Origin of the sequence: Dietzia cercidiphylli (assembly GCF_039531545.1) — a bacterium.
Taxonomy (GTDB): domain Bacteria; phylum Actinomycetota; class Actinomycetes; order Mycobacteriales; family Mycobacteriaceae; genus Dietzia; species Dietzia natronolimnaea.
The window spans coordinates 590,240-647,910 of the sequence record NZ_BAAAQG010000003.1 but is presented as its reverse complement, the minus strand read 5'-3'; the positions used below and the strand labels follow the sequence as shown (position 1 = coordinate 647,910).

General features: G+C 67.7%; 50 protein-coding genes and 1 tRNA gene (2 of these 51 running past the window's edge). 10 read left to right on the top strand and 41 right to left on the bottom strand.

Annotated features, from left to right (window positions below; all coding sequences use genetic code 11):
- From ABD250_RS04825 to ABD250_RS04805, 5 genes are all read right to left on the bottom strand, one after another.
- On the bottom strand, positions 1-3,025 hold the 5' portion of the coding sequence (locus tag ABD250_RS04825; protein ID WP_182657854.1) for a type I restriction endonuclease subunit R. The gene continues 95 nt to the left of window position 1, outside the view; 3,025 of the gene's 3,120 nt are visible here — the first part of the coding sequence; it begins with the start codon at positions 3,023-3,025; its stop codon lies beyond the left edge, outside the window.
- Complete coding sequence (locus ABD250_RS04820) at positions 3,022-4,194, bottom strand: restriction endonuclease subunit S (protein ID WP_182657855.1); 1,173 nt, start codon at positions 4,192-4,194, stop codon at positions 3,022-3,024. The genes ABD250_RS04825 and ABD250_RS04820 overlap by 4 nt, the downstream gene beginning before the upstream one ends.
- On the bottom strand, positions 4,191-6,251 hold the full coding sequence (locus ABD250_RS04815) for a GmrSD restriction endonuclease domain-containing protein (RefSeq protein ID WP_182657856.1): 2,061 nt from the start codon (positions 6,249-6,251) through the stop codon (positions 4,191-4,193). The genes ABD250_RS04820 and ABD250_RS04815 overlap by 4 nt, the downstream gene beginning before the upstream one ends.
- On the bottom strand, positions 6,248-7,816 hold the full coding sequence (locus tag ABD250_RS04810; protein ID WP_182657857.1) for a type I restriction-modification system subunit M: 1,569 nt from the start codon (positions 7,814-7,816) through the stop codon (positions 6,248-6,250). Before ABD250_RS04810 ends, ABD250_RS04815 begins: the two co-directional genes overlap by 4 nt.
- Positions 7,817-7,984: 168 nt before the next feature.
- Positions 7,985-8,371 (bottom strand): site-specific integrase, encoded by a 387-nt coding sequence (locus ABD250_RS04805; protein WP_182657858.1) that lies wholly within the window; start codon positions 8,369-8,371, stop codon positions 7,985-7,987.
- Between the two features lie 246 nt (positions 8,372-8,617).
- Here ABD250_RS04805 and ABD250_RS04800 point away from each other — a divergent pair, with 246 nt between their 5' ends.
- The gene (locus tag ABD250_RS04800) at positions 8,618-8,842 is read left to right on the top strand and encodes a hypothetical protein (RefSeq protein ID WP_425551859.1); all 225 of its coding nucleotides are present in this window, start codon (positions 8,618-8,620) and stop codon (positions 8,840-8,842) included.
- Between the two features lie 234 nt (positions 8,843-9,076).
- Here ABD250_RS04800 and ABD250_RS04795 read toward each other — a convergent pair whose 3' ends face one another.
- Together ABD250_RS04795 and ABD250_RS04790 are read right to left on the bottom strand one after the other, a co-directional pair.
- Complete coding sequence (locus tag ABD250_RS04795; protein ID WP_344390913.1) at positions 9,077-9,481, bottom strand: helix-turn-helix domain-containing protein; 405 nt, start codon at positions 9,479-9,481, stop codon at positions 9,077-9,079.
- 561 nt (positions 9,482-10,042) lie between these two features.
- On the bottom strand, positions 10,043-11,305 hold the full coding sequence (locus ABD250_RS04790; RefSeq protein WP_182641640.1) for an IS256 family transposase: 1,263 nt from the start codon (positions 11,303-11,305) through the stop codon (positions 10,043-10,045).
- 88 nt (positions 11,306-11,393) lie between these two features.
- On the opposite strand from ABD250_RS04790, the gene ABD250_RS04785 reads away from it, so the two are divergent.
- Positions 11,394-12,578: an IS110 family RNA-guided transposase gene (locus tag ABD250_RS04785; protein ID WP_344390982.1), complete on the top strand. Its 1,185-nt coding sequence runs from the start codon at positions 11,394-11,396 to the stop codon at positions 12,576-12,578.
- Positions 12,579-13,000: 422 nt separating this feature from the next.
- Here the strand turns inward: ABD250_RS04785 and ABD250_RS04780 are convergent.
- From ABD250_RS04780 to eno, 5 genes are all read right to left on the bottom strand, one after another.
- A tRNA-Leu gene (locus ABD250_RS04780) sits at positions 13,001-13,077 on the bottom strand.
- Between the two features lie 61 nt (positions 13,078-13,138).
- On the bottom strand, positions 13,139-14,149 hold the full coding sequence (locus ABD250_RS04775; protein ID WP_182658652.1) for a Ppx/GppA family phosphatase: 1,011 nt from the start codon (positions 14,147-14,149) through the stop codon (positions 13,139-13,141).
- On the bottom strand, positions 14,146-14,697 hold the full coding sequence (locus ABD250_RS04770) for a DUF501 domain-containing protein (protein ID WP_182658651.1): 552 nt from the start codon (positions 14,695-14,697) through the stop codon (positions 14,146-14,148). Before ABD250_RS04770 ends, ABD250_RS04775 begins: the two co-directional genes overlap by 4 nt.
- Complete coding sequence (locus tag ABD250_RS04765; protein ID WP_344390908.1) at positions 14,694-15,308, bottom strand: FtsB family cell division protein; 615 nt, start codon at positions 15,306-15,308, stop codon at positions 14,694-14,696. Before ABD250_RS04765 ends, ABD250_RS04770 begins: the two co-directional genes overlap by 4 nt.
- Before the next feature lie 297 nt (positions 15,309-15,605).
- The gene (eno, locus tag ABD250_RS04760) at positions 15,606-16,883 is read right to left on the bottom strand and encodes a phosphopyruvate hydratase (RefSeq protein WP_182658521.1); all 1,278 of its coding nucleotides are present in this window, start codon (positions 16,881-16,883) and stop codon (positions 15,606-15,608) included.
- A 279-nt stretch (positions 16,884-17,162) separates the two neighbouring features.
- Between eno and ABD250_RS04755 the strand changes: the two genes are divergently transcribed.
- Positions 17,163-17,423 carry a ribbon-helix-helix protein, CopG family gene (locus ABD250_RS04755; protein WP_182658520.1) on the top strand — a complete coding sequence of 87 codons (261 nt, stop codon included), beginning with the start codon at positions 17,163-17,165 and terminating at the stop codon, positions 17,421-17,423.
- A 425-nt stretch (positions 17,424-17,848) separates the two neighbouring features.
- Here the strand turns inward: ABD250_RS04755 and ABD250_RS04750 are convergent, their stop codons facing one another.
- Positions 17,849-18,004, bottom strand: coding sequence for a hypothetical protein (locus ABD250_RS04750; protein ID WP_182658518.1), 156 nt, complete (start codon positions 18,002-18,004; stop codon positions 17,849-17,851).
- Positions 18,005-18,578: 574 nt separating this feature from the next.
- Here ABD250_RS04750 and ABD250_RS04745 point away from each other — a divergent pair.
- Positions 18,579-20,174: a DEAD/DEAH box helicase family protein gene (locus ABD250_RS04745; RefSeq protein WP_338404175.1), complete on the top strand. Its 1,596-nt coding sequence runs from the start codon at positions 18,579-18,581 to the stop codon at positions 20,172-20,174.
- Positions 20,175-20,335: 161 nt separating this feature from the next.
- Positions 20,336-20,731 carry a hypothetical protein gene (locus ABD250_RS04740; RefSeq protein ID WP_182658516.1) on the top strand — a complete coding sequence of 132 codons (396 nt, stop codon included), beginning with the start codon at positions 20,336-20,338 and terminating at the stop codon, positions 20,729-20,731.
- Positions 20,732-20,911: 180 nt separating this feature from the next.
- Here ABD250_RS04740 and ABD250_RS04735 read toward each other — a convergent pair whose 3' ends face one another.
- Entirely contained in the window at positions 20,912-21,979 is a 1,068-nt protein-coding gene (locus tag ABD250_RS04735) for an MDR family NADP-dependent oxidoreductase (RefSeq protein WP_206685739.1), read from the bottom strand.
- A gap of 308 nt (positions 21,980-22,287) precedes the next feature.
- Here ABD250_RS04735 and ABD250_RS04730 point away from each other — a divergent pair, with 308 nt between their 5' ends.
- Positions 22,288-22,809 carry a flavodoxin domain-containing protein gene (locus ABD250_RS04730; protein WP_182658515.1) on the top strand — a complete coding sequence of 174 codons (522 nt, stop codon included), beginning with the start codon at positions 22,288-22,290 and terminating at the stop codon, positions 22,807-22,809.
- Between the two features lie 49 nt (positions 22,810-22,858).
- On the opposite strand, the gene ABD250_RS04725 is transcribed toward ABD250_RS04730, so the two are convergent.
- The 20 genes from ABD250_RS04725 to ABD250_RS04630 all read right to left on the bottom strand — a co-directional run bounded on the left by ABD250_RS04725 (position 22,859) and on the right by ABD250_RS04630 (position 41,637).
- Positions 22,859-24,115 carry an alpha/beta fold hydrolase gene (locus ABD250_RS04725; RefSeq protein ID WP_206685738.1) on the bottom strand — a complete coding sequence of 419 codons (1,257 nt, stop codon included), beginning with the start codon at positions 24,113-24,115 and terminating at the stop codon, positions 22,859-22,861.
- 255 nt (positions 24,116-24,370) lie between these two features.
- Complete coding sequence (locus ABD250_RS04720; protein ID WP_241730610.1) at positions 24,371-24,715, bottom strand: hypothetical protein; 345 nt, start codon at positions 24,713-24,715, stop codon at positions 24,371-24,373.
- A 107-nt stretch (positions 24,716-24,822) separates the two neighbouring features.
- A complete protein-coding gene (gene rfbA, locus ABD250_RS04715) occupies positions 24,823-25,719 on the bottom strand; it encodes a glucose-1-phosphate thymidylyltransferase RfbA (RefSeq protein WP_107746568.1) in 897 nt (298 codons plus the stop codon).
- Positions 25,720-25,726: 7 nt separating this feature from the next.
- Positions 25,727-26,947 carry an ABC transporter permease gene (locus tag ABD250_RS04710; protein ID WP_182658478.1) on the bottom strand — a complete coding sequence of 407 codons (1,221 nt, stop codon included), beginning with the start codon at positions 26,945-26,947 and terminating at the stop codon, positions 25,727-25,729.
- Entirely contained in the window at positions 26,944-28,122 is a 1,179-nt protein-coding gene (locus tag ABD250_RS04705) for an ABC transporter permease (protein ID WP_182658479.1), read from the bottom strand. Before ABD250_RS04705 ends, ABD250_RS04710 begins: the two co-directional genes overlap by 4 nt.
- Positions 28,123-28,131: 9 nt before the next feature.
- The gene (locus ABD250_RS04700) at positions 28,132-29,070 is read right to left on the bottom strand and encodes an ABC transporter ATP-binding protein (protein WP_182658480.1); all 939 of its coding nucleotides are present in this window, start codon (positions 29,068-29,070) and stop codon (positions 28,132-28,134) included.
- A 68-nt stretch (positions 29,071-29,138) separates the two neighbouring features.
- The gene (locus ABD250_RS04695; RefSeq protein WP_182658481.1) at positions 29,139-30,197 is read right to left on the bottom strand and encodes a right-handed parallel beta-helix repeat-containing protein; all 1,059 of its coding nucleotides are present in this window, start codon (positions 30,195-30,197) and stop codon (positions 29,139-29,141) included.
- Positions 30,194-30,685, bottom strand: coding sequence for a holo-ACP synthase (locus tag ABD250_RS04690; RefSeq protein WP_182658482.1), 492 nt, complete (start codon positions 30,683-30,685; stop codon positions 30,194-30,196). The genes ABD250_RS04695 and ABD250_RS04690 overlap by 4 nt, the downstream gene beginning before the upstream one ends.
- Entirely contained in the window at positions 30,682-31,464 is a 783-nt protein-coding gene (locus ABD250_RS04685) for an alpha/beta fold hydrolase (RefSeq protein WP_182658483.1), read from the bottom strand. Before ABD250_RS04685 ends, ABD250_RS04690 begins: the two co-directional genes overlap by 4 nt.
- A 68-nt stretch (positions 31,465-31,532) precedes the next feature.
- Positions 31,533-32,393: an ester cyclase gene (locus ABD250_RS04680; protein WP_182658484.1), complete on the bottom strand. Its 861-nt coding sequence runs from the start codon at positions 32,391-32,393 to the stop codon at positions 31,533-31,535.
- The gene (locus ABD250_RS04675) at positions 32,390-32,827 is read right to left on the bottom strand and encodes a holo-ACP synthase (protein ID WP_182658485.1); all 438 of its coding nucleotides are present in this window, start codon (positions 32,825-32,827) and stop codon (positions 32,390-32,392) included. Before ABD250_RS04675 ends, ABD250_RS04680 begins: the two co-directional genes overlap by 4 nt.
- Positions 32,827-33,747: an acyltransferase domain-containing protein gene (locus tag ABD250_RS04670; protein WP_182658486.1), complete on the bottom strand. Its 921-nt coding sequence runs from the start codon at positions 33,745-33,747 to the stop codon at positions 32,827-32,829. The genes ABD250_RS04675 and ABD250_RS04670 overlap by 1 nt, the downstream gene beginning before the upstream one ends.
- A gap of 2 nt (positions 33,748-33,749) precedes the next feature.
- Positions 33,750-34,679 carry an alpha/beta fold hydrolase gene (locus tag ABD250_RS04665; RefSeq protein WP_182658487.1) on the bottom strand — a complete coding sequence of 310 codons (930 nt, stop codon included), beginning with the start codon at positions 34,677-34,679 and terminating at the stop codon, positions 33,750-33,752.
- The gene (locus tag ABD250_RS04660; protein ID WP_344390897.1) at positions 34,676-35,899 is read right to left on the bottom strand and encodes an FAD-dependent oxidoreductase; all 1,224 of its coding nucleotides are present in this window, start codon (positions 35,897-35,899) and stop codon (positions 34,676-34,678) included. Before ABD250_RS04660 ends, ABD250_RS04665 begins: the two co-directional genes overlap by 4 nt.
- Positions 35,900-36,000: 101 nt before the next feature.
- On the bottom strand, positions 36,001-36,675 hold the full coding sequence (locus ABD250_RS04655) for a nitroreductase family protein (protein WP_422110526.1): 675 nt from the start codon (positions 36,673-36,675) through the stop codon (positions 36,001-36,003).
- Between the two features lie 110 nt (positions 36,676-36,785).
- Positions 36,786-38,912 carry a beta-ketoacyl synthase N-terminal-like domain-containing protein gene (locus tag ABD250_RS04650; protein ID WP_344390896.1) on the bottom strand — a complete coding sequence of 709 codons (2,127 nt, stop codon included), beginning with the start codon at positions 38,910-38,912 and terminating at the stop codon, positions 36,786-36,788.
- Positions 38,913-38,961: 49 nt separating this feature from the next.
- The gene (locus ABD250_RS04645; RefSeq protein ID WP_344390895.1) at positions 38,962-40,035 is read right to left on the bottom strand and encodes a glycine cleavage T C-terminal barrel domain-containing protein; all 1,074 of its coding nucleotides are present in this window, start codon (positions 40,033-40,035) and stop codon (positions 38,962-38,964) included.
- A complete protein-coding gene (fabZ, locus tag ABD250_RS04640; protein ID WP_182658448.1) occupies positions 40,032-40,508 on the bottom strand; it encodes a 3-hydroxyacyl-ACP dehydratase FabZ in 477 nt (158 codons plus the stop codon). The genes ABD250_RS04645 and fabZ overlap by 4 nt, the downstream gene beginning before the upstream one ends.
- On the bottom strand, positions 40,508-40,807 hold the full coding sequence (locus tag ABD250_RS04635) for an acyl carrier protein (protein WP_107746552.1): 300 nt from the start codon (positions 40,805-40,807) through the stop codon (positions 40,508-40,510). The genes fabZ and ABD250_RS04635 overlap by 1 nt, the downstream gene beginning before the upstream one ends.
- Positions 40,808-40,917: 110 nt before the next feature.
- Entirely contained in the window at positions 40,918-41,637 is a 720-nt protein-coding gene (locus tag ABD250_RS04630; protein WP_344390891.1) for an SDR family oxidoreductase, read from the bottom strand.
- Between the two features lie 176 nt (positions 41,638-41,813).
- Here ABD250_RS04630 and ABD250_RS04625 point away from each other — a divergent pair, with 176 nt between their 5' ends.
- The gene (locus tag ABD250_RS04625; RefSeq protein ID WP_344390889.1) at positions 41,814-43,598 is read left to right on the top strand and encodes an FAD-dependent monooxygenase; all 1,785 of its coding nucleotides are present in this window, start codon (positions 41,814-41,816) and stop codon (positions 43,596-43,598) included.
- A gap of 85 nt (positions 43,599-43,683) precedes the next feature.
- Here ABD250_RS04625 and ABD250_RS04620 read toward each other — a convergent pair whose 3' ends face one another.
- Both ABD250_RS04620 and ABD250_RS04615 read right to left on the bottom strand, forming a co-directional pair.
- Positions 43,684-45,276 carry an AfsR/SARP family transcriptional regulator gene (locus ABD250_RS04620; RefSeq protein WP_344390887.1) on the bottom strand — a complete coding sequence of 531 codons (1,593 nt, stop codon included), beginning with the start codon at positions 45,274-45,276 and terminating at the stop codon, positions 43,684-43,686.
- Positions 45,273-46,490, bottom strand: a complete 1,218-nt coding sequence (locus ABD250_RS04615; RefSeq protein ID WP_182659161.1) for a macrolide family glycosyltransferase — start codon at positions 46,488-46,490, stop codon at positions 45,273-45,275. The genes ABD250_RS04620 and ABD250_RS04615 overlap by 4 nt, the downstream gene beginning before the upstream one ends.
- Positions 46,491-46,753: 263 nt before the next feature.
- Here ABD250_RS04615 and ABD250_RS04610 point away from each other — a divergent pair, with 263 nt between their 5' ends.
- From ABD250_RS04610 to ABD250_RS04600, 3 genes are read left to right on the top strand one after another with little or no spacing between them, the layout of a single operon-like run.
- Entirely contained in the window at positions 46,754-47,395 is a 642-nt protein-coding gene (locus ABD250_RS04610) for a dTDP-4-dehydrorhamnose 3,5-epimerase family protein (protein ID WP_338404224.1), read from the top strand.
- The gene (locus ABD250_RS04605) at positions 47,392-48,726 is read left to right on the top strand and encodes an NDP-hexose 2,3-dehydratase family protein (protein WP_338404223.1); all 1,335 of its coding nucleotides are present in this window, start codon (positions 47,392-47,394) and stop codon (positions 48,724-48,726) included. Before ABD250_RS04610 ends, ABD250_RS04605 begins: the two co-directional genes overlap by 4 nt.
- Before the next feature lie 25 nt (positions 48,727-48,751).
- Positions 48,752-49,861, top strand: coding sequence for a DegT/DnrJ/EryC1/StrS family aminotransferase (locus ABD250_RS04600; RefSeq protein ID WP_182659160.1), 1,110 nt, complete (start codon positions 48,752-48,754; stop codon positions 49,859-49,861).
- A 25-nt stretch (positions 49,862-49,886) separates the two neighbouring features.
- On the opposite strand, the gene ABD250_RS04595 is transcribed toward ABD250_RS04600, so the two are convergent.
- The 5 genes from ABD250_RS04595 to ABD250_RS04575 form a co-directional block, all read right to left on the bottom strand.
- On the bottom strand, positions 49,887-50,900 hold the full coding sequence (locus tag ABD250_RS04595; RefSeq protein ID WP_182659159.1) for an NAD-dependent epimerase/dehydratase family protein: 1,014 nt from the start codon (positions 50,898-50,900) through the stop codon (positions 49,887-49,889).
- 24 nt (positions 50,901-50,924) lie between these two features.
- A complete protein-coding gene (locus tag ABD250_RS04590; protein ID WP_182659158.1) occupies positions 50,925-52,178 on the bottom strand; it encodes a class I SAM-dependent methyltransferase in 1,254 nt (417 codons plus the stop codon).
- 14 nt (positions 52,179-52,192) lie between these two features.
- Positions 52,193-54,412, bottom strand: coding sequence for a helix-turn-helix transcriptional regulator (locus ABD250_RS04585; protein WP_241730757.1), 2,220 nt, complete (start codon positions 54,410-54,412; stop codon positions 52,193-52,195).
- A 301-nt stretch (positions 54,413-54,713) separates the two neighbouring features.
- Complete coding sequence (locus ABD250_RS04580) at positions 54,714-56,558, bottom strand: ABC transporter ATP-binding protein (RefSeq protein WP_182659157.1); 1,845 nt, start codon at positions 56,556-56,558, stop codon at positions 54,714-54,716.
- Positions 56,555-57,671 carry the 3' portion of an ABC transporter transmembrane domain-containing protein gene (locus tag ABD250_RS04575; RefSeq protein ID WP_344390879.1) on the bottom strand. The gene runs 671 nt beyond the window's last position, so the window shows 1,117 of its 1,788 coding nt (coding positions 672-1,788); its start codon lies beyond the right edge, outside the window — the gene reads right to left on this strand; its stop codon occupies positions 56,555-56,557. Before ABD250_RS04575 ends, ABD250_RS04580 begins: the two co-directional genes overlap by 4 nt.

Below are 57,671 nucleotides of genomic sequence, written 5' to 3'. Positions count from 1 at the left end.
TCGCGAAACGAGAAGCCGGCGGTAGCACCTTGGTGATTGCGGTACCAGTGGTGCGCAGAGAACCGTCACGGAACGACGCCTCGACGAAGTCCCGGGCATTGTCGCCACGAAGATTCTCTTCTTCGATGATCTTGGCCAATTCAGCTTCGCGCCTAGCGGCAATGAACGCTTGCCACTCATCGTCAATGGCACCGTCGACGGATACCGAGTCGACGAAGTCTTCAATGAGGTCCTTCTTGTTACGCAAGGTGGGGCTGGCGTCGACTGCGCGAGAGATCTCAGCGCGGATCTCTTTGTCTTCACCATCGCCGCCGTGCTCCTCGCGAAACTTGGCGACGAGCATTAGAATGTAGTCGACGTTAATTTCAACCTGTTTGATCAGCTCGACTTCGAAGACCACGTCATCGTTAATGAGTTCCTTGTCGCTGTCCTTGTCTTTACGGAACTCGGCATAGAGGTCGAGGTAGACACTGCGGTAGTCCTGCCCCTGGCGCTCGCTGAGGATCTCGTTGCCGGCGAAGTCGTCAAACGAGGTGAGGATGTTCTCTAGCCGAAGAACCTGACCGAACAGTGCGATGAACTCCTTCTGGGCAGCCTCACCGACGATCGGTTGTCCAAGCGGGAAAGCCAACAGCATCTCGTTCACCTTTTCGGCGTACTGACCGTAGTACTCGCCGTATGGCTTGAGGATCACTACACCGCGAGCATCTTTGTTGCCGAATAGCTCAAGCGCCTTGTTGGTGGCGTCTTCGAGGTCGCGGAAGGCCACGATGTTGCCGTAGGTCTTTACCGAGTTCAGGATGCGGTTGGTGCGGGAGTAGGCCTGGATTAGGCCGTGCGCGCGCAGGTTCTTATCCACAAACAGGGTGTTCAACGTGGTTGCGTCGAACCCGGTGAGGAACATGTTGACCACGATCACCAGGTCCAGTTCGCGGTTCTTCAGCCGCTGAGACAGGTCCTTGTAGTAGTTCTGGAACTTGTCTGCGCTGGTGTCGTAGCTGGTGCCGAACATCTCGTTGTAGTCGATGATCGCGTCTTCGAGGGCAGAGCGGGCATCGGTCGGGAGATCGACAGTTTCGAAGCCTTCGTCATCGATGATCCCGTCGTCGACAGCTTCGTTGGCACCGTACGAGTAGATCATCCCGATCTTGAGGCGCTTGTCAGCGGGCAGCTTCTCCTGCTCCCGCTTCAGCACGTTGTAGTAGATCCGTGCTGCCTCGATCGAGGCAGTAGCGAAGATGGCGTTGAAACCGCGCACTCGCTTTCGTTCGCGCAGGGCTTCGGCTTGACGGCGGGTGCGCGTCGCCTGCGGCACGTTGGTCACCACAGAGTGCTCGTAGCTGGATGAGCGCTTCGTCTTCTGGTCGAAGTGCTCCAGGGTGTACTTGACGATCTCGCCGATGCGGCGGTCATCGAGGAGCGCCTGCTCTCGGTCGATCGCCGTGACCTGCTTGTCGTCAGGATTGCCGACCTTGATGGTGTTGATATAGTCGATCCGGAACGGCAACACGTTCTTGTCAGTGATCGCGTCGACGATCGTGTAGGTGTGTAACTTTTCGCCGAATGCCTGCTCGGTGGTCTTTAACTGCGGGTTACCGCCACTGCCGCTGTTTTCGGCGAAGATCGGCGTGCCAGTGAAACCGAACAGGTTGTAGCGCCTGAACGCCTTGGTGATGTCGGTATGCATGTCACCAAACTGCGAACGATGGCACTCGTCGAAAATGATCACGACGTGCTCATTGGTAATGGCGTGATTCTTATTGGCCTTGATGAAGGTCGAGAGCTTCTGGATCGTCGTGATGATGATGCGAGCAGTCGGGTCTTCGAGCTGCTTCTTCAACACCGCCGTTGAGGTGTTGGAGTTCGCCGCACCCTTCGAGAAGCGGTCGTACTCGCGCATCGTCTGGTAGTCGAGGTCCTTTCGGTCAACGACGAATAGCACCTTCTCCACGCTCGGCAGTTTCGAGGCGAGTTGTGCGGTCTTGAACGATGTCAGCGTCTTGCCCGACCCCGTGGTGTGCCAAACGTAGCCGCCGGCCGCGATTGTGCCGAGTTGCTTGTAGTTCGTGGCAATGTCGATGCGCTGCAAGATTCGCTCCGTCGCGACGATCTGGTACGGGCGCATTACCAGCAGCAACCGATCGGCGGTCAGCACGCAGTAGCGGGTCAGGATGTTAAGTAGCGTGTGCTTGGCGAAGAAGGTCTTGGCAAACGACGTCAGGTCTTGGATCGGCTTGTTCCGTGCATCAGCCCACCACGACGTGAACTCGAACGAATTTGAGGTCTTGCGACCCTTGCCCGGCTTCTGACCCTCTTTGAGGTGCTGACTGCGAGTCGTGTTTGAGTAGTACTTCGTCAGCGTGCCGTTGCTGATGACGAACAACTGCACGTACTCGAATAGCCCAGAGCCCGCCCAGAAGCTATCGCGCTGATAGCGATTGATCTGGTTGAACGCCTCGCGGATATCGACGCCCCGCCGCTTGAGCTCAATGTGAACCATCGGCAGCCCGTTTACGAGGACAGTCACGTCGTAGCGGTTAGCGTAGCGCCCGCCCGCACTCTCCCCCTCAGAAGGACCCGCGCGGTCCACCTCGTACTGGTTGATGACCTGCAGCCGGTTGTTATGGATGTTCTGCTTGTCCAGCAATGTGATGTTCTTCGTCGAACCATCATCACGCTTGAGGATCTGCACGTGATCCTCCTGGATGCGCACAGTCTTTTCGGCGATGCCGTCATTCTTTCCGGCGATCTTATTTTCGAAGAAGTCAGTCCATTCTGGATCCGAGAACGTGATGTGATTCAATGCCTCCAGTTGCGCCCGGAGGTTGTTCACCAGTTGCGCTTCAGAGGTGACTGCGAGGTATTCGTACGCCTGCGATTCCAGCAGCTTGACCAGCTCGCGTTCCAGCGCAGCCTCGGACTGGTATGCAGCCTCCGACGCCCGATCCGGCACATACTCGGCGACAACAGTACTCTCCGCCGAGACGGCGATCGGGTCGTACTTGCGTAAATTCGTTTCGCTCATGCACTGGCCTCCTCGAAAGTCAGCAGCTTGTCACGGTAATACTCGTATTGCGTGCGACGCGCCGCGAGTTCAGCAGGTAGGCCGAAACTCAGGTCGTTAACGAGAGTATCAAGTCTATTGAGGACCAAACCATCACGACGCTGATCCTCTATCGGCACGAGCTGCGTCTCAACCTGTTTGACGCGCCCCACCGCGAGTCCTGGCTGAGCAGACTTGGTCTTGTACTGGTTTAAATCCATCTCGGTGAGTTTATGGAACGCCCATGACATGTCGACGGGGACCTTCGGAGTGACAACAACCGCGTGTTCGGTTGCGTAACTCTTACCCTCAGCTCGATGCACATTCCCGCAAAGCGCACCCTGACGACCGATTAGTACGACTTTTTCATGATAATTATACGAGCCCACGTAGCCACGAAGTCCGTTGCCGCCGTAGCACGGGAATGGCTTCTCGTCGGTAGGTACGTCAGATATTTCAGCGGCCTTAATATGCACTCCGGCACGCATCTCAAAAATGTCGCCAAGACGAAGCACGTCGCCGTCGGCAGAATTTTTACCACTAAGCAGCTCGTAACGATAGTGTTCATATTGACGGCGGCGCGCTTCCAACTCTGCTTCCAGCTCTGCTTCCAGCTGAGTAAACTGATTTAGTATTCGCACAATTTCCCGCTGGACCTCGATATGCGGAACGGGAATACGAATCTTAGCAAGCGCCGCGCCGGACACGCGGCGAACTTTTGTACCGGAGACGAACGGCCGCTTCTGAGACTGAAACTGTTCCGTTCGGAAAAAATATGACACATAGCGCGGATCGAGCCTGTGTCGGTAGATATACGCGTCACCACTCAAAACAACATTTGTGTCACCTAGCCATGCCGTTGCTTTTGCAACTGCTTCGTCGTCTTCACTCGTAGTAGCGATCAGCAAGTCCCCAGGCATGGCCTGCCGCAACTTTGACGCCATGTCGCTCGGGGTGTACGACTTTGTAGATGTGGCCCAAACACCATAGTGGGTATGGATTTGGCCGTAGTGGACAGCGGGAAACCCCTCGTCGGTCAGATCTTTTTTCTGAAGACCATTGCCCCGAATGAACTCACCCAAATCACCAAGCGGCCTAAACTGAACCCCCTCAGGTGCTAGCTCAGCAATCAAATCATCGATACGACTCACAGTTCGTCCTCCCCGACCAGTGCGAGAAGGTCTTCAACCGCGAGCTGCTGTTCGGCATCTGCGTGACCATCGGTGATATTGATCCCGTCAGCGCGCAAGACATCAATCGGGTCGCGCTGATCCTCGGGGTCGTGCCAGCGAAACTCGTCAGCCACCCTCCCGTCCCACCTCAGAACACGGTAAGCGTTGGCGCAGTCTGCGCTCCGGCTGAGATGACCAGCCATCGCGACGGGCCCTGTTCCCACGGCCTCGGCGAGGTTGTTGTAGCTCGTCCATCGCCCAGCAGGCAGGGCGTCAAGGATAGCGTGCGCCTGCGACCAGTCGAACCGCTTCTGATCGCTGAAACTCTCCTTGTATCCCACAAGGACAGCTTCGTCGAACTTGGGTCGGGCCCAGATCGCGACGGCTTGTGCTGCGAGTGTATTGGCGCGCTTTCCGATCTCGACCGCGTTCCAGGCGTCAAGCTGCGCAAGTCCTTGATTAAGCCGGAGCGGGCTGTGCTTGAAGCCGCCTTCCATATCTCGCTTGTCTTCGAACGGGCGGTCGGAGTATTCCGGGTTGTAGCCGGTCAAGGTAAGATTGCCGAGGGTGTGGAGGTATCGGTCGTGGTCGACCTCCCAATTGACCCCCAGCGCTTCCTGCCATGTGGGATTGGCGTTCTGCGGCATGATGTGTTCGATCGTGTACTCGGCGATCGACACCTCTTCCTTTCGGCCGTAATTCTCCATCTTTCGGAAGAAGTAGCTGCGACGCTTCACGTTGTACATGTCAGTGCTCTTCAGCGCCTCCTCGAACTCTTCGTCGGTCGGGAATCGACGATAGTTCGGCAGCGTCAGTAGGCGAGCGCAGACGCTTACGACATAGTTGTCCTCGTCGATCGCGGCTGACAGAGTCGCGAAGGTCTTGTTGAGACTGTTGGTAGGGATGCGACATATCACCCGGCGGAACAGGTACGAGATCACCGCGTCGAGGATTGCGGCAAAGTCTTCGCCACTGAGGACCCCGGCTGCGTAGTCAGCGTAGAGGCGCAGTTGGAACGGGTACGTGACGGTGGCGAGCTGGTCGACTTCGGCGAACCTGCGCACCAGATTCTTTTCAGGTTCCTTTCCAAGTGCCATGTTGGCGAACCATGTCGCGTGGCGGCTGAGGTCGATAACAAGATCGTCCCTGCTGGAACCTGCGGATTCCTGCTCAAATGCGTACGTCTTGAAAGCCTCGTAGATCTCGATGAGGCGCGGGATTGAGTTCGTCTTGACGGTCAGATAGTGACGGACGAACTCGTCAAACCGCTTCTCGTCGTTGCCCTGGAACAGGCGCTCCATCGGGAACCAGTAGTCTTCGTAGAGTTGCTCCTGTTGCGCTGGCGGCAAATCCATCAACACGAAGTTGCGGATGAGGTCAGCTTGGGAAAGCTTCTTTCCGGTGGCATTCATCGACTCGAACACCAACTGCGGGTCATCCATGCCGCGGGTGAGCTTCACATCGACCACTACGAGTTTGTCGAGCCCCTTGCAGACGTGGGTCAGGTCGAGCTCGGGATCATTGAGTCGGGCGACAAAGTATGCGTAATTGTCCGCCACCCGTGAGGTTGTCTTAGGCATCGGAGCACTTCGGACAACTGCCTTCAAGGCGTCTCTGTCGCGTTGAGACAGGGTCAGCTTGAAGTAGTCGTCGCCAGATTCATACTCATTCCGTAAGTACAGCCCCCGAATCTTCTGTGGAGCGAAGCCCGGCTCGGGTTCCTGTGCCTCCACCGGCATGGTTTCCAACTTGGCGGCGAGCGCCGCCAATACAAGTGTCACCGTGGTTACACGTTGTTGTCCGTCGATGATGAGATCGGGTTCGCGCGAAGTGTTGGACCCTTGGTCTCGCTCGATGTAGACGATCGAGCCGGTGAAATGGCTGTTCAGCTTCTCACGTTTACCGGCGCGGATGATGTCTTGCCACAGCTGTTCGCACTCCGCATCACCCCATGAGTAGACACGCTGATAGATCGGCACGACGAACCGATCACTTTTCTTCAGCAGCTTCAGCAAGTTTGTGTCGACTGCTTTCACTTAGTGGCTCCTTCGAGGTCGGCCACGATCTCATCGATCGAGGTGCGGAGCTGCTGCTGCCGGACGACGATCCGAGCGATCTCGGCGTTCAGTTCCGTGATGTCGACGATCTCACGGAGATCTTCTTGCTCGACGTAGCTGGACACCGCGATGTTGTAATCGTGGGCTGCAATATCTTCGTTCGCCACGAGCTTCGAGACATGGTCGGCATCTACGCGAGCCACCAGGGTGTCAAGGATGCGATCCTGGTTCTCCGGAAGAAGCTTATTCTTGTTGCCTATGCGCTTGAACTCTGCTGATGCATCGACGAAAATTACACTATTGTCCGACTTGGACTTCTTGAGCACGATGATGCAGGTGGCGATCGTGGTACCGAAGAACAGATCTGTCGGCAACTGAATCACCGCGTCGACGTAGTTATTGTCGATCAGGTACTTTCGGATCTTCGCTTCCGCACCACCACGGTAGAGCACACCTGGGAACTCAACGATCGCCGCGGTCCCATTGACTGCCAACCACGACAGGATGTGCATGGTGAAAGCCAAGTCAGCCTTAGACTTCGGCGCAAGTACGCCCGCAGGGGCGAATCGTTCGTCATTGATCAGCAGCGGGTTGGCGTCGCCCTCCCACTTAATTGAGTAGGGCGGATTGGAAACGATCGCTTCGAACGGCTCGTCATCCCAGTGCGCAGGATCGGTGAGCGTGTCACCGTGGGCGATGTCGAACTTCTCGTAGTTCACGTCATGCAGGAACATATTGATACGGGCGAGGTTATAGGTCGTCAGGTTAATCTCCTGGCCGTAGAAGCCTCCGACGTTCTCTTTGCCCAGCACTTTGGCGAACTTGAGCAGGAGCGATCCGGAGCCGGCGGCTGGGTCATACACCCGGTTGACCCGCTTCTTGCCCGCCACGGTGATCTTCGCGAGCACTTCGGAGACTTCCTGCGGCGTGTAGTACTCGCCACCCGATTTGCCGGCCTGGGAGGCGTACATCTGCATGAGGTACTCGTAGGCATCGCCGAAAAGGTCGATCGAGTTGTCCTCGAAGTTGCCGAGTGGGAGGTCCCCGATGGCGTCGAGCAACTTGACCAGCTTCCCGTTCCGCTTGGCGACGGTGTTCCCTAGCTTGGAGCTGTTTACGTCGAGGTCGTCGAACAAACCCTTGAGGTCGTCCTCGCTATCAGAGCCGACAGCCGAACCTTCGATGTTCTTGAAGACTCGCTCAAGTGTCTCATTCAGGTTGGCGTCTCGCGCAGCACGCTCACGGACGTTTTGAAAAAGCTCAGACGGCAGTATATAGAAGCCCTTCTCGTCGACCGTATCTTTGCGACCAAACTCAGCATTTTCATCGTCGAGCTTCGAGTAATCGAAGTCTGTATCTCCGGCTTCATGCTCTAGATTGTTCAAGTAAGCAGTGAGATTCTCGGATATGAACCGGTAAAATAACATGCCGAGCACATAGGTCTTGAAGTCCCATCCGTCGACACTTCCGCGAAGATCATTGGCAATACGCCAGATTGTCTTGTGTAGCTCGGCTCGCTGCGCCTCTTTTGTCTTCGGTGACATTTCCACCTCTCCTGGTTCTATGAACTGCCTCTATATATGATGTCCGTATTTTAACATCATATCGAACATTTGTGCGAACATAGTTGCACGTGGCCGTCAGCCCTCCTCAGGTTGCCAGAGGACTACGACAAGTCCGGAAATTCTGGCCGTGAGCCGCAATGTGCTCTCTCAACGTGTGCCGCCGCGCCTGATCACGACGGCGTCCGCTGGATTTGGATCCAGCCCAATGACGTCGTAGAGCTTCCGCATCGCGGTGATTCGCCGTCGGATAGTGCTCTCGTTGTACTTCCTTCTGCGAAGAAGAGCCACGTACTGACGGAGGTCCTGCACAGTCAGCGTGAGTACGTCCTTGTCACGTTCCTCAGCCCACATGAACACGTCATCTAAGTCGCCCCAGTATGCCCTCGCGGTGTTGTAGCCATACGGCAACAGCACCTGCTCACGGAGCTCATCGAAGCGCTCGTACCGGACCCGAAGCTCTCTAATGATCGGCAGCAAGTAGTCCGGGCAGTAAGGCGACCGCTCCGGTTCCGACTCATCACCGCTCTCTCGCATGCCACAACTCTATCCATCCAAGTGCTATCACGCTTGTGCTTCTACGTTGTCTACCTGCGAAGTTAGCGTGTTTTCTGTCAGATCCGTTGTTTGCGGGTGACCCGCACAGCCAATTGATTGGAGACTACAGTGTCCGGACTTCAGCGCGTTCCAACGAGCACACCCGCTTCGTATCCAACGGCTACAGGAGGCTGCCTCTCCCGTCAGACCGCCCGCGATCTCGCAGCGATCGACCACTCTGCAGATGTGATGAGCGCCCGCGTTGCAGCGGCCGGCGAGGTCCAACAAACCCAAGTCGATGCCGTGGCCCGCGCTGGCGCGTACGCGATGCGGCAAGTTGCGCTGTTGGCGCAGATGCAGAAGGAAATCGCACTTGCGGCTCCGGAAGCATCCGGGGACCTGGACTTCATCAAGTCGATGACCAGCATCGGCCAGGTTGTCGCTGACACCAGTCAGCCGGTGAATCGATGATCTCGACAGTGGTTGTCGTTGCCGCTATCGCCTTCTTGCTTTAGGTGTCGAGCCAGGACGACGCGAAGGGGGCGGAAATTCTCGACCATATTCGAACCTTCATCGAGCCCTGAGCGGGCCGGCCGGACAAATGAGGTCCGAACCCTGAGGCGTGGACCACGGCTGAACTGCGGCCCGGTAGTCATACGGCGGCCGGGCCGCAGTATTATCGGACGTCTACTCAAATTAATCCAATTAGTGGATGTTTCGGGCGGCGATGAGTCCGGTGATGAAGTCGGTGACGCGGTCGGCTTCGGCGTCGGTGAGGTCGAAGGATTGGCCTCCGACGATGGTGCGGGCGGGGCCGAGTGGTTCGAGTCCGTAGAGGATTCGGGTGGCGGCTGATAGCGCGGCTCGGTTGGCGATGGATTCGATCGAGCAGTCGAGCGCACCAGCGATTGCTGTGAGCTGATCGCGACTGATGACGGCGGGTGGCGTGGCCTGTCTATAGGCGGTCGGTTGTGACTGCCCGCGTTCCCATGCGCTGATCCATGGGGATTTCACGCCGATGGCCACTGCCAGTTTGAGCTGGGTGAGTCCGGTCTCCCTGCGTGCGGCGCGGATGGCGCGGCCGAGCGAGCGGGCTTCCTCTGGGGTCAACGGGACTCCTTCCCTGAAATGCCTTGGTGAACGGTGACCAGAACGGACCAGTCTCCGTCGTGGACGGAGGTCGCCACAACCGAGGTCTGCGCGTCGTTCTGGGGGTGGAGCTGGTGAAGGCGGCGGTCGAGAGCCATATGAGCATGAAGCTCACTTGGCCCGGATCCGATGATGAACATGGCGACCATTTTGCCCGGCCCGCGGGTTGCGTGGGGTATCAGATGTGGTCGACAGCCAGCCCGTTACCTTTATTGAACCTCCGGTGGTCGGAGGTCTGGTCGCTCGAGTGGGCATGGCTTTCTTGCCCTGCCATCGATGGTCCGGGGGGTGTTGCCACCCGCTCGAGAGACACGCGTTGACCGCTGATAGGGACGCGGCCCACCTTTTAGGTGAGGTCTCTTCGTAACGTGGGTGTCGGCATCGGGTGTCAAGACGGTGACCAGCAGGGATACTTCAGAAGGGAAGTATCGCCATGTCCGAGAACTACGCCGTATTCGTGGGACTGGGGGCGTGTCAAGTTTTCTGTGTAAGGGCCGGTCGGTTAGCCCCTCTGCCGGGTGGTCAGAGTGGGAGTCTGTTGGGGAATTGCACGGCGAAGGCGTTGAGCGCTTGGTGCCATCCCTGTGTGCCGGTGCCGAGGTCGCCGCCGCGGGTGGTTTCGATGTTTCGGATGCCCAGATAGACCAGTTTGATCGCCGCCTCGACTGAGGGGAATGAGCCCCTTGTCTTGGTGATTTTCCGGAGTTGGTAGTTGATCGATTCGATCTGGTTTGTGGTGTAGATGACCTTGCGGATCTCGGGGGTGAACGCCAGGAACGGGGTGAAGTCCTCCCACGCATTGCGCCACGCCATCACCGCCCCCGGCGCCTTGGTGCCCCAGGTCTCGGCGAAGGCTTCCATCGCCAGCTCGGCGGCCTGGACGGTGGCCGCGGTGTAGATCGGCTTCATGTCCTTGGCCATGGTCTTGCGGTCGGCGTAGGAGGCGTACTTCATGGCCGAGCGCAGCAGGTGCACCACGCAGGTCTGCACCACCGTCTCGGGGTAGACACTGTTGACCGCGGCCGGCAGCCCGGTCAGTCCGTCGCAGCACAAGATCAGGATGTCCTTGCAGCCCCGATTGCGGATCTCCGCCAGGACGCCTGCCCAGAACTTGGCCCCCTCGGTAGCACCGAGCCACAGTCCCAGCACCTGCTTGCGGCCCTCTAGATCGACGCCTACGGCCACGTGGCAGGCCTTATTGGCCACGACGCCGCCGTCGCGAATCTTGAGCCAGATCGCGTCGATGTAGACGATCGGATACACCGTCTCCAGCGGCCGGGACTGCCACAGGGCGATTTCGTCGGTGACCACGTCGGTGACCCGGGAGATGGTCGCGGCGGAGACGGTGGAGCCGTAGATCTCCTCAAGGTGTGAGCCGATATCCCTGGTGGTCATGCCGCGGGCGTAGAGGGACAGGATCATGTCCTCGACCTTGCCCAGTCGACGGGCCCGCTTCGGGACGATCACCGGCTCGAACGAGCTATTGCGGTCCCGCGGCACGGTCAGCTCCACGGGACCCTGGAGGGTCTGGACGCGCTTGGTGGTCTTGCCGTTGCGGGAGTTACCGGTCCCATGGCCGGCGGGGTCGCCGGCCTCGTAGCCCAGGTGGTCGGAGAGCTCGGCTTCCATGGCCCGCTCCAGCACCGCCTTGGTCATCTGCGTCAGCAGCTCCTCGACCCCGTGGCGGCCCTGCCCGAGTTCCTCGGCGGCGGTCACCATGGCGTCGATCTGATCGGCGCTCAGCACCCCGGCCAAGGGGTTCTGGACATCAGCAATTTCGGTCATTCGGTCAATCCTTCCAAGAGGCGAAACCCGTAGGTCACACCTCGGTTCGAGACCGGACCCTTACACACTCAATGAAACACCCTCGGGACTGGACGTCGGCAAGAGTGCCCATCACGCATGCGCTCTCGCCCAGGACGGCTCCCGCCTCTACGACAAACCCCTGGTCCAAGACGAAGTCGCTCTGCGGAAAGTTATCGTCGAACTTCAGCAGCATGGACCGGTGCTGATGATCGTCGACCAGCCCAACACGATCGGGGCGCTGCCCATCGCGGTGGCCCGTGACTGCGGTTGCGAGGTCGCCTACCTGCCAGGACTTGCGATGCGCAAAGCCGCGGACCTGTACCCAGGTAGGTCGAAAACCGATGCCCGAGATGCGTTCATCATCGCCGACACGGCCCGCACAATGCCGCACACCCTGCGAGCGGTGGACCGCGATAGCGAGGTGCTCTCAGCGCTGAAAATGCTCGCCGGTTTCGACGACGACATCGCTCGGGACTGCACCCGGGCCAAGAACCGGCTGCGCAGTGTCCTGACGCAGATCCACCCGGCATTCGAGCGCGTTCTCGTCGGTGAGATCCTGGCACGAGCCATCGTGTTGGACCTGCTCATCCACTACGGCGGACCCACCAAACTCGCCGCAGCCGGCCGAGGCCGAGTGCTCAAATGGGCCCGCAACAGGTCGAGAAAAGATCCGGTCGAGCTCATCGACCGAATCTTCGCGGCACTGGCCGAACAGACGGTCACCGTGCCCGGCACCGACGCTGCCGAGTTGGTCATCCCGCAGCTCGCCGCGAACATCAAAGCGCTACAGCAACAGCGCGAGACCATCGCTGGCCAGGTCGAGGGGATGCTCGATGAATTCCCTCTTGCCGAGGTCTTGATCTCGATGCCCGGCATCGGCATCAAGACCGCCTCCAACATCCTGCTGGCCGTGGGCGACTGCAGCGACTTCGCCTCCGCCTCACATCTCGCTGCTTACGCCGGTATCGCCCCGGTGACCAGACGAAGCGGCACCTCCATCAAGGGCGAATTCCCTGCTCGTAGTGGCAACAAGCGCCTCAAGAACGCCATGTTCCGCAGCGCCTGGATCGCCAGCAACTGCCATGGCCCCTCTCAGGCCTACTACCAGCGCAAACGCGCCGAAGGAAAGAAGCACAACGCAGCCGTCATGTGCCTTGCACGACGCCGCAGCAACGTCATCTACGCCATGCTGACCAACCGCGAGTTCTACCGCGAGCCGCCAGCACCCAACGACGTAGCCGCGGCGGCCTGAAGCGATCACCAATCATCAGCAAAACGCTTGACAATCCTCATAGGGACACCCCCCCAGAAGCTGATGTTTGCGACCGCGGCCTCGACCGCCCGTGGACCGATGGCGACGGAGCTGTCGCGGACTCGGGCTACCACTTCTACTCGAAGCAGCTCACGGACCAGTGGGACGCGCGGCACGAGACCTGCCCGCGGTCGCCGAGTTCGGGTTGAGGGAGCACAACTGCGACGTAGAACTCCGCGATGTCAAATACACATGGGTCCACATCACTGTGAAGTCCACGGACGATGACGCGGCCGACGGCGTCGTGACCTAGCGCATGAAGCACTACTTCCGAGACGGCGGAACCGCGGCGGTGCACTTCCGGTCGTGCGTGCGGAAGAAGCTCCTCAGCGTCCGTGCGGGGGCTCGCCAGTACGCTCAAGTGGTGCCCCCAGTCGGACTCGAACCGACACTTTGACGGTTTTAAGCCGTCTGCCTCTGCCAATTGGGCTATGGGGGCTTCCCAGCCGCGGCGAGCCGCGGCCAACCGGGCGCGAGCGCCCACGTTCGAACGAGCGACGCTAGCCGACCATACGAGCCAACACCGACATCGCGATCCCGTCCAAGATGTCCTTCTCACTCACCGTGAGCTCGGACAACCCCGCGCGCTCTGCCATCACATCACACAGCGCCTGGACCACAATGGAGCCCCCACCGATCACATCGGCGCGGCCCGGGTGCATTGGGCCCAGACTGCGCCGTTCGGTGACAGACGACGCCACCAGGCGGTCGCACACCTCGCGCATGCGATCCAGCGGGATCACGCTGCCGTGAATCCGCTCGGGGTCGTACTCCCCCAGCCCCTGCGCCAACGCCGACAACGTGGTGAAGGTGCCAGCCACGCCCACCCAGCGGGAGGCAAGGCCGACGGGGACGTCGCCGGCCCCGGCGAGCGCGTCGCCGATCACGGACCGCGCCTCGGCGATCTCAGCGTCAGTGGGCGGATCCGAGTGCAGCACCCGCTCGGTGAGGCGCACACAGCCCACGTCAAGACTGCGGGCCCCGAGGATCTGGACATCGCCGCGGACGACCTCGCCCACCACGATCTCCGTCGACCCACCACCGAGGTCGGTCACCACGAACGGCCCGTCAGTCGGGTCAAGGTCGATCACCCCGCCGGCGAAGGTTAGCTCGGCCTCGGTCTGCCCGGAGATCACCTCGGCCTGCGCGCCCGGGAAGTGCTTGCCGAGCACCTCGGCGGTCATGCCGAAGAACTCGTCCTTGTTACGGGCATCGCGGGTGGCGGAGGTGGCGACCATCCGCACCGACTGCACGCCGAGCTCGGCCATGGTGGCCGCATAGTCAGTGAGCGCGGTGCGGCACCGGGAGATCGCCTCCGTGGAAAGCCTCCCGGTCGCATCGACGCCCTCGCCGAGCCGGATGATCCGCATCTCGCGGGTGACGTCGGTCAGCCCGGGCTGCCCGGGCACTCCCTCGGCGACGAGTAGTCGGATCGAGTTGGTGCCGCAGTCCACAGCGCCCACACGAACAGGCCCTGCCCGGACGGCGCCATCGGGAGCAGTCGCGGTCACTCCTGCTCCTGCGCGTAGTAGTCGGGTACGCCCAGCTCCTCGGGGGTGGGCCAGTCCTCAGGAAGCGCGTTGCCGCGCAGTCCGGCCTCGCAGGCCAGGGCCACGGACTCGTCGCCCAGCCACACCACGCCGGGCCCCTCGGCCAGCGCGTACGCCATCAGCACGTGCAGGCACTTGACCCGCTCGGGCATTCCGCCACCAGAGAAGTCGGTGCCCAGGTCCTCGATCTCGTTGCGCTGGGACAGATACCGCTCATGCGCCTGGGTGTAGTTGAGGGCCATCTCGGGGTCGGAGGTCAACCTCGTCGTCATCCCCCTCATGATCCCCGCCGATTCCTGCCGGCTCGCCTCGGCGGTGAGCCGCGGATCGGTGAGGTAGTACAGCGTCGGGAACGGAGTACCGTCCTCGAGCCGCGGCGCGGTCTTGACCACCCCGGGCCTGCCGTCGGGGCTGCGATAGGACACCTCCAGCACCCCGCGCGGCCGCCGGCCCAGCTGGGCCTCGATCGCCTCGAGATCGTCACTGGACACGCTGTGTTCGGCGCTCACGCTGGGGGGTCCTCCTGTGGTTGGGGTTGAGGGGCGTCGCCGTCCGGGGTCTCGACGCCGAGATTCCCGCGTTGGGGATCGACCGGAACGGCCGGGGTATCGGGGCCGCCGGGGATGCTGGTGCCCTCGAGCACCGACGTACCCCCCGGGAGACTCGAGTTCTCCGGGAAAATGGGATCGGCGGGCACGGAGATGGAGTCCCACACCCGCGTCTGCCACGGCAGCGCCGCCAGCTCGGCCGCCCGCTGCTCGGCCGCCGCCTGCTCCACCGGATCCACCGGGCTCACCCGGTACGGGGTCTCCCCCGGCTTGACCGCGCCGAAGCGGATGCGGGCCTGCTGCTCGATGTACGCCGGATCGGCGAGCAACTGCTCCTCGGCCTCGAGCTCGGCGATCGTGGCCTGCAGCGCGGCCCGCTCCTGCGCCACCGCCTTCTCGTCCGAGAGGAACTGGTAGTGATTGCGCAGGGGGAACGACACCGTCACCAAGAGAATGATGGCGACGACGGCGAGGAGACCGATCCGCCGAGGCGTGTAGTTCCGCGGGCCCAGCACGGTGTCCGAGAGATCGGTCCGCGTGGTGAGCCGGTGGGCCTCCGGATGCGCGGTCAAGCCCACCTTGCCGGAGCGGGCCGAGGCGGGCACCGGCCGGTCCCGCTCCCGGCTCGGCGTGCGCCGCTGGGGCGTCTGCCGGCGGGTGGGGTCGCCAGGAGACTCACCGCGGGTGCGACCCCGCTGCGGGGCCCGGCGGATGGGCCCCGACGCCTCCCCGGGACGCCGGGACGACGACCGATCGCGGCCGTCGCCCCGGCGATCAGAAGGGCGTGGTGGGCGAGCCATGAGCCCTCCTCTCGACTACCTACCTACTGGGGCCGTGCTTTCTTGGGCTGCGCGACCCGATGGCCTGGCTCAGGCGTTGAAGCGCGGGAAGGCGCCGGCACCGGCGTACCGGGCGGCGTCCCCGAGCATCTCCTCGATGCGCAGCAGCTGGTTGTACTTGGCCACCCGCTCCGAGCGGGCCGGGGCGCCGGTCTTGATCTGGCCGCAGTTGCAGGCCACCGCGAGGTCGGCGATGGTCGTGTCCTCGGTCTCGCCCGAGCGGTGCGACATCATCGAGGCGTAGCGGTTGCGGTGTGCCAGTTCCACGGCGTCCAGCGTCTCGGTGAGGGTGCCGATCTGGTTGACCTTGACCAGCAGCGCGTTGGCCGCGCCCTTGGCGATGCCGTCGGCCAGACGCTCCGGGTTGGTGACGAACAGGTCGTCGCCCACCAGCTGGACCTTGTCGCCGATCATGTCGGTCAGGGTCTTCCAGCCCTCCCAGTCGTCCTCGTCGAGCGGGTCCTCGATGGAGACCAGGGAGTAGTTGGCCACGAGGTCGGCGTAGACGTCGGCCATCTCCGCGGCGGAGAGCTGCTTGCCCTCGAAGTTGTACTTGCCGCCGGAGTAAAACTCGGTGGCCGCCACGTCGAGCGCGAGCGCGACGTCGGAGCCGAGCGTGTAGCCGGCCTGCTCGATGGCCTCCACGATGAGGTCCAGCGCGGCCTTGGTGGAATCGACCGACGGGGCGAAGCCGCCCTCGTCGCCCAGGCCCGTCGACAGGCCCTTGTCCTTGAGGACGGCCTTGAGGGAGTGGTAGACCTCGGTGCCCACGCGCAGGGCCTCGCGGAAGGTCGGCGCGCCGATGGGCGCGATCATGAACTCCTGGACATCCACGCCCGAGTCGGCGTGGGCGCCGCCGTTGAGAATGTTCATCATGGGCACGGGCAGGACGTGCGCGTTGGCGCCGCCGATGAAGCGGTACAGCTCCAGGCCGGCGGCCTCGGAGGCGGCGCGGGCCACGGCGAGCGAGACGCCCAGAATGGCGTTGGCACCGACGTGGGACTTGTTGTCCGTGCCGTCGGCGTCGAGGAGGGCCTCGTCGACCAGGCGCTGCTCCTCGGCGGGGATGCCGATCACGGCCGGGGCGAGCACGTCCAGCACGGCCTCGACGGCCTTGGTCACGCCCTTGCCCAGGTAACGGTCGTCGGAGTCGCGCAGCTCCACGGCCTCGTGGGCGCCGGTCGAGGCACCCGAGGGCACCGCGGCCCGCCCGAACGAGCCGTCGTCCAGAAGCACCTCTACCTCAACGGTGGGGTTGCCTCGCGAATCGAGGATCTCCCGGGCTCCGACCTGCTCGATAAGCGCCATCTGTGCTCCTTGGGGAAGTTCGTGGATCGTGTCTGGGTCGGCACCGCGCTGGGTGGTTGCAGTACCGGGGGCCATTGTTCCACGTCGGTCTACAGGGCGGGGTCAGGCGTGCTGGGCCACATCCCTTCGGGTGCGCTGCGTGTCTGATCACGTCACGGCGGGATGCGATGCACGTCCGGACCACACCGGCAGCGCAACCCGGAGGTGAAGAGTAAAGCCTCGGCCCATCAACCCGGCACGTACTGCCCATTCGGACAGATTCGTATTACGATAGTGCCCATGGAGCGGAAAATTCAGGGTCAGAACGTCTCCGAAGAACAGCTCGACAATTGGGTCGCCGAGGCTGAAGAGGGTTACGACATCGCCTGGCTGCAGAAGCGCATGGGTCGGCCCGCACGATCCGACCGCGCGGCCCGAGTCGTCCCGGTTCGCCTGACCGATGCTGAACTCGAGGCTGTCATGGCCCGCGCCGACCGGGAGCACCTCAACCGATCAGAGGCGATCCGCCAGGCGTTGGCGCAGTGGGCCGCCGCCTCGTGATAGTCCGACCATCCGCGAGGAAACACGGCATCAAGGACGACGACATTCGGGCGGCGCTCGAGTCGCCAGTCCTCTCCGGCCCACTGGACGATGACCATCCCCAACGCGTCCTCGTCCTCGGGTTCGATACACTTTCGCGCGTACTAGAGTTGATCGCGCTGTACTACGACGATGGCACGATCGAGGTAATTCACGCGATGAAGGCCCGCCGTTCCTATCTCAACCTGCTTGAGTAGCTGCCGCGTTCAGACTCTTGCCGTTGCGCACTGACGTCAGCAGCAGACCAATACCGGCGTCCGACCTCGTCGTCGTCAGTTTTCGGCCCCTCAGCCCAACGCCACCACGCACTTGCCCGTCGTCCGCCCAGAGAGCATGTCCACGATTTCCACAGCGCTGCGAGGTGCTTCCTGGCTTCGGGAAGTCGGTCAACGAACATGGGAGATCAACACGACGTCGTCGGGCTTGAGGGACGTCACCACGAACATCCCCGCCCACGCCGTGAGGCCCGTCATCCCGAGCAGCCCCACCTCAAGCTCCGGCGGGCCCAGCGCACGGTCCAACTTGGACAGCGCCCCGGCCACCCCGAGGCCGGATCCACCAGGGCGTACTCGCGGTGTCCGAGGTCGTGGTGCACCGAGTCGTCGGGGGTGTACTCATCCGCGTCCGACTCGACCACCTCGCCGACCACCATCTCGGCGAGCGCCTCCCCCGGCTTCAGGGCCTGACTACGAACCACCTCGCAGTCAGAATTCCGGCCGCGGCTGGCCCGTGTCGTCGTCGTAATCGCCTTACCTTCGTCCCTAATGCGCGGCCTCACCCCGGCACCCACGCTCACCTCGACGGCCCGGCGGGGTGCGCACCAGCCGACGGCGGCGGTGACGTACCCGGCCCCTACAGTGAGCCCGACCCCGCCAGGACCATCCAGGAGGACTCCGTGGACTCACCCGCCCTCATCACCGCCCGCAACGGGGCAGACATCTGATGGCGGCCCGGTCCTCACGCTCAACGACAAAGAAACGCAAGTCGAGCTCCAGGCGGGCGACGTCGGCCAAGAAGCCCAACACGACGCCGACGATTCCGACGATCCCTCCCGGCCAGCGGGTGTGGCTGCTGGAGCTCCCGTGGGGAGGACTGGGCGGAGGGGCGCCGGCCGGAGTGACCTACTACAAGTCGCTCACCGCGCACGCCTATGTCGGCACCGCCCTGCCGGACCCACTGGAGCACTACGCCAGTAAGCCCTACTCCTACCTGCGGTGGCTGGAAGACGAGCTCAACGGCAGCGAGGGCCCGGGCGCGACCGCCGCGCCGATGACGCTGCGCCCGGAGCAACGCGCGGACGTGGACGCGATCGTCGCGGCCGCCCAGCGCCAGTTCCGGCAAGTTCACCTGGCCAACGATGTGGGCACCGGCAAGACCCTGGTGGCGGTGGCTGCGGCGAAGGCCATCGCGAACATGCGCGGCGCTCGCACCATCCTGGTGACGGTGGACCGGCCCGCGCGCATCACCATCCCGTCGTGGCGGCGCACCATCGCAGCACTGGGTAACGAGGACCTGTGTGACGACGACCTGCGCTGGATCATCATGTCCTCGGACAGCCTGGGCAAACTCATGGCTCGAAACGGGCGCCCTCGCCTCAAGGTCGACGTGGCGGTAATTGACGAGGCCCACCAGTTCCGGCACGCCAGCAAGCGCACCAGCTACATGCGGCGACTGACCCGCATGGACGGCCCGCACGAGAAGTCCCCTTTCGTGCTGACGATCACCGCCACGCCGGGCCATCACCCAGGCGAATGGGGCTACCTGTCGTCGCTGTTCGCACAGGTACACGGCGACCCGCCTGCACGGTGGGCGGACTTCGGGCGGACCCTGGCCGAGCGGGGCGTGCCCCTGGAGACCTCGTACGGCAAGTGGACGTGGACCGTGGAGGCCAAAGAGTCGCTGCCGATGCAGCAGGCCGCCATCAGCGACGTGCGCGACATCCTGCTGCGGCACGACCCGCCGCTAATGCTCACCCGGTCGGCGCCGTGGGGCCCGCCTCCGTTCGACGTGGACCTGGTGGAGCTGACCCCGGACCAATGGCGGGCCTACGAGCTGGAGTGGGGCGACTTCCAGCGAGAGATGCACTTGGCCAGGACGGGCAACAACGTCGCTCGCGGGTTGGCTGCGCTGGTGCGATTGCGCCAGAAGGCATCGATGATCCGGGTCGAGCACACGGTCGCGGCGGCGAAGGCCGAACTCCAGCGCGGCTACCAGGTGTTGATCGCGACCGAGATGGTGTCCACAGCCGCGCACCCGGTGGCCGAGCTGCTCGAGGCCGACGGATTCCCGGTTGCACGGATCTACGGCTCGAACCCGCAGGCCGAGTCCGAGCGGATGCGGTTCCAGCGAGGCGAGGCGCCCGTGGTGGTGTTCAACACGCCCACCGCGATCAACCTGCAGGCGCGCGAGCAGTTCGCCGACGGCACGTTCGCGACCGACACCCCGCGCAGGGGCTTCTTCCATCAGGCCCGCTACTCGGGGCTCCTGGCCGAACAGACGATGGGCCGCGCGCACCGGAATCATCAGGTGTGCGCGTGGTCGCTCCTGGCGGCGGCCGGCACGATCGAGGAGCGAGCGGGGACCGTGATGTTGTCCCGTCTCATCGCCTCGGCGACCAGCACCGATGCGGACTCCTCCACCTTCTCGGAGGTGGCCCGGGTGTTCGGTATCGACTGGATCCCTGCCGTCCGATTGGCGGACGAGCTCGGCTAGGTGTTCTGGATGCAGGGCGCTGTGCCCGCGAACCGTGGGGCGCCACGACACGCTCACCGCCCGTGGCGTGTCCCCGCGACGGGCAGACTGGTTCCGGCGAACGCCCTGGTCGTCGTTATTTACGCGCTCCTTTCCGATTACTCGGCCGATACACTCCCAGGGTGCGGATTCGTCCGATCGATCTGGTGGATGTCCTGGCGTATCTCGTCGTGCTGGGCGTGTTCATCCAGCTATTCCCCGCGGTCCTCTCGGAGACGTTCCTGCTGGCACTTCTCACGGCGGTCCTGCTCAAGGCGGTCCTGGAGATCGTCCTGCGGGTCAAGAAGCGGATTGTGGGCCGCATCCGCTCGGGAAAGACGCTCACAGTTCGCGTCGTGAACGTGGCCGCGCTGGTGTTGGTGCTGCCGGGTAGCAAGTTCCTGGTCCTCGAGCTGGTGGCGCTCGCGTTCGGCGACGCCGTCCAGCTGGGCGGCTTTCTCGCTGTGACCGCACTGATCGTCGTGCTGATGCTCGCACGCGGCGGCATGCGGCGGTTTCTGGCGAAGAGTGAGCAGTGACCCAACACGGCCGCGGCTCCGGCCACGGTCTGACCACACAGTGACGAGCATGATCGACCCCGCCGCACCCATCTCAACCTGTGTAGGTAGCTGCCGAATTCGGACCACTACTGGTGCGCACAGCCGTCAGCAGCAGACTGATATCGGCGGCCGACCTCGTCGTCGTCACCAGTAGGCCCCTCAGCCCAGCGCCACCACGCACTTGCCCGTCGTCCGCCCGGAGAGCATGTCCACGATCGCCTGCGGCGCGGACTCCAGGCCCTCGTACTTCGCGAGGTCCAGGTTCAGGTCGCCCGACCGCCACAGTTCCGCGAGGTGCTTTCTGGCCTCGGGAAGCCGATCCGCGAACGTGCCCGCGAGGAAGCCACGCAGATTGATGTCCTTGGTGGTGGCGTTGAAGAGGTTGTCGGGAGCGGCCGGAGGCTGACCGTCATAGCCAGCGATCGCGCCACAGAGGGCGACCCGGCCGAGCGGGCGCAGGTGAGTGAGCGCGGCCTTGAGGTGGTCGCCGCCGACGCTGTCGAAGTACACGTCGATCCCCTCGGGCGCGAACTCGCTCAGCGGCTCGTCCAGCCCGTCGCGCCAGTTGAACGCCGCGTCGAGCCCGAGTACATCCTTGAGGTAGGTGACCTTCTCGGCACTACCAGCGCTGCCGATCACCCGGCACCCGTGCGCCTTGGCGAGCTGCGCCGCGACGCTGCCCACCGCGCCGGCGGCCGCGGAGATCCACACGACGTCGTCCGGCTTGAGGGACGCCACCACGAACATCCCTGCCCACGCCGTGAGCCCGGTCATGCCGAGCAGCCCCACCTGGAGCTCGGGCGGGCCCAGCTCGCGGTCCAGCTTGGACAGTGCCCCGGCCACGCCGAGGGCCTGGTTTTCCGGATCGACCAGGGCGTATTCGCGGTACCCGAGGTCGTGGTGCACCAGGTCGCCGGGTGCGTAGCCCTCCGCGTCCGACTCGACCACCTCACCGACCACCATCCCGGCGAGCGCCTCCCCCGGCTTGAGGGCCGGCAGGTATCCGGGAGGCGAGACGGGATCGAGCCGCAGCCGGGTGGCCGCGTCCACGGAGAGCAGCGTGTTGCGGATGAGCACGTGCCCCGGAGCCATGGTCGGCATCTCGGTGGGCACCACCTCGAGGTCGTCCACCGCCAGCGCACCGTCGGGGTGCCTGACCAGGCGAACCTCCCGGTTGCCCTGCGCTGCGTTGCCGGTCGTCGTGTCGTTCATCGCCGTGTCGGTCATGCGATCCCTACCGATCGTTGTGTGGGCCAGTTCACACCGACAGTAAATGAACTGACTTCACTTGGGTAGTGGATGGGCGAAGTTGGACCACGCAGGGGCGACCACAGGGCGGGCACGCGCGTGACGCAGGCGGGCGCACCCCAAACCTTGACGGAACCGCAGCCCCTGGACGGTGCGCCCCCGACGCCCCCACCCCATTGCGCTCGCCGCCGACGCGGTGAATGATGAAAATCGAGTGATAAACCGAGGTGAGGGCCCGTCAACGGCTACGTGCTCTTACCGCCGACTCGAGCGGGGTGGCACACGAAATGCGCGCACTGATCGTCTTTCAATCGATGTACGGCTGCACCCACGACATTGCCAACGCGATCGCACGCGGCGTCGCTCGGGTAGGTGACGCCACGACAGTCCCCGTCTCGCACGCGATAGACGAGGACACCTCCGTCTATGACCTGGTGATCGTGGGCGGCCCCACCCATGTCCACGGAATGAGTCGCGAATCGACCCGGCGTGGTGCGGTCGAAGCCGCCGACCAGCCAGACAGTGCCCTGACGGTGGAACCCGATGCGGCGGGTGCGGGGATCAGGGACTGGCTCGGCGAGCTCTCCCGGCGCGAGGGGGCTGCTGCCGCGTTCGATACCCGGGTCGACAAGCCCGCGATCCTCACCGGTCGGGCATCCAAGGGGATCTCGAAGAAGCTGAAAAGCCTGGGGTTCACCCTCGTCGCCGAACCGGAGAGCTTCCTGGTCGACACCCAGACCCAGCTGCTCGAGGGCGAAGAGGCCCGCGCGGAGCAGTGGGGCCAGATGGTGGCCGCGCGGATCACGTGAACCCGGGAGAGTGTGATCCCCTCTCCCAGTGGGTGATCCGACTAAGGGTCTATTGCGACAGGGGCCGGACCTCGTCGAGCATGACGTCGACGAAGACGTCCTTGTTGTCCGCGCTGCCGAGGCCGTGCCCGCCCTCCAGCCAGATCAGTCTCTTCTCCGGCGCCGAGAGCTCGTCGTAGTACTCCTCGACCAGCGTCGGCATCGCATTCACGTCGTGCCGCCCCACGAAGAAGAACACCGGCACCTCGAGCTCCGGAGCCTGATCGACGAAGTCCAGGTCTTCCAGCTGCGGGTAGACGGCGTTGAACGAGTTGATCAGACCGCGGGTGTGGTTGATCGTGTCGACGTAGCCGTACTCGGGCACGAGCAACCCGAGAAGCGGCACGACCAGCGTGTAGCGGGGAACCCCCATCATCTCGTTGAGCACGTCGAGAAAGTCCACGTACGGCCACACCACAGCGTCGCCGTAGTACGGCGGCGGTCCGTTGTTCCGCAGCGTCTCCGCTCGCCCGGTATCCCCCTGCTCCTCGAGGTGATCCAGCGCCAGTTGGTACCCCATCCGGTCGTTCTCGGTGGTGTTGACCATCTGCCCGCTGCTGATGAACGCGTGGAAGAGCTCGGGGTGTTCCTGGGCCAACCAGATGCCCAGGATGCTCGACCACGAGACTCCATAGATGTAGATCTTGTCCTGCCCGAAACGTTCGCGGAGGTGGTTGGTGAGCGCGGTGGCATCGGCCACGAACCGCTCCCGGTCGAGGTCGTCGAACGGCACGGCGCCGTAGGACTTTCCGGTCCCGGGCTCGTCCCAGTTGACCACCGTGAAGTGCTCCTCCAGTGGCCTGAACTCGGTGGAGTTGAAGAAGCCGCCTCCACCGGGGCCGCCCATCCCGAGGTTGAGCAGGACCGGATTCGACGCGTCATGGCCGCGAATGGTGATCCACTGTTCGCTGCCGTTGAGCTCCACCGCCTCCATCTCGGCAACGCTCCCGGGGACGGGCTCACCGTCCGACCCGGTGATGGGCGGCGTGATCGCCAGGGTCTGCGACGCCAAGACGGCCACGATCGCGGCGAGCGCCATGACACCCACCGCCATCGGTCTCACCGCCCGCCGGCGGCGTCGGAGGATGAGCCAGAGTAGCGCGAACAGGCCGAGCAGGAGCAGTGGAAGCCATGCCCACATCGGCACCGACGTGGTGAGCGGCAGAAGCAGCACGGGCAGGAACAGCACCACGGCCGCGATCACTGCCGCAGCGGTCAGCCATCCACTACCTCGACGACGAGGACGCCCTGTGCGCTTGTCAGTCACGGTGACTCCAGGGGCTATGCCTCTGAACCTACGAGGTGGTACGGCCGCGGTCAACGGTCGGGACGGTTGGCCCCGCGCTCACCGCGGCGATCCGCAAGGCCCCGGCGGGGCGCCAGCAGATCGCGCTGGCCCGCGCGTCGAGGTCCAGCTCCCGGCCGTCGGGCAGCTCCAAGCCGCTCACCTGCAGGTGGGACCCCGCGGGCACCCCCGTTCCGGATTCGTCGCCGGCGCTAAGGCCTGCAGGTCGACCAGTCGCTACGCGGCGCCGTGGGACCGGGCGAAGATGCTCACCATGGCGGTGATGAGCCGCACCGGCTCCTCGCAGAAGACGGCCACGCCCACCACGGAGACGAGGGTGCCGATCTCCATCTCGCCGGCCAGAACGCGGTAGCCGGCGGCCAGCAGGACCAGTGCCAGCACGACGGCCATGCCGAGCGACCCGATCCCCTGGACCCGCCCCGACCGCTCGGCGGTGACGATGCCCGCGTCGGCCGCGTGGCGGGAGGCGCCGCGGTACTGCTCGGCCGCCCAGCGCTCCCCGCTCCCGGCCTTGAGCACGCGCAAGCCCGTCATGATGTCGGTCGCGCGGCTGCTCGCCATGCCGATGGCGGTCTGCTTCCCGCCGATGGTGATGAACGGCTGAAGGTCTCGCCGACTCAGAACAGTATTTCCACGCCGGAGCCCGGTGGCGGTGGCGATCGACCGGCCTAGATCTGAACCCCCGGGCCCACCGGCTCCCCGCAGCGTTCCACCAGCCCGAGCAGGTAGCCGCCGTAGCCGGACTTGCTCAGGGCCGATCCCCTGCGGCACAGCTGCTCGTCACTGATCAGCCCGAGGCGCCAGCCCACCTCCTCCGGGCACCCGATCTTCAGGCCCTGCCGGTCCTCGATGGTGCGGACGAAGTTCGAGGCGTCGAGCATCGAATCGTGGGTCCCGGTGTCCAGCCACGCCGTCCCCCGGGGCAGCGTCTCCACCCGCAGGCGCCCCGCCTCCAGGTAGTGGCGGTTGACGTCGGTGATCTCGTACTCGCCGCGGGCGGAGCGCTCCACCCCCCGGGCCACGTCCACGACGTCGGGGCTGTAGAAATACAAGCCCGGCACCGCGTACTGGGACCGCGGCCGGGCGGGCTTCTCCTCGAGGGAGACCGCCCGGCCGTCGGAGTCGAAATCCACCACGGCGTACGCGCTCGGGTCCGCGACCCAGTAGGCGAACACGGCGCCGCCGTCCACGTCGGCGAACCGTCGCAGCTGGCTTCCCATTCCCGGTCCGTAGAAGATGTTGTCCCCCAGGACCAGTGCCACCGGGTCCCGGCCGATGTGGTCGGCGCCGATCACGAACGCCTGGGCCAGACCGTCGGGCGAGGGCTGCACCGCGTAGTCGATGCGGATACCGAACTCCGAACCGTCACCCAGCAGGCGCCGGAACGCCTCCTGCTCCTGTGGGGTCGTGATCACCAGGACCTCCCGGATCCCGGCGAGCATGAGCGTGGTGAGCGGGTAGTAGATCATCGGCTTGTCATAGACGGGGACGAGTTGCTTGCTCACCGCCGTGGAGACCGGCGCGAGCCGGGACCCGGTACCGCCCGCGAGGATGATCCCCTTCACGCCCTGCTCACCCGTCCCTGAGGGCGCGCTTGTCGAACAACCACAGGGCGAGCCCGAGCAACACGGCCGCCATCGCACTGAGGACGGCCACCTCCGGCAGGACCGCGGTCAGGCCGGCCCGGCCGTCGGACAAGCTGATCAGCGCGTCCATCGCCCAGGCGTGGGGGAACAGGTACCCGATCGTGTTGAGGAAGTCCGGCGCGACCTCCTTGGGCCACAGACACCCGCCGAGCATGCCCAGGATGATCCCCAGGGTCGGACCGATGACGGCCGGCTGGGTAGGCGAGGACACCAGGGAACCGACGAGCATGGCCGCGCCCGTGGCCACCAGGCAGAACACGCCCACCACCACCCCCACCGCGAGCGGTTCGCCCCAGGCCACGCCGAACACCAGTGAACTCACGGCGATGATCAGGACGGCCTGCAGCGCCGCGATGAGGAACCGGCTCAGCGCCTCACCGAACAGCACCGCCCGCTTGGTGACGGGTCCGGCCAGGATCCTGCGCACCATCCCCAGTTTGCGGCTCTCGACCAGGGCTGCGGCCACCGCCATCGAGTTGATGAAGGTGAACAGGACGAGGTTCGCCGGAGCGGTGTAGGCGAACCCCTGCGGCCTGTCGTCCCCACCCGAACCCGCGATCTCCACTGGGGTGGTGGTGGCCTGCGCCTCGGCGACCAGGCGGGCCGTCTCCGCGGGGTCGGCCCCGGCGGTCTCGGCGGCACGCGTGGCCTCCATCTCCGCGGAGACCCGGGAGACGGCGCCGTCGATCGTTCCGCGTGCGGCCGCGCCGGTTCCCGAGGTGCCGGAATAGGTGACCGGGAACTCGGTGCTCCCGGAGGGGATGGACAGCCCCGCTGCCAGCGAGCCCTCGCGGACCCCCTTGTCGAGCGCCGCCACGTCGTCGAACCGTTGGACCTCCAGGCCCTCGGACTGTTCCAGCTCGACCAGGACCCGGGCCGCCACCGGGTCGTCCTCCGCCGCCACCACACCGATCGGCATCGACGAGGAGCCGGCGGCGCCGATGGTGAAGCCGACAAAGACGATCGCGACGAACGGCATGATCACGATGAAGAACATGCCGACCCGGTCACGGGACTGGCGGAGCAGGTTGGCCCACACGATGGCCGCGACCGCGGCCGGGCGGAGGCCGTCCCCTCCCCGCCGGTCGTGGGTCCCACCGCGGTCGGTGCGGTCGGTCGGGATATCGGTCAGGGTGTCGGTCGTCATCGCAGGAGTCCCTTCCGGAATCGCAGGCCGGCCGCGACTGCGGCGACCGCGCTGATGGCCAGGAGCACGGCCACGGGCAGCAGGATCGAGTCGACCCCTCCCCCGGAGACGACCAGTGAGCCCAGCCCGTTGGCTGTCCAGCCGTTGGGGGTGAACCGGGACAGGACCTGTAGAGCGTCGGGCAACTGGAAGATCGGGATGAGGCTGCCGCCGAGGAAGCCGAAGGTGAAGCTCAGGACCAGGACGTACCCGTCGGCCTGCGCGTCGGTCCGGGCGCCGGTGGCCACCAGCATCGTCAGTGCCGTCGCCGCCAGGCAGTGCGCGGCGAACAGCAGGAACACCGCGGGCGGGTATCCCCAGCTCTGATCGAAGATCAGGACCGAGGCGACCCAGGTCGAGCACATGGACAGCAGCGCCGCGGCAAAGCCCACTATCGCTTTGGAGAACACCAACGCCCATCCCGGCACCGGCGAGGCCTGGACCCGGGCGAGCACCCCGATCCGGCGCTCGAGCAGGAGACTGCGCGCGGCGGTGCCCACCACGAGGAAGGCGAACAGTGCGGCGATGCCCGAGGCGTAGAAGACCGACATGTCCACGGCGCCGTCGGCCATGGCCGCGTCGACCAACGAGAGCGAGGGGCCGTCCGCGCCGTTGGCCTCGACGAACTCCTGCACCTCGCTCGTCGGCACCCCGGCGGCGGTGGCGGTCCGCACCGACAGGGTGCGGGCCTGGACGAGTGCGGACATCTGGTCCACCACCGACGTGGCCACCACGGCGGCGACGGGATTCGACGCGGACTCCAGCACCTCGACGACCCCGCCCTCACCGGCGCGGACGGTCTCGGTAAACCCCTCGGTGAAGACGATGGCGGAGCCGAGCTCACCGGAGTCCACGGCGCCCTGCGCCTCGGATACCGTCCCCACCTCCTCGAGGGTGATGATGTCGGACAGCTCCTCGCTGGCCAGCACCTCGTCCTGCATGCTCGAGGCGAACTCGCCACTGTCGAGGTCCACGACCCCGACCCGGGAAGGTTCCGTGGTGTCGCTGCCGCCGAGCGCGAAGCCGAACAGCAAGGCCAGCAGTACCGGGGCCACCACTCCGACCAGGATCAACGTCCCGCTGCGTAGCTGGGACGCGAACTCCCTGCCCGCGAGCACCGTGATCGAACGCATCATCACCGGCGATCAGTCCCTGAGTGAGTTGCCGGTGAGGTGCAGGAACGTGGCCTCGAGGTCCGGCTCGTCCACGTCGAAGGACGTGATCGCGGCCTCTCCGGCGAGAGCCCCGAGCAGAACTGGGAGCAGTGACCGCCCGTCCTGAGCGGTGAGGAGCAGTGAGTCGTCGCCCACCCGGGAGACCCCGTTGACCTGAGGGAGGGACTCGATCCGCCGCCTGGCGGAGTCGATGTCCCCGTCCAGGGTGACGGCGACCTTGTCGTCACCACCCACCCGCGCGACGAGCTCGGCCTTGGTCCCCTCCGCGATGACCCGACCCCGGTCGATGATCGCCATCCGGTCGCACAGTCGCTCGACCTCCTCCATGTAGTGGGAGGTGTAGATCAGGCTGATCTCCCCGCTGGCGAGCAGGTCCTCGACACCGCTGAGGATCGAGTCGCGACTCTGGGGGTCCACGCCGACGGTGGGTTCGTCGAGGATCAACAGGTCCGGGGAGTGCAGCAGCGCCGCACCGATGTTGACGCGGCGCTTCATCCCGCCCGAGTACGTGCTCACCTTGTCCTTGGCGCGGTCCGTCAGACCCACCAGGTCCAGGACCTCGTCGATCCGGCCGCGCAGCGCCGCACCGCTCAGTCCGTAGAGCCGGCCGAAGAAGCGCAGGTTCTCCCGCGCGGAGAGCTCCGGGTACAGGGCGATCTCCTGGGGGACGTAGCCGATGCGCTTCTTGGCCTCGAGGGGCTCGGCCCCCATGTCGATCTGGCCGATGTGGACGGAGCCGGAGTCCGGGGGCAGCAGGCCCACGATCATGCTGATGGCGGTGGACTTGCCGGCACCGTTGGGCCCGAGCAGTCCGTAGGCCTCCCCGGGGGCCACGGTCAGGCTCACCCCGTCCACGGCGACGGTGTCGCCGAAGCGCTTGGTCAGGTTCTCGCAGCTCAGAGCATGCATTCTGCCGTCAGTTCCTTCCGGCCCGGTGCCCGGGCCTGTGGTCGTCTGTCCAGCGGTCGACCGAATGGTCATAGCTGCCCGGGCACGCCGTCGGCCCAGCTGCCCCCAAAACGATTGTGGGTGAACCTCTGTCGGGATCGGGTGTCGTCGCCGTGAACGTCACGTGGCTCGTTGGCGTCGAACGAGTTCCACATGACCGTGACGTCCCGGGGATCGTCCCCGCCGAACGCGGCGGACGAGCTGATCGACACCGCACCCTCCATGACGGACGGGCCGCTCGGCACGTTCCCGCGGATCTCGTTGCCCACCACCGCGACCCGCTCCACGCCGACGAGTCCGATCCCCACCCCCGAGATCGGCGGGCCGGCGGCGCCCAGGCCCTCGTCCTCCACCCCGGCGCTGAGTCCGTTGGCCACGAGGGTGCATCCGGTGACCAGGCAGTCACGCACGCCGCCCTCGGGCTCGCCCTCGTAGACCTGGTTGAGCATCAGCACTCCGATGGCGTTGCCGGTGGCGGTGCACCGGTCCACGACGGCCCCGGAGGAGTTGTCCACGAACACCCCGAACGCGTTGCCGTGGGACACGCAGTCGGCGATCCGGGCCCGGGAGTCCGGACAGAAGCTCAGCCCGATCCCCGCGTACTGGGCGCCGGTGGTCGAGCAGCCGACCACCTCGACGGACTCGGACTCGCGGACGTACACGCCCCAGACGTCGTCGTCGATCGCGTGCACCCCGACGACCCGGATCCCGGACACCGAGTGGGCGTAAACCCCTGCGCCGGTGAACCCCTCGACGGTCAGCGCCTCCACGCTGACCCCGGAGAGATCGTCACCGTGGACCACGACCCCGCTCACCACGCTGGGCGGTGCGTCGTGGAGTCGAGGGACGTCCACCTCGGTGTGCGCACCGGGCACGATCCGCGTCAGATGCGCGCCCTCCCCGCGCAGGCGAACGTCCGAGCGCCGCACCCACAGCGGTCCGCGGTGTTCACCGGCCAACAGGCGCACCTCGCCTCCGGCAGGGGCCTGGTCCAGCGCGGCCTGGGCGTCCTGGCCCGGGCGGACCTCGGTGACGGGGCGGACCTCCGTGACGGGGCGGTTCGTGGGTGGGTGTGCGGTCAGGGTCATGAGTCGGCGTCCTTCCTGGGGGGTTCGTTGATCACGATCACGATCGAGACCAGTTGGTCGGCCCTCTCGCCCCAGCCCACGTACCCGACCGGTCGGGCCCCGTCCTGATCGCCCATGCGGGCGGCCGCGTGCACGGCGGTGGGCCCCTCCAGGAGGTACCTGCCCCGGTGGGAGAGACAGAAGTCCGTGGTCTGCCTCATCTGCTCCGCGACGGACAGCAGGAGGTGCTCGCCGTACCCGGTCCCGTTCCCCGGGTCGTCGGGCCGGAGGTCGTTCAGGCTCATCCCCGGGAACCGTCCGCCCACGGCCTTGATCAGGCTCTCGCGTACGGAGAAGTCGGCGGCCAGTTCGACTGTCGACCCCGCCTCCCGGGCGGCGTGGAGGCCGGAACCCAGTGTCTTGCGGAAGTGCGGCCCCAGATCGCGCCGGGGCCGTTCCATCCGGGAGATGTCGACCAGGTCCACTCCCAGGAGCACGTCCCGGCTCATGCGCGGACCCCGACCTCGTGATCGAGGAAGTCTGTCAGTGAGCTGGTGTACTGCTCCGCCTTCTCCAGCATCGGGATGTGACCGCAGTCCTCGATGATCTCCATCTGGAAGTGATCGAGCCCCGCGGTGGCCTCGGACCACGAGTCGACGGGGGTCATCCGGTCGTGCCGGCCCCAGATCATCCGGCTGGGACACGTGACCGCGGCCAGCGCGTCCCTGATGGGGTACTTGCGGGTGGCCCGCAGGCTGCGCGCCATGCTCACCATGGAGCTGGGTCGCGCCAGCAGCTCGCCACATTCGCGCAGCTGCTCGTCGGTGAAGTGCCGGCCCCGGTGGAACAGCGCGGCCAGCATCCGCTCCTCGAACTCCGGCCCGCGCGGGGTGTTGCCCGTCCGGCGGTCCATCCCCAGCCCCACGTCCGGATCCGGCGTCAACCCCGGGGCCCCGCTGATCGCCAGGGCGACGACCCGGTCCGGGTGCCGCATGGCCAGATCGAGCGCGACGAGCCCGCCGAGCGAGTTGGCGCACACGACGATCCGGCCCGCCCCGGCCTCGTCGCAGCAGGCGATCACCTCGTCGCCCAGCTTCTCGATCGACCCCGCGATCTTGGAGTCCACCTCGCACACGGGCTGATCCAGCGCCAGCACGCCGAGACCCCGAGCGGCGAGGTGCTCGAGGGGGTGGTCCCAGATCCAGCCGCCCGCGAACAGGGCGGAGACGAAGACCACGGTCGGCGACTCTGAGGTGACACCGCGGGCGGTGTAGGTGAATGCGGGCATGTCGTTCTCCTCGGTCGGTGTGGGCGGGGTTCTAGTGGGCTGGGCTCGAGTGGGCTGGCCCGGAGCGGTCACAGCAGGGTGGATTTGGCAGCGGGCCTGCCGCACTCACAGGCGTCGGCGTCGGCGGGGATCAGGTCGTCGCACCCCGCGCACCGCCGGAACCACGCGGAGGTCGCCGGGGCCCACGTGGTGACCACTGCCTCTAAACACAGGCGGCCCGAGAAGAACTTCCGGACCGCCCTGCGGTGCGCGCGGTTCTGGACACTGCGCACCGAGTCGAGGGAGTCGAAGGCACTGAGGGTGTACTTGCGGTCCCCGATGTCGACCGTCACCGCTCCGAGGAAGCCCTTGGACGCCCGGAGGGCACGGAAGACCTCGACGCTGAGTCGGTCGACGTCGTCGGATTCCGACTCTTCCCGGACCCCCAGCCAGGTCAGCGCGAGAGCCCCGACCTCCGCGTCCGACTCGACGGGGATCCGGCTGGCCGATCCGAACCGTTGCGAGTCGGTGTCCTCAGGACGCAGGACGACGTCGTGGCCCAGGGCGTGGGCGAGCGCACCCAGGTCGACATGGCGCACCACCCGGGTTCCGGTGCCGGAGGTCGTCAGCACGTCCGTGCCCGTCAGGGTGACCGACCGACCGGTGGGCGGGGCGCCCAGCACCCGTCCGCGGTGCGTGACCTCGACCGACCAGGTCAGCGCCACCGATGCCGATCCCTCCGCCACGTCGAGGACCTTCCAGTCGCCCGGGTCCAACACCTCACGCCACACCTGCGCGTGGGCCGCCAGTTCCGGACCGGTGAGTCCGTCGGTGAGTGGATCCCGGTACCACCCGATCCGACCGGCCACCGGGTCGAAGTCCCCTGTCCCCCAGGCCTCGACGAGGTCCCGGGCGAGCGTCGCGCCCGCGGTGGGCAGCCCCGCGGTCATGACCGGCCCCGCGCGCACGGTTCGGTGCGCCGGCGGGACGGCACCGCGACGGCCAACGAGGTGGTGTCCGAATGGGTGATGCTCACGACCACGGCGTCGCACCCGTCCGCCATCACCGCCAGCTCCAGGTCCGGGCCCAGCACCACGCGGGGCGGATGGCCGTGCAGACAGCGGTGGTCCGACCGGCACAGCGACGACGGCGAGGGGACCACCTCCGCCTGGAAGAGCCACTCCTCGGTCACCGGCAATCCGAGCAGCCGCAGGACCGCCTGCTTGGCCGCCAACCTGCCGGCCCAGTGCTGCAGGGTGACGCCCTGGCGGGACCGGAGCGTTTCCACGCGGGTGAATACCCGGTCAGGGTCCATCCGGCCCAACATCTGCTCGGGAGTGTGGAACCCACCGAAGTCGATCATCGCGACGCCGCAGCTGTGCATCAGCTCGCCACCTGCTCCGCGACCCGGGCCAACCGTGCGGGTGTCGCGGGGTCGGACATCGTGAACCAGGTGTGGCCCTGGGCCCGGGCGATCTTGGTGAGCGCCTTGCTGTCCCCCACCTCCACCTGGGTCCGCTCTCCGCGGGCGCCGAGGGTGTCGAGGGTCTCGGTCCAGCGCACCCGGCCGGTGAGCTGGTCGATCACACACTGGTGCAGGTCCACGGGGTCGGTGACCTCGGTCCCCCGCACGTTCGGGATCACGGGGACGTCGGGTGCGGCGAACGTGTACCGGCCCACCTCCTCGCGCCACTGCTGCTGCGCTTCGTCCATGAGCGGCGAGTGGAAGGCGTTGCTCACCGCCAGACGGGTGACCGGTGCCCGGCCGTCGACGGCGTCGACGAACCGTTCGAGGGCCCTCGCCGACCCGGACACGACGGTGTGGCCGCGCCCGTTCTCGATCCCCACCACGAGCGGCTCACCCTCGTCGGTGACCGACCCGACCAGACGCTCGACCTTCGCCAGGTCGAGCTTCATCACCGACGCCATGCCGCCCACCCGGGACACGGCGGCCATGAGGTCGGACCTGCGACGGACGAGGGCCAGCGTGTCCTCGAGTGAGAGCACCCCGGCGGCGAAGAGGGCGGAGAACTCACCCACGCTGTGGCCGGCGACGACCGTCGGTCGGATCCCCTCGTCCCGCAGGAGTTCGAGTGCGGCGAGGTTGCAGGCGGTCACCGCGAGTTGGGCGTTCCGGGTGTCGACGAGCCTGTCGGCCGGGCCGGTCGTCACGAGGTCGGACAGCGGTCGCTGCAGGATCTCGTCGACGCGGTCCAGGACGGCGCGGGCCACGTCCCGTCGCCGCATCCACGCGCCCATTCCCACCCTGAGGGTGCCCTGTCCGGGGAAGGCGAGAGCGAACACGGCTACAGCCGCCGGCGCCGGGTGGTCGGTTGGGCGGACACGCAGGTCTCGTCTGCGACGAACCCGAGGATCGCGTCGGTCACGGTGTCCGGGGCGTCCAGCGGTATCCAGTGGCTCGCGCCCTCGACCCGCTGGTATCGCCACGTGCCCTTGACGTATTTCTCGGAGGCCGTCATCGCGTCCTCGACCATCGCCTTGTCGCCGTCGGACCAGATCCCCAGGGTCGGGGCGAGCACCGGGGGGAAGTTGCCCCCGGTGCGCAACTCGGACTCGGGCGAGCGGTTGGCGCGGTACAGGTTGAGTCCGGCGGTCAGCGCGCCGGGCTTCGCGAGGTCACGCAGATACCGGGTCTGGTCGCCCTCTCCGCCGATGATCTGCTTGAACAGGCGCCACCCGCCCTGGCGGAGCAGCTTCTCGCTGACCCCGGGGAACTGGTAGTAGAGCATGTACCAGGTCTTCTCGCGCGCTTCGATGGTCGGGTTCTCGAAGGTCCCCGGGTGCCCGACGGACAACACGATCAGCCGGTCGACGCGTCGCGGCATGAGGAACGCGTACATCCACGCGATGGCGGCCCCCCAGTCGTGGCCCACCACGTGCGCCTTGGTGATTCCCAGGCTGGTGGTCAGGGCGACGACGTCGTTGACGAGCTTCGGCATCAGGTAGTCGTCGATCTCCTGGGGTTTGGCGGAGTCGCCGAAGCCGCGCAGATCCGGGGCGACCACGCGGTAGCCGGCCTCGACCAGCGGCGGGATCTGATGGCGCCACAGGTCCGCCGAGTCCGGGAACCCGTGGAGCAGCAGGATCACCGGGGCGGCCCGGTCCCCCGCGTCGTGATAGGCGATCTCCACCCCGTTGAGGACGGCTGTCTCACGCTCCAGCCGGTCGCCCGCCCGGCTCTGGGCCCGGGGTGATGTGGCGGTCTGAGGGGTCATCGTGTCTCCAGTAGCAGTCGTTCGGTGAAGAACTCGCTGAACCCGAAGTCCGGTACGAGTTCGGGGGCGATCATGTTGAGCAACCCTGTGACCTGGTACGCGTCGTTCTCGCTCATCAACCGCCGGGCCCGGCGGCGGCGGGCCACCGCGTACTCGCCGAACTCGACGAACAGCTCGTGATAGATGTGCGCACCGTGGTGCAGGCGATCCATCCGGGCCCCGCGCTCGCGGACGTACTCCGAGAACGCGTCGACGGACCAGTCCGGGCCGAGCAGGACGTCGCGCACGTGCCGGGCGTCCCGCAGGGCGGAGGACAACCCGGTGCCCAGGACCGTGTCGCAGGACCCGGCCTCGTCCCCGATAAGGGCGACCCCGTCCCAGACGAAGTCGCCCAGCGGGACGCCGGACATCGAGGGCCATACCGTCAGTTCGCCGACGGGGGACGCGTGGTCGGCGATGTAGTCGCCGCGGTCGGCCAGGCACCTGAGCCGGAACGACTCGAGGAACTCGGTCACCGCGTCGGGCCCGCAGTAGCGCCGGGTGTGCGCGGGGTCGTAGTTGAGATACAGGCGGGCAGTGCCGTAGCCCTGCGGGAACACCATGAACATGACGTCACCCTCGGTCCCCATCGCCTGGGTGTCGGAGGGCCACTCGTCCAGACCGTCGACCAGGAGTCCGGCACCCCGGTGATGCACCGTGAGGTCCATCTCCAGCCCGAGCTGACGGCCCACGATGTTGGACCGGCCGGTGGCGCCCACGACGAACCCGGCGTCGATGGAGTGACGTGCCCCGTCCGCTCCGGTGTAGTGGACCTGACGGCGATCGCCGCGCCCGATCCCCACCCGCGAGGCCCCGAGGATCACCTCGATCCCGGCGTCGGCCGCCTGGAGGGCCATCTGCTCGCACACCTGGTGGTGCGGGAACGTCTGAGGGCCACCGATCTCCGGCAGGAGGCCCGTGAGGTCCACGGAACCGGCCTCGTCCGGGTCGGTCGTCTCGTCCCACTGGACCCATTCCCGGATCTCCCAGGCACCGCCGGCCGCGAGGGCATCCTCCACTCCGAGCCTGCGTGCCTCCTGCATCCCCCACGGGGACAACCATTCGCCCCGGACGATGTCGTGGTACTGAGCGACCTTCTCGAGCAGCACCACCTCGAGGCCCGATCCCGCCAGGCCGCACGCGAGGGCGGTCCCGCCGATGCCACCACCGACGATCACCACGTCGGCCTTCGTCGTGGGCGCGGGTTCCGTGGATCTCGGGCCGGACCTCGTCGTCGTCGGAGTCGTGGTCGTCGGCCTCGGTGTCGTGGGCGTGGTCGTCGTCACTGTCCTCTCCCCCAGCTCTCCCAGAAGGTCCGCTCGGCGGCAGGGTGCCGGCGCGCCGGACGGAAGTCGGTACCGATGGTGTAGGCGACGGGGAGCATGCAGATCTGGGTGATCCCCCGGGGGATCCCCAGGATCTCGGCAGCCCGATCCCGGAACGGCAGGTGCAGGCACGTCACCGTGCTGCCCAGCCCCCGCGCGCGCAGCGCCAACTGCAGCGACCACACCGCCGGGTAGACGGACCCGTAGAACATGCTCGAGCGCAGGTGACCGGGCCGCACCGAGAACGCGGGATCGCCGTCGGCCTTGTGCGCGTTGGCCACCATCCACCTGGCGTCGATGTCCGCCGGATCGGGCGGCGCACCGAGGACGCACGGGATCACCAACGCGGGGACACGGGCCACGTTCATCGCCAGCGTCTCGGCCGAGGCCATGTTCCGCCGGCTGGACGCGGAGTCGCGCCGCCTCCCCGCCCGCTGCGTCATCTCCGAACGGTGGAACTCCCACGCCGTCCGGAAGAGCGCACCGAGCTCCTCCTTGGTCTCCGGCTCCGTGACCACCAGCCAGCGCCAGTTCTGCGCGTTGTCGGCCGTCGGCGCCTGCTGCGCCACGTCGATCGCCTCCAGCAGCACCTCCCGCGGGACCGGGCGATCGAGGTCGAGCCGCCGCCGCACGGAGCGGGTGGTGGTGAGGAGCCTGTCGGCCTCGGCGAGATCGAACGGCGTCCGAGCAGCGGTGGCGCCTGGCTCGGTGTCGAGGCTGGTGTCGGTGTCGGCGGGGGTTCTCACGGCCGCCCCAGCACCACGGTGCCGCGGACCGAGCCGGGCGCATACGCGTGGACCACGGTGGTTCCCGCGCCTTCCCGGGAGATCCGCTCCGCGGCAATGACCACGTCGAGTGCGGCGGTCACCGAGCCGCACCTGCCGGTCACCCCGGCGGTGGTGACGGACTCCATCCCCGGGACCAGCTCCGCGCCGTCCCCGTAGACCGCGTCCAGCCCGGTCAGATCCGCCCCGGCGACCGTCCGCCCGAACTCCTCGGCGGCGGTGGACCCCACGCCCTCACCGACGTGGCGGCTGGCGATGATCCTGGCGTAGGGGGTCGCCCCCCGGTCACGGGCGTGATCCGCGGACTCGAGGACGATGGCCGAAGCTCCCGTGATCCCGGTGCCGTCGTCCACCTCGTCCGCGGCGACCACGAAGACCACCTCGGCCTTCCCGGCCCGGATGGTCTCGATCCCGCACTCCATCGCCAGGGTCGCCGAGGCCTCGCCACCGCACACGGTGGTGGTGGGGCCGCGGAACCCCAGCGCCTGGCACACCGCGCCGCCGGTGGCGTTGAGGACGACGTTGGAGAAGCTGTGGATCGCGAGGCTGTTCGGGTTCGCCAGGACACTGTCGTCGTAGTCGCCGACGCTCTCGCGGGACCCTGATTCGGTCGCGTACATCACGCCGACGTTCTCGAGCTCGTTGCGGCGCAGTGCCAGGGCCGCGTCCTCCCAGGCCAGCCTGGAGGCGGCGATCGCGAGTCTGGACAGCGAGTTGGCCTGCCGCCACATGGTGCGCGGTGCGAAGGCCCGGCCGGCGAGGTCGGGCTGCGGCGTCACCCCGGAGTCGGGGCCGGTCGTATCGCCGGCGACGACAGCCGAGAAGTCACCGATCCCCACTCCGGCTCCGGTCACCGGACCGAGTCCGGTGATCACCACCTCCCGCTCCGGCAGCTCCGCTCCCGGCCGGTTCTCGTCCGGGGCGCGCAGGACCACGGCGACGTTGTTGCCGCCGAACGCGTAGTTGGTCGACACGACGGTGTCGATCGGCATGGACCGCGCGGTGTTGGGGACGAAGTCGAGGGAGCTGTCGGCGGTGGAACTGTCGCCGGCGTCGTCGTCGAACCCGATGGTGGGCGGCGCGGTCTGGTGCATGATCGCCAGGACCGACGCGACGCCCTCGATGGCGCCGGCGGCGCCGAGCGTGTGCCCGAGGAAGGACTTGATCCCGCTGGTGGGGACGCTGGACGCGCGATCACCGAAGACGTTGCGCATCACCTTGCGCTCCATCGCGTCGTTGGCGGGCGTCCCGGTCCCGTGGCCGCACACGTAGTCGACGTCGTCTGGGCCCAGCCCGGCGTCGGCCAGGGCCCGCCGCACCGCCGAGGTGCCGCCGCGGCCGGTCGGATCGGGGGCGGTCGCGTGGTAGGCATCGGCGGAGAGTCCGTACCCGGCGACCTCAGCCAGGATGGTGGCGCCGCGCTCACGCGCGTGGTCGAGGCGTTCGACGACGAGGAACGCCGCCCCCTCGCCCAGGTTCAGCCCCGTGGAGGCGCTGTAGGGCCGGCACGGTTCGGTGCTCAACGCGCGCAGACCCGCGAACCCGGCGTAGGTGCCGAACTGCAGAGGGTCCACCCCGCCCGCGAGCACCACGTCCGCCTCCCCGGTGAGGAGCTTGTCCCGGGCGAGCCCGATGCAGTTCCCTCCGGCCGCACACGCGGTCGACAGCAGGACCCGCGGCCCGCGGGACCCGAGCTGCTCGGCCACGACGTCCGCAGTCTTGTGGATCTGCTGGTAGCCGCCGTCCGCGGTGGGGGTCCCCTGGCACTTCCCGAGGACCAGGCCGACGCGGTCGGGTTCCGGCCGTGCCCGGTCCAGCCCGGCGCCCTCGTACGCCTCCCGGGCCGCCGCCACCGCGAGCGCGGCGGTCCGGTCGATCCCGGGTACCCCGGCTCGAGCCGCGGCCATGAACCACTCGTCCGGGACCCGGCCGGCGAACCGGGCGTCGAACTCCGCGAACGGCCCGGTGGTGGCCTCGTCGATACCGGATCTTCCGCCCATCAGGGACGTCCAGAACTCGGTCGTGTCACGGCCGGCGGCGCAGATCACGCCGACACCGGTGACGACCACGGGTTGCGGTGCCATCGAGATTTCCCTCCACAGGATTGGTGACGACCCCCGGGGCCGTCCGGGTTCAGACGATCGGGATGGACCAGCTCTTGGGGGTCACGTACGGGCTGGTGACGGTCTCAGCGGGCGCCTCGGCCACGTCGAGCACCAGGCCGGCCGCAGCGAGGTCCCGGTCGAGGCGTGCGAGGCCCAGGACCCGTCCCGTGCCGTAGCTCTCCACGGCGTGGACGACCTCCCCGACGGTCTCGGTGCCGGCGGTGACCGGGGTGCCCGCGGCGGGGACGTCCCCGTCGGTGATGAAGCCCACGGTGCGACGGCCGCCCTGCGCCCCGAACTCCGCGTCGACCGCACCCCGACCAACGAACGACTCCTTGGTGATGTCGACCAACCAGCTGGTGCCGCTCTCGATGACGCCGACCCCACCATCGGTCTCGTGCCGGGCCACGGGCTGGCGGACCTCGAGCATCGCCAGCTCGTAGGCGTCGTTGCCGACCGGCGTGGCCTCGGTTGCGGCCAGTGCCCACAGCTCCGCCGCCCGGTCCACGGGCACGATCATCTTGTAGCCGTATTCCCCGGTGAAGCCCGAACGGGCGAACAGGACATCGACGTCGGACCAGATGGCCTCGACGACCGAGTCGAGCGGCAGCGCGGCCAGCTCGTTGTCGATCAGTCGGCCGATCACTCCCCAGGAGTACGGGCCCTCGATGGCGATGACGGTCCGCTCGCCACGCAGGTCGGTGAGCTCGACCTCGCCTGTCGCGCGGGCGCGCAGGTGATCGAGAAGGCGCGTCCCCCCGCCGACGGATGATTCGACGATCGCGCCGTCGTCGTGGCCCCAGACCACCACGACGTCGACGATGTGCCCGTCGTCGTCGAGGACCAGGCTGGTGAGCGTCCGCTCGGGGGTGAGGAACTCGACGTCGCGGGCCAGGATGTCCTGGAGGAACGCGGGCGCGTCCCGGCCGGCCACCAGGATCAGGGCGGCGCCACCCAGGTCGACCAGTCCGGCGCGGTCGCGGAGGCTCGAGTACTCGGCGTGGCTGTCCTCGTACTCGCTCACCACCACGGAGTCGCCGACCAGTTCCGTCACGGCGTCGTCCGGGTGGACGGTGGACAGGGGGGTGATGAAGGTGCTCATGAGTGTCCGTTCGTGGGTCGTGGGGAGGGATCGGAGATCGAGAGGACGCCTTCGGCCGCGACCGAGTCACCGACCCGGGCGGAGACGCGGTACTCGGCGAACCCCCGGCCACCGGCCGAGCGTTCGCTCCTCAACAGGAGGGTGTCGCCGGGGACGACGGGGCGGCGGAAACGCATGGAGCGGACCCCGGCCAGGTAGCTGACCGGCCCGGCCCCGGCGAGGGAGAACACCACGCCCGACAGCTGGGCGAGGCTCTCGATGATGACGACACCCGGCAGGACCGCCTGGTCGGGGAAGTGTCCCTGGAACCACATCTCCGTGCTCGTGACGTTCTTGATACCGGTTCCGTGGGTACCCGGTTCGATCTCGGTGATCCGGTCCAGCAGAAGCATCGGCCACCGGTGCGGGATCCGCTCACGGATCTCGTCGCAGTCCATGGCCACCTGGCCGGTCCGGATCCTGGTCGACGTCATCACACCGGCTCCGGGACCCGGATCAGTTCCGGCCGGACGGTCTCCGCCAGGCGCGAGACTGACCCGAAGACCGTCATCTCGCTGTCGTACAACGCCACGTCGAACTCGGCCTCGATCGCCACGTAGAGCTCGAGGACATCGAGACTGTCCAGTTCCAGACCACGACCGAACAGCGGCTGGTCATCGGTGATCCACGCGGGGGCGATCGGGAGGTCGAGACGCTCGACGATCATCTCCTTGATCTGGTCACACACCTCCCGGCGGAGGCGGGCGGTCTCACGGATCTCGTCGATGTTCACAAGTGCTCCTTGAAGTGTCGGGTTCGGGGCTGTCGGGGTCGGGGCTGTGGAGTTCGAGGCTGTGGAGTTCGAGGCCGTGGGCGGTGGGGTCGGATCAGTCCGAGAGCGGGTCATTCGAGCCCGCCGCCGTTCGCCACGAGGACCTCGCCAGTGACGAACGAGGCCTTATCCGAGGCGAGGAAGGCGATGATGTTCGCGATCTCCTCCGGGTACCCCATCCGGCCGAGCCGGATCCGGTTGGCGTACCCGTTCCTCAGGTGGGCGGGCACGGCGCGGGTCATGTCGGTTTCCACGAAGCCCGGGGCCACCGCGTTCGCCCGGATGCCGTGCCTGGCCCCCTCGAGGGCGAGTGCGCGGGTGAACGCGATGATGGCGCCCTTGGAGGCCGCATAGTTGGTCTGTCCGGGGAATCCACCGTCGAGGCCACTGGCCGACGAGACCGTGACGATGGCGCCGGCACGCCTGGCCTGCATCATCCGCATGGCCTCGCGACAGACGTAGAAGGTGCCGTCCATGTTGACGGACATCGTCTCGCGGTACTGACGGGTGGACATCCCCACCAGATGGCGGTCGTTGGTTACCCCCGCGCTCGTGACGGCGATGTCGAGCCGACGGTGGTCGGCGCGGATCTTCTTGAACAGGTCCCGGACCGAGTCCTCCTCGGTGACATCGCACTGGACGGCCTCCGCGGTCCCGCCCGCCTCGGCGATCTCGGACACCGTCTCCTGTGCCGAGCCCGCCGACGCGGAGTAGTTGACCAGAACGTGGACGCCGCTGCGGGCGAACTCCTTGGCCGCCGCGCGACCGATCCCACGCGATCCCCCGGTCACCAGGGCTACGGCACCGTCGCAGAACATCCGCAGACCACCTTCCTGTCCGGTTTCTCGGGCCGCGATGGTCCACCGCGGCTGTCGGGTCCCGACGCTATCGACGCGGTCTATCACCTCGATATCACCGGGCTTTCATCCCGTTGACCTGCGCGGTTACACCCTGGAAGGTCGCCTGTATGAACTTCGACCCGGGCGCCGGCCCCGACACACCGCAGATCGTCGACGTACTCGTGGTGGGGGGTGGACCGGTCGGACTCGCGACTGTGGTCGAGCTCGGCCGGCGGGGGATCTCCACTGCGCTCGTGGAGCGTCACGACTCGACGTCGGTGTTCCCCAAGGCGCGTCTGCTCACCACCCGGACCATGGAACTGTGCCGCGAGTGGGGAGTCGAGCAGGAGGTGGAGGCAGCGGGCATGCCCCGTGAACTCAGCCTCGCGCTCGGCATCGGTAGGACCCTCACCTCACCGGACTTCAGGCACGAGGTCGCCAGGATCTCCGAGGACAGATCCCAGAGCCCCACCTATTCGTACATCTGCACGCAGGACCGGTTCGAGCAGATACTCCACCGCCTGGCCGTGGCGACACCCCACTCCGGACTGCACTTCTCCACGACCTGTGACCGGGTCATGGATCACGGCGACCACGTGACGGCCGAGGTGACCGGACCGGAGGGTGCGCGAACCATCCGCGCCGAGTACGTGGTGGCCGCCGACGGGCACCGCAGCCCGACCCGGCACGGTCTGGGTATCCGCACCGACGGCCCACCGCCGCTGGGCCACATGCTCGCGATCATGTTCGACGCGGACCTCGGTCCGCTCCTCGAACACCGCCGCGGCGCGCTCTACTTCCTCCACGGCGACTTCTACTGTGTGATCGAGTCGGTGGACAACAGCCGCACCTGGACGCTCCAGACGGCCTACGATCCCGAGCTCGGTGAGGGACCGCAGGACTACACCGACGAGCACTGCACCCGGTTGGTCCGGGCAGCCGTCGGCGTCGACGACCTACCGGTGGGCATTCTCGGCCGGATGCCCTGGACCCAGCAGGTCTTCGTCGCCGAGTCGTTCCGCTCGGGACGGGTCTTCCTGGCCGGGGACGCCGCTCATGTCGCGACCCCCCAGGGTGGGTTCGGGATGAACTGCGGGCTCCAGGACGCCCACAACCTGGCGTGGAAACTCGCCGCGGTACTGCGGGGTACGGCGGGACCGGGACTGCTGGACAGCTACGAGGTGGAGCGTCGACCGATCGCCCAGTGGACCGTCGAGGAGAGCCTGCGCAACGCCGTCATCACCCTGGACATGATGGAGGACCGACTCACGGTGGCCGAGGCGGGCGACCTGCAGGCTCTCCGCCGTCGTTCGGAGGGCCTGGTCCTCGGGTACCACTACACCTCGGACGCGATCGTGCCCGACGGGTCCCCGGCACCCGATCCGGAGGACCCGTACCTCACCTACGTCGCCACCACCCGCCCCGGGCACCTGCTCCCCCATCTGCCGCTGCCGATTCCCGTCGGCTCGGACGGCCCGGTCGGCCCGGTCGGCTCGGACGGCCCGGTCGGCCCGGTCGGCTCGGTCGGCTCGGACGGCCCTAACAGCCACGACGACCACGACGGCCCGCTCGACCCGGGCGGCCCCCGGTCGACGAAGGACGTGATCGCCCCGGGAGCTCTCACGTTGATCACGTCCGCCGGCGGCGACTGGGGGGCGGTCGCCGGACTCGCGGCGGAGTCCACCGGCGTGGGGATCGAGGTGGTGGAGATGCCCGTGGACCCGGATCCCGGCACCCCGGGCGGGCCCGCGTGCCCGTCGTGGCCGGAGGTGTCCGGAGTGGGAGAACACGGAGCGGTACTGGTGCGCCCCGACGGGCACGTGGCCTGGCGGGCTCCGCACCGCGCCGACGGGAGGGTCCTCGAGGCGGCGGTCCGGTCCGTGATGGCGCTGCCGGAGCCCGCCGGGGTGTGACGTCACCGGGTCCGCCCGGGTGTGTGACACCGGGTTCTCCGGGGTGTGACGTCACCGGATCAACCCGAGCGGGCCCGGGACCGGATCAGCGCGACGCGGCCGACGCGTACTCCCGGGCCACGCCGCACACGGTCCCCTCCGGGCGGTCCCCCACGGCGACGGCGACCACGTCCGCCGCGGAGGTGGCCCCGCGGTCGACGGCGCGGACCACCAGGTCGCGGAGCTCGCGGGGGCTGCCTCCCGTCGCGTCGTGCAGGGCGGACAGATCGGCGGGATCGGTCGCCCTGGACCCTCCGGTCAGGCAGTTGACCAGGTCGAGGCAATCCATCTCGTCCATGGGTTCGATCGGTCTGCGGCGGAAGTCGGTGTGCGCGACGAGCCCGGGCAGCGGCCCCCTGGCGGTGACGATGACCTGGCACCCCGGTGAGGCCGGGAGCAGCGGGAGCACCGCGTCGACCGAGGGGGCATCGTCGAGCACCAGGAGGAGGCGACGGCCGGCCAGACGAGAACGGAACACGGCCGCCATCTCACCGACGGTCGACGGGAGGTCGGACTGCGGCACGTGGAGATCGCGCAGGAACCGCGACAGGTGTCCGTGGGTCGTGCTGCCCGGTTCGCCGAGGTCCACGTAGAGCTGGCCGTCGGGATGGGCGTGGGGGCGACTCGAACCCCAGTAGGCGGCGAGCGCGGTCTTGCCCACGCCGGGGTCGCCGGTGAGGAGCACCCCGCGCGGCCCCCGGTCCCGGTCGCGACCGGTCAGGTCGGAACCGATCAGTTCGGAGTCGAGCAGTTCGGAGTCGAGGAAGGCCAGATCGTCCGCGCGTCCCACGAAGTGCCGAGGCGTCATGGGCAATTGCCTGGGGGGCTCGGGCCGTGGTGCCGGCCGCATGGCCGGTGCGCGCGGAGAGGGCACCCGGTCCTCGAGAATGTGCTGGTGGAGCCTGGTGATCTCCGGGCCGGGTTCGATCCCGATCTCCTCCTGCAGTAGTCGCCGCCCGTCCCGGAACGCGTCGAGCGCGGCGGCGCGGTCCCCGCACCGGTACAACGCGAGCATCAACAGTGCCCTCAGCTGCTCCCTGGTCGGCTCGTCGGAGACGAGCTCCTGCAACTCGCTGACCACTCGTCGATGACGTCCCTGACGGAGCTCGAGATCCAGGCAGGACTGGAGGGCCTCGAGTCTCTCCTCGCCGAGGCGGAGCGCGTCACCGTGCAGTGCGTGGAACTCGGTGAGCGGCTCCCCTCGCCACAGTCCGAGTGCCTCCCGGTAGGAGTCGACCGCCTCGGGGTCCGTCGCGGCGTCGCGAGCGCAGGCGAGGGTCTCGCGGAAGACCTCGGCGTCCACCCGGATCCCCGCGCCGGGTGACGGTCGCTCGTCGGCGCCACGGAGCCTGTACCCACCCGGGGAGGTGGCCACCACGGTGCGTCCGTCCACCCCGGCGTTGGTCAGTGTGCGCCTCAGCCGGGAGACGCAGGTGCTGACCTGCGCCCGGGCGGTCTCCGGTGGGTCGGCCGGCCAGATCACGTCGATGAGCCGCTCCGCCGTGACCCCGCTTCCCGGAGCGAGGGCCAACGTCGACAGCAGGGCGCGCTCCCTGGCTCCACCGATGTTCACGAGGTGATCGTCCACCCGGACCTCCAGCGGCCCCAGGACACCGATGGTCAGCGAGGTGGCGGTCATGTCCGGCTCGCGACCGTCGGAATGGCCGTCGCCGCGTCGATCACCTCGGCCGCGCGCTCGGTCCCTCCAGCGCGGGAGATCCGCTCCGCGATCTCCGCGGCGGCGCGCCCGAAATCCGTTCCGGCGACCCGCTCGACCGCGTGCCGGAGGCGGTCGGCGTCGAGATCTGCGAGGTCCAGATCGAGCCCCACGCCGATCTCCTCGACCCGCCTGCCCGTGACGCGGTCCATCGCCGAGGTCGCGGTGACGACCATCGGGGTCGCCGTGGCGAGCGCCTCGAGCACCGTACCCATGCCACCGTGGGTCACGGCCACCTCCGCGTGGGCGAGCACGTCGATGTGCGGGACCCAGCGGCGCAGCTCCACGTTGCCGGGAACGTCGTCGAGTTCCGCCGGATCCAGGGCGTCGGCCGTCGTCATCACCACCCTCCACCGCGTGTCACGGAACGCCTCCATGCAGATCCGGAACACCTCCGGGTGGTCGTTGAACACCGCCCCGAGTGAGACCAGCGCCAGCGGACGGGAGTCGTCCCCCGCCTGCCAGGAGCCGAGGAACGACCGGTCCCCGAGACACGGGCCGACAAAGGTGAACTCGCGGCCGAAGGTCTCCCCCGCCGGTTGCAGCTCCCGCGGCATCGTCACGATCGTGGGTTCCTCGGCGGCCCACCACAGCGCGGCGGGGTCCTCCTCGACCCCGTGTGCGGCCAACACCTCCGCCACCTCCTCGAGGAACGGGTCGATCCAGCTCGGGGCGGCTTCCGACTCCGGCAGCGCTCCGCCGTGCTCCTCGGCCCCGATCGCCCGGAGATAGGAGTAGTGGGCGTTGGAGGCGAACATCGGTACGAGTTGGACCGCCGGGATGTCCCACACCCGGGACAGGACACGACCGCAGAACAACACCGAGGTGTCGTAGACCACCACATCGGGGACCTCGGTGACGAAGGCGGCCCGCGCGGCGTCGAGCATGAGCGAGGACTCCCGGAGGAGCACCGACATGAGGTAGTCCAACTCCCCCGCGCTCCGACCGAAGTCGTGGTCGCGGTACTCCGAGGCGTACTCGAGCACCTCCGCGCCGGCCTCGCGAGCGATCGCGGCAGTTCTCGGCCCCGTCAGATACGAGACGCGGTGGCCGCGCCGGAGTAGAGCACCCACGACCGCGACGGTGGGGATCACGTGACCGTGGTCGGGGTGGACCACGTAGAGGACGTGTGCCATTCGTCGTTCTCCGTCCGGGGATCGGCTCCACGGCACACGCGGGGCGCACGGCCGTCCGAACTCGTTCCCGACCGACGCTATCCACGAGCGGAGAGCGCGCCGACCCCTAGCGACCCCTAGCGACCGGGGTTCGAGATGCCGCCACCCCGATCGCGGCGCGGCCCCACCCCACTCCGACCCCACTCATCGGTCCGCACCGTTGTGACCCGGGTGTCCGGCCGCGCACGCTGGTCCCGACACGGAAGAGATCGAGGTGCAGTGCCGTGAGTACACGACCGTTGGGCATCGAGGGAGCCCACGTGGTGATGCCGCCACGATTCGACGACGAGCGCGGGCACTTCTCCCCGTTCCTCCTCGACTCGCAACTGCACGAGATCGGTGCCGACGGGATGTTCGCACTACGTCAAGGCGCGACGAGCGTGTCCCGCGCGGGAGTGGCCCGGGGCATCCACTTCACCCGGACACCCCCCGGGACCACCAAGTACGTGATGTGTACCGCGGGGCGGGTGAGGGACTACCTGGTCGACCTCCGGGTGGGGTCCCCGACCCGGGGCGTCGTCGAGAGCGTCCTCCTGGACGGCCACGACCTCACGTGCCTGCTCATCCCCTCGGGCGTGGGGCACGCGTTCCACAGCCTGCTCGACGGTTCCCGGATGGTCTACCTGATGTCGGGCGAATACGTACCGGAGGACGAGCTCGCCGTGGACCTCTACGACCCGGAGATCGGCCTGGACCTGCCCGATCCCCGGGAGGTGGTGCTCTCGGAACGGGACAGGAACGCCCCGTCGGCGGCGGAACTCGAGGCATCGGGGATGCTCCCCGACTACGAGGAGAGTCTGCGCGCCGACGCCATGGCCCGAGGCTCGACGGCCGGGCGGACGCCGGCGATCGGGTCGGCCCTGTGAGCCCCACGGGGTCCCGGCGGATGCCCGGCTTCGAGACCGTGGACGAGGTCCTGGGATGGCTCGACGTGCAGCGCGAGCGGATGACCATGACGGCGCGGCCGATTCCGCTGGAGGACCTGCGGAACTGGCACCTCGACCCGGTGAGCGGCAACCTCGGCCACGAGTCCGGGAAGTTCTTCTCCGTCGAGGGCGTCCGCGTCACCGACCCGGCGGGCCCGGTCCCCGCCTGGGACCAGCCGATCATCCATCAACCGGAGATCGGGATCCTCGGCATCCTCGCCGACCGGAGTCGCATCGGCCCCACCCGGTTCCTCATGCAGGCGAAGTTCGAACCGGGCAACCCCGGTGGGGTCCAGCTCTCGCCGACAGTTCAGGCCACCCGGAGCAACTACCTCCGCGTTCACGGTGGTCGCCCCGTCCCCTATCTCGAGCACTTCCGCGACGTCGATCCCGAGTCGGTGCTCGCGGATGTCCGCCAGTCAGAACAGGGCGCCTGGTTCTTCCGCAAACGGAACCGGAACATGATCGTCGAGTCCCGGGACGCCATCGAACCGCGCGAGGGCTTCTGCTGGGTGGGCCTCCCGTTGCTCCTGCAGCTGCTCCACGTGCCCGATCTGCTCAACATGGACGCCCGCACAGTTCTCGCCTGCGCCCCGCCCGAGGCGCTCGCCGGGGTGGAGACGGTCGGCGGAGGAGCGCGGTCGGGCTCGCTCTCGTGGATCACCGACCAGCGGACGGGCACCGAACTGACCGCCGAGTTGATCCCGCTCAACGAGACAGCCCGGTGGCGCCTCGACGACGGGATGATCCGCCACGACAGCGGGGGCCACTTCACGATCCTCGGCGTGGAGGTGACCGCCACGGGGCGCGAGGTCTCGTCCTGGCACCAGCCGATGCTCGCCCCGACGGGGCCCGGGATAGTCGGGGCCCTGGTGACCCGCGAGGGCGGAACCGTGAGCGTGCTGATGCGCTCGCGCACCGAGCCGGGCTGCACCGACGGAGCGGAACTCGGCCCGACGGTGCAGTGCCAGCCCGACACCCTCGAGCGCCACCCCGAGCGCCTCGCACCGCCGTTCCTCGACCGCTTCCTGTCCCCCGAGCCCGGGTCCGTCCGGTTCGACGTGGTCCAGTCGGAGGAGGGCGGCCGCTTCTACTTCGCGCGCAACAGGTACATGGTCGTGGAGATCGACGGCCGGCTGCCCGCCCCCGCCGGATTCCGGTGGTTCGGCCTCGACGAGATCTCGGACTTCATGCGGCATTCCTTCTACCTCAACGTCCAGGCCCGCAGCATCGCGCTGTGCCTGACGAGCCTCGTCGCCGCCCACGCGTGACGTCCATCGACGAAAGGACCGGATCATGACCATCGGGGTGTGGGGATACCTGGAGGAGTACCACAGCGAGAAGGACGACATCCTCGACGCCGTGGAGACGGTGTTCGCCTCCGGACGACTGGTCATGGGCCCGAGCGTCGAGGCCTTCGAGCAGGAGTTCGCCGGATTCCACGGGGTGGGGCACTGCGTGGGCGTCGACAACGGGACCAACGCCCTGGTGCTGGGCCTGCGCGCGCTCGGTGTCGAGCGGGGCGACGAGGTGATCACCGTGTCCAACACCGCGGCACCGACCGTTGTCGCGATCGACGCGGTCGGTGCCCGTCCGGTCTTCGTGGACGTCCGGGAGGAGGACCACCTCATGGACGTCACCGCCGTCGAGGCCGCGATCACCGATCGCACAGCCTGCATCGTCCCCGTGCACCTCTACGGGCAGTGCGTCGACATGACCGCGCTGATGAGCCTGGCCGACTCCAGGGGGATCCCGGTCCTCGAGGACTGCGCCCAGGCTCACGGCGCGCGGCAGCACGGCCGTCTGGCGGGAACCTTCGGACGGGCGGCCGCGTACTCCTTCTATCCGACCAAGGTCCTGGGCGCCTACGGCGACGGCGGTGCGGTGATCACCGACGATCCCCAGGTGGACGCCGAGCTGCGGCGACTACGCTACTACGGGATGGAACGGACCTACTACGTCGTCCAGACCCCGGGACACAACAGCCGCCTCGACGAGGTCCAGGCGGAGATCCTCCGCCGCAAGCTGGGCCGCCTCGACGCCTACATCGACGGGCGGTGCGACATCGCGCGCCGGTACCGCGAGGGCCTCGGCGACACCCCGCTGGTGCTGCCCGGGCAGGCCGTGGGCAACACCCACGTCTACTACGTGCACGTGGTGCGGCATCCCGACAGGGACCAGATCATCGACGAGCTGGGCCGGTGCGGGATCTCGCTGAACATCAGTTACCCGTGGCCGGTGCACACCATGAGCGGATTCCGGCACCTCGGGGTCGAGCGGGGCGCACTCCCGGTCACGGAACACCTCGCGGAGCAGATCTTCTCCCTGCCCATGTACCCGTCGCTCCCACCGCGGGACCAGGACCGGGTCATCACCGAACTGCGCAGGGTGCTCGGCGCCGGGTAGCGGCCCAGCCTCCACCCGGCGAGCCTCATTCTCGAGCGAGCACGTCGCACGTCTGCCGGAGCCCCTCCTCCAGGCGGGTGCTCGCGATCCACCCGGTCTGCTCGGAGAACGGCCCCGGGTCGACCACCGAGGATCTCGCGTCGGTCGGGGTCGCGCCGTCCGGCGGTTCCACGTACTCCACCGGCACCGGCGTGCGGCCCAGTCGAGCGGCGGCGGCCTGGGCGGCGAGGGTGAACAACCGGGTCAGCGTGACCGCCTCGCCGGTGCCGATCGACCACGGCCGGCCTGCCAGCCCGTCCGGGGCGGCGACCGCCCTCCCGACGGCGTCGGCGACGTCCCTGATGTGCACGAGGTCGCGCTCGGCGCTCCCGTCTCCCCAGATCGTCAGCGGCCGATCGTCCAGCGCGGTGCGCAGGATCCCCGCGACGACCCCCCGGCCCACGGTTCCACCCGGCCCGGCCGACCCGTAGACCGTCGGCAGGCGCAGCGAGATCCCCCGCACTCCCCCGCGCCGGGTGGCCTCCATCAGGAGATCCTCGGCCTCCGCCTTGTGCTGCTCGTACCGCGAGAACTCTCCGTGGGCCGAGTGATCGAGGGAGGCCGTGGAGTCGAGGGAGGTCGCGTGGTTGAGGGAGGCCGCGTGGTCCAGGGAGGCCGTTCCCGGCACCACGACGACCGGCGGTGGCAGAGCCGGATCACGGGCGCTGCCGACTGCGGCGAGAACCGACTCCACGACACCCACGTTGACCCTGCGCGCGGCCACGGGGTCGGCGTCTGCGTCCCGCCAGCTGCCGTGCGGCGCGTAGAGGACCGACACCACCACCACGTCTGCATCGGCGACCAGATCGCGGACCGCCCGGGGGTCGGTGACGTCCGCGGCGTGGCGGTGGACCTCACCCGCCGTGAGATCGGGACCCACTGTGGGTGGACGGCGCCCCACCAGCCGAAGTCGGACCCCGGGGCCGTGGAGACGTCGGGCGAGAGCACCGCCCACGTAGCCACCGGCCCCGAGGACCGCGACGGTGCTCGGTTCACACATGGCCCGGTTCAGACACTGTTCGGTTCACACACGGACCGGCTCGGGAGCGGGTTCCGACATCTCGTGAACCCTGGGCACGTACAGGAGCCACCGTCCTCCCGCGTCGAGGAACCCGGTCTCCCGCGCGGTGATCTCCCGGGCGTGATTCCACGCGAACAGGACCGCCACGTCCGGGTACGGGTCGGGGAAGTCCGCCGAGTCGACCACCGGGATCCGGGACCCCGGCGTGAGCAGACCCTGCTTGGCCGGGGTGTTGTCGAAGATCCTCGGGATCAGGTCGGGTCCGATCCCGCACATGTTGAGTACCGTCGCGCTCTTGGCCGTCGCGCCGTAGCCCACCACGGTGAGCCCCTGCGCCCGGAGCTCGGTGAGCGCCGCGTCGAGATCCCGGCGGATATCCGATACCCGGTGCGAGAACGCCTCCAGGGTCGCCGGTTCCGTCAGCCCCGACCGCTCCTCTGCCGCGATCATCACGGTCACAGCGTCGGAGACCTCCCGCGCCCCCGACCGGGCGAGGGTGTACCGCACCTCGCCACCGTGCACGGGGAGCCGCTCCACGTCCACGAGCTCGAGGCCGTGACGACGCGCGAGCTCCTGTACCGACCGAGCGGAGAAGAGGTAGAAGTGCTCGTCGTAGATCTGGTCGAAGGAGGTCTTCTCGACGATGTCGCCGAAGTACGGGTCCTCGAAGACCATGATCCCGTCGGGCGCCAGCAACTCGTTCACACCGGCGAACACCGAGTCCAGGTACGGGATGTGGCACAGCGTGTTGGCGGCGTAGATCACCGTGGCCGGCCCGTGCTCCCCGCGGATCCGGACGGCGGACTCCTCCTCGAAGAAGTCCCCGAGAACTCGCACCCCCTTCTCGACGGCGAGTCGGGCGACCCCTGCCGAGGGCTCCACGCCCAGGTGGTGCATGCCGGCATCGGCCAGGTGGGACAGCATCGTCCCGTCATTGCTCCCCAACTCCACCACGAAGTCGTCTCCCCGGCCGGTCGTGTTCTCCAGGAACCTCGTGGCGCCCCCTTCGAAGTGGGCGCGCATCCCGGCCGAGCCGCCGGACATGAAGGGGTAGGACTCGTGGAACATCTTGTCGCGGTCCACCTCCTCCATGAGCTGGACCATCGTGCAGTCCAGGCACATGCCCACGGCTAGTCGGAACAGGTACTCCTGCGACTCGTCACCGGGGCGGCGGAACGCGTCGGAGAGCGGCTGCATGCCGAAGTCGTGGAACTCCTGCACTCGTCCGCGGCAGATCGTGCAGGGCTTGGTCGTCATCACAGATCCTTGGGTCATATTTCCTTGGCCTCGAGTCGGTACGGGTCGGTGCGTGGTCGGAACACGATGGGGTGAAGGTGATGGCCGGGTCCGGCGTACTCCGCCCGGCTCCTGGCGATCCCGGTGGAGAGATCCACCCGGCCGCTCACTCCGAGCTTCCGGTAGACATTGGTCAGGTGCTGTTCGACGGTGCTGACGGTCACGTGCAGGCGTCGCCCGATCGCGCGGTTGGTCAGTCCCTCGGCGGCGAGTTCTGCCACCCGGAGCTCCGCCCCGCTCAGTCTGTGGTCGTCCCCCTCGTCGTCGGGTCCACTGCCGCGTGGCGCGCGCCCTCCCGTCGGACCCGGGATCCCGGGGAGCATCCACGGAACGGTGTCACCGAGCACCGACCCGGGGAATCCGGCGCGGAGCGCGACGAGTTCGGCCCGAGCCCGTTCCACCACGGGTCCGTCGAGCCCGCACTGCACGGCCAGACGGTCGACGGCCTGGAGATCTCCCATCGCCGCCAACACCGCGCCGTTCTCCGCCAGGCGCCGTGCCCGGGCGAGGAGGACGCGCAGGTCGTGGAAGGTGGTGGCCATGAGATCGGGGGGACCGGACGGGCCGCTGGTACCGGCGGTGTGTACCTCGGCCGCGGCGAGACCCGTCGCCAGTGGGAAGCCGAGAGCCGCGCCCCAACGCCCGCTCGGCAGGATCCGGAACGCCCGGTCGACCAGCAGACGAGCCGCCGGCCGGTCCCCGGTGTGGACGAGCGTGGCGGCGCGCACCGTATGGAGTAGCGCGGACTCGACCGGGTCCGTGGAGGCCTCTGCGACCGCCTCGATGCGGGCCGTCCATCCCGAGAGGTCGGCGTCGGGACGGCGACTCACGAGGGCCTCCACGACGTGTGCGATCGCCTCGGGGACTGCCGGCCCGGAGAGGAGGTCGGCGAGGAGGTGATCGACAGCGGTCTGCAGGTCCACGTCGCCGTCATCAGGACGGGTCACCGCATCGATCAGCGACGTCCACGGGTCCAGGAGCGCGGGGGTGAGATCGCGGACCAGTTCCCGCTCCGGGCCGGCCCACCGCCCGTAGTACCAGGCGTAGGCCAGATGGATCTGGGTGATCACTCTCGGCGTCGGCAGGATCGGTCGGGATCCGAGCCCGGCGATGGCCCGCGTCGCGGCGCCCCGGTCCCCCCGGCGCAGTGCGGCCAGCACGACCGGAACGGCAGCGCTCTCGGGCGCACGGTTGTCGGTTAGGAACCGGACGGTCGGTGAATCCGCGTCACGCGCGGCGGCGGCGCGGAGGTGCTCGGCGGTGCCGTCGATCCTGAACCGCGACCCGTCGATCACCCCCACCGCGCCCAGCGCGTCGAGCAGAGTGCGGGCCTCGGCGTTCGACGTCCCGAGCATCGAGGCGAGGGCCGAGGCGGAAGCGGTGGAGCAGACCGGAACCATGGCCAGTAGACCGCAGAGTTGCTCCGCCTCCGGCCCCAGATGGCGCAGGGCCGAATCGACGCAGCGGAGGTAGGCCCGCCCGGCCCGCAGGGGCGGTCCCGAGCCGTCCAATGTGGCGAGATCCGCGATCAACGCGCTGGCGAGAGCCGGACTACCGTTCGCGCCCTCGATGACGGCATCGGTCAGGGGGGCGTCGTCGACGCCGGCGTCCGCGAGCGCCGCACGGACACCCGACGAGGTGATCGGCGGGACGTAATAGACATAGTCGGTGACGTCGGACAGGACGGAATCCGACCGGGCCGCGGGATTCCAGGGCCCGCCCGAGGTGTAGACGACCATCGCTCCCTGCCGCCGGAGCCATGGCCCGCGGTCCCTGAACGCTGCGAGCGAATGCTGGTCCGCGTACTCCACATCGTCGACGGCGAGCACGATCGGGCCGTCGGCGAGGAGGGGCGCGAGTGCCGCCAGGACCTGGTCGGGTGAGTCCATCGGCCGCCCCTGCTCCGGAAGGGTCACGGGGGTCGAGGGGTGGCGAAGACCGCCGTCGTCGAATTCCAGCGCGGAGCGGACCAGGTCGAGCACGGCTCCGTCAGTATCCCGGTGTTCGGGAGAGCAGGTGACGTAGACGACGCGAGCACCGGAGGCTCTCGCCCGGTCGACGAAGGCACGGAGGATGGCGGTCTTGCCGGACCCCCACGGGCCCAGGATGGAGCAGACGCCTGCGAAGCGATCACCGGCGGAGGCGAGTGAACCGAGGAGGAGGTCCACGAGCGCAGTACGTGCGTCGTCGTCCATCGGTCCTTCCCTGGCCGGTCGAGATCTGCCGGTCGAGATCTGTTGTGCACGAGCAGACTCGACCACCGTAGGGACCCAGTGCGGTCCCCCGGCGACGTCTGGGAGAACACACGGTGAAGGTGCTGCCAGAAAAAACTCATGTACGCGGAATGCTCCCCGAGTCACCGCGCACCGCCGGCGGGTATCGCGTCCTCGTCGTCGTCGTCGGGGTTCTCCTGGCCACCGGGGCGATCGGACCCGCAGCGGCGCCATTCCGGGCGCGCAACCCGGCGCCGCGGCGTGCCAGCCGACCCGCGGGCCGTCAGACTCCCCCGAACCACGCCCGACTGAGCTCGGCGTACCGCCCCTCCGACCGCAGCAGTTCCTGGTGGGTGCCCGATTCCACGATCCGGCCGTGGTCCATCACCAGGATCCGGTCCGCGGTCGCGGCCTGGCTCAGCCGGTGGGCCACCACCAATCCAGCCCTGTCTTTCAGCACCGCGGCCGCTGCCGAGTCGAGGCGTCGGGCACCGGCGGACCCGGCCTCGGCGGTGGCCTCGTCGAGGATCACCACGTCCGGGTCGGCCAGCTCCACGCGGGCCAGGGCGATCATCTGGGCCTGCATCGGATCGAGCGGGTGCCCGCCCTCCCCGATCACGGTGTCGACGCCGTCGGGCAGGTCATCGACCCAGTCCGCCCCGACGGTCTGCAGGGCCGCGCGTACCTCGGCGAGGCCGGCCTCGGGGCGGGGCGCACGGACGTTCTCGGCGATGGTGGTGGCGAAAGAGTGCACCTCCTGGGAGACCATGGTGATGTGCTGCCGCAGGGCCAGCGGGTCGACGTCGGCCAGCGGCACCCCGCCCATGCGGGCGCTCCCGTGGGTGGGCACCACAGACCCGGCGGCGACCAGCGCCAGGGTGCTCTTGCCTGCACCGGTGGACCCGACCACGGCCACCACCTCACCCGGCGCGACGGTCAGGTCGACGTCGATCAGGGCCGGTGCTCCCCCGCCGTAGGAGTGGCTGACGCCGGACAGGTCCAGCGCACCGTGCTGGTCGGTGGCCGACTCGAGCGTGGCGGTGCGCTCGGGCACTGGCATGGTGATCACCCCGACCATCCGGACCAGCGAGGCCCCGGCGGATTGGACCTGGTCGACCATGCCCACCAACGCGCCGATCGGGTTGAACAGTCGGTGGAACAGCAGCGCGGCGGTGGTCACGGCGCCGGCGGTGAGCGTGCCGGCGTCCACCAGGACAAACCCGACGACCAGTAGCAGCCCGAGGACCGTGACCTCGGCGCGGTTGTTCCGGCTGAAGGCGCGGGTGACGAAGTAGAACACCCGGATGGACAGGTCCCGCGCCCGCCCGGAGGCGCCGGTGATCCGGTCCAGCTCGGAGTCCTGGGCATCAAAGGCGTGCAGGGTCCGGGATCCGGTGATGCCGCCGAGGAGCCGGCTGGCACGGGTGCCGAAGGCGGCCCGCTCCGCGGCGTAGATGGGGCCGGACCGGGGCAGGTACCAGCGCAGCGTGGTCCAGTACATGGGCAGCGCGACCAAGCCCACCAGCCCGAGCCTCCAGTCCACCGTGGCCAGCCCGACCCCGGACACGATCACCGTGAACAGCGATTGCACCACCAGCGGGACCACGGCGGTAGCGGCCTGGCTGATCTCGCGGGCGTCCTCGGCCACGCGGGAGACCAGGTCGCCGGTCTCCGTGGTCTCCATCTGCGCCGCGCCCAGGCGCAGGGAGCGGTCCATGACCATCTCACGCAGCCGAGCCACGGTGGGCTCGGTCAGCTGGGCGAGCCAGGCCTGTCCGGCCCAGGTGCAGGCGGCGCCCACGATGCCGGCAGCGGCGATCGCCCCCGCACCGACCCACACCGCGGCGTAGTCCTGGCTTCCGGGCAGGACGTCCACGAGCCAGCCGATCACCCACGGCGCCACCAATCCTGCGACGGAGGCGACCAGGCCGGTCAGGCAGACCAGCAGGAGGTATCCCCGGCGTTCCTTGAGCAGCGGCCACAGCACGGCGAGGGACTCGCGGCCGCTCGCCAGGGGCAGGGTGCCGGTGGTCACCAGGGCCCCGGCGGCGCCCGGCGCTTCTGCAGCACCGGTCTCGGTGTGTGTGGCGGTGCTGATTCCGGTACCGCTGGTGTCTGTGCTGCTCATCGGTCGACCGCCGTCCGGTAACTGGCTGACGACTCGCGCAGCTCGAGATGGGTGCCTGAGTGCGTCTCGCCGCTCCGCGGAAGGTGGACCACCCGGTCGGCGGTCGCGAGGAACGGCGGTGAGGAGGTGACGATCAGCGTCGACCGCCCCGGCCGGCTCGTACGCAGCCGGCGCACGGCCTGGGCGATCTCCCACTCGGTCACGGCGTCCACTGCGCTGGTCGGGTCGTGCAGCACCAGCACGTCCGGGTCGGCGTGCAGAGCGCGGGCGAGCGCGATCCGCTGGCGTTGGCCGCCGGAGAGGTTGCGGCCCCCCTCCTGGACTACGTGGTCAAGGCCGTCGGGGAGGTGCTCGATGATCTCCGCGACGGCCGATGCGCGGAGGACGTCGTCGGAGACCGGGACGCGGACGTGGGCCTCGCCGTCGTGATGTGCGCCGTCACCCCCGCCGTCGTCGCTCGTGCTGCCGTGTCCCCCGCCGTCGTGGCGCATCGCGATGTTGGAGCGGATGGTGCCGACGAACAGATCCACGCGGTGGGGGGCGACGACGACGTGGTCGGCGATCGCCGCGGCCAGGCTGCTGCGTCGATGCCCACCGACCAGCACGGCGTCGGCCCCGTCGCTGTGGCCGGCCATCGCCAGGGTCACCGCGTCGGCGGCGGCCGGCTGCTCGACCACCAGCGCGACGATCTCCCCCGCCGCCACCTCGAGGTCCAGTTCCCGGCCGTCGGGCAGCTCCAAGCCGCTCACCTGCAGGTGCGATCCCTCGGGGACCTCCGATCCGGACTCGTCGACCGGCGCCGACGCCTGCAGGTCGACCAGCCGCTGCGCGGCACCGTGGGACCGGGCGAAGATGCTCACCATGGCCGTGATGAGGCGGACCGGTTCCTCGAAGAACACGGCCACGCCGACCACCGAGACCAGCGTGCCGATCGCCATCTCCCCGGACAGCACTCGGTAGCCGGCGGCCAGCAGGACCAGGGCCAGTACGACGGCCATGCCGAGCGACCCGATGCCCTGGACCCGGCCCGTCCGCTCGGCGGTGACGATGCCCGCGTCGGCGGCGGCACGGGAGGCGTCGCGGTACTGCTCAGCCGCCCAGCGCTCCCCGCCC

Excerpts from the sequence above, each read along its gene's own strand:
- ABD250_RS04810 (WP_182657857.1), bottom strand. The coding sequence starts at position 7,816 with ATGTCACCGAAGACAAAAGAGGCGCAGCGAGCCGAGCTACACAAGACA.
- ABD250_RS04805 (WP_182657858.1), bottom strand. The coding sequence starts at position 8,371 with ATGCGAGAGAGCGGTGATGAGTCGGAACCGGAGCGGTCGCCTTACTGC.
- ABD250_RS04790 (WP_182641640.1), bottom strand. The coding sequence starts at position 11,305 with ATGACCGAAATTGCTGATGTCCAGAACCCCTTGGCCGGGGTGCTGAGC.
- eno (WP_182658521.1), bottom strand. The coding sequence starts at position 16,883 with ATGGCGCTTATCGAGCAGGTCGGAGCCCGGGAGATCCTCGATTCGCGA.
- ABD250_RS04755 (WP_182658520.1), top strand. The coding sequence starts at position 17,163 with ATGGAGCGGAAAATTCAGGGTCAGAACGTCTCCGAAGAACAGCTCGAC.
- ABD250_RS04735 (WP_206685739.1), bottom strand. The coding sequence starts at position 21,979 with ATGACCGACACGGCGATGAACGACACGACGACCGGCAACGCAGCGCAG.
- ABD250_RS04730 (WP_182658515.1), top strand. The coding sequence starts at position 22,288 with ATGCGCGCACTGATCGTCTTTCAATCGATGTACGGCTGCACCCACGAC.
- ABD250_RS04720 (WP_241730610.1), bottom strand. The coding sequence starts at position 24,715 with ATGGCGAGCAGCCGCGCGACCGACATCATGACGGGCTTGCGCGTGCTC.
- ABD250_RS04710 (WP_182658478.1), bottom strand. The coding sequence starts at position 26,947 with ATGACGACCGACACCCTGACCGATATCCCGACCGACCGCACCGACCGC.
- ABD250_RS04705 (WP_182658479.1), bottom strand. The coding sequence starts at position 28,122 with ATGATGCGTTCGATCACGGTGCTCGCGGGCAGGGAGTTCGCGTCCCAG.
- ABD250_RS04700 (WP_182658480.1), bottom strand. The coding sequence starts at position 29,070 with ATGCATGCTCTGAGCTGCGAGAACCTGACCAAGCGCTTCGGCGACACC.
- ABD250_RS04695 (WP_182658481.1), bottom strand. The coding sequence starts at position 30,197 with ATGACCCTGACCGCACACCCACCCACGAACCGCCCCGTCACGGAGGTC.
- ABD250_RS04690 (WP_182658482.1), bottom strand. The coding sequence starts at position 30,685 with ATGAGCCGGGACGTGCTCCTGGGAGTGGACCTGGTCGACATCTCCCGG.
- ABD250_RS04685 (WP_182658483.1), bottom strand. The coding sequence starts at position 31,464 with ATGCCCGCATTCACCTACACCGCCCGCGGTGTCACCTCAGAGTCGCCG.
- ABD250_RS04680 (WP_182658484.1), bottom strand. The coding sequence starts at position 32,393 with ATGACCGCGGGGCTGCCCACCGCGGGCGCGACGCTCGCCCGGGACCTC.
- ABD250_RS04675 (WP_182658485.1), bottom strand. The coding sequence starts at position 32,827 with ATGCACAGCTGCGGCGTCGCGATGATCGACTTCGGTGGGTTCCACACT.
- ABD250_RS04665 (WP_182658487.1), bottom strand. The coding sequence starts at position 34,679 with ATGACCCCTCAGACCGCCACATCACCCCGGGCCCAGAGCCGGGCGGGC.
- ABD250_RS04650 (WP_344390896.1), bottom strand. The coding sequence starts at position 38,912 with ATGGCACCGCAACCCGTGGTCGTCACCGGTGTCGGCGTGATCTGCGCC.
- ABD250_RS04645 (WP_344390895.1), bottom strand. The coding sequence starts at position 40,035 with ATGAGCACCTTCATCACCCCCCTGTCCACCGTCCACCCGGACGACGCC.
- fabZ (WP_182658448.1), bottom strand. The coding sequence starts at position 40,508 with ATGACGTCGACCAGGATCCGGACCGGCCAGGTGGCCATGGACTGCGAC.
- ABD250_RS04625 (WP_344390889.1), top strand. The coding sequence starts at position 41,814 with ATGAACTTCGACCCGGGCGCCGGCCCCGACACACCGCAGATCGTCGAC.
- ABD250_RS04620 (WP_344390887.1), bottom strand. The coding sequence starts at position 45,276 with ATGACCGCCACCTCGCTGACCATCGGTGTCCTGGGGCCGCTGGAGGTC.
- ABD250_RS04615 (WP_182659161.1), bottom strand. The coding sequence starts at position 46,490 with ATGGCACACGTCCTCTACGTGGTCCACCCCGACCACGGTCACGTGATC.
- ABD250_RS04600 (WP_182659160.1), top strand. The coding sequence starts at position 48,752 with ATGACCATCGGGGTGTGGGGATACCTGGAGGAGTACCACAGCGAGAAG.
- ABD250_RS04595 (WP_182659159.1), bottom strand. The coding sequence starts at position 50,900 with ATGTGTGAACCGAGCACCGTCGCGGTCCTCGGGGCCGGTGGCTACGTG.
- ABD250_RS04590 (WP_182659158.1), bottom strand. The coding sequence starts at position 52,178 with ATGACGACCAAGCCCTGCACGATCTGCCGCGGACGAGTGCAGGAGTTC.
- ABD250_RS04585 (WP_241730757.1), bottom strand. The coding sequence starts at position 54,412 with ATGGACGACGACGCACGTACTGCGCTCGTGGACCTCCTCCTCGGTTCA.
- ABD250_RS04580 (WP_182659157.1), bottom strand. The coding sequence starts at position 56,558 with ATGAGCAGCACAGACACCAGCGGTACCGGAATCAGCACCGCCACACAC.